General features: G+C 70.3%; 46 protein-coding genes (2 of these 46 only partly in view). 16 read left to right on the forward strand and 30 right to left on the reverse strand.

What is annotated here, in order from left to right:
- The 5 genes in view from NR810_RS13835 to NR810_RS13855 are tightly spaced (at most 24 nt apart) and all read left to right on the forward strand, a layout consistent with a single transcriptional unit that may run on beyond the window.
- Positions 1-1,525, forward strand: partial view of a DUF4178 domain-containing protein gene (locus NR810_RS13835; RefSeq protein ID WP_257452650.1) — the 3' portion only. Its footprint begins 374 nt before the window's first position; the window shows 1,525 of its 1,899 coding nt (coding positions 375-1,899); the start codon falls outside the window, past its left edge; the stop codon is at positions 1,523-1,525.
- Positions 1,526-1,537: 12 nt separating this feature from the next.
- Positions 1,538-1,687 (forward strand): hypothetical protein, encoded by a 150-nt coding sequence (locus NR810_RS13840; protein ID WP_257452651.1) that lies wholly within the window; start codon positions 1,538-1,540, stop codon positions 1,685-1,687.
- Positions 1,687-1,920: a DUF350 domain-containing protein gene (locus NR810_RS13845; protein ID WP_257452653.1), complete on the forward strand. Its 234-nt coding sequence runs from the start codon at positions 1,687-1,689 to the stop codon at positions 1,918-1,920. The genes NR810_RS13840 and NR810_RS13845 overlap by 1 nt, the downstream gene beginning before the upstream one ends.
- A gap of 24 nt (positions 1,921-1,944) precedes the next feature.
- Positions 1,945-3,441, forward strand: a complete 1,497-nt coding sequence (locus NR810_RS13850; protein WP_257452655.1) for a polyamine aminopropyltransferase — start codon at positions 1,945-1,947, stop codon at positions 3,439-3,441.
- Positions 3,432-5,066 (forward strand): FAD-dependent oxidoreductase, encoded by a 1,635-nt coding sequence (locus NR810_RS13855; RefSeq protein WP_257452657.1) that lies wholly within the window; start codon positions 3,432-3,434, stop codon positions 5,064-5,066. The genes NR810_RS13850 and NR810_RS13855 overlap by 10 nt, the downstream gene beginning before the upstream one ends.
- A 5-nt stretch (positions 5,067-5,071) precedes the next feature.
- Here NR810_RS13855 and NR810_RS13860 read toward each other — a convergent pair whose 3' ends face one another.
- The 6 genes from NR810_RS13860 to NR810_RS13885 form a co-directional block, all read right to left on the reverse strand.
- On the reverse strand, positions 5,072-7,045 hold the full coding sequence (locus NR810_RS13860) for a tetratricopeptide repeat protein (protein WP_257452659.1): 1,974 nt from the start codon (positions 7,043-7,045) through the stop codon (positions 5,072-5,074).
- Between the two features lie 112 nt (positions 7,046-7,157).
- Positions 7,158-7,778, reverse strand: coding sequence for a DUF2378 family protein (locus NR810_RS13865; protein WP_257452662.1), 621 nt, complete (start codon positions 7,776-7,778; stop codon positions 7,158-7,160).
- A 148-nt stretch (positions 7,779-7,926) separates the two neighbouring features.
- The gene (locus tag NR810_RS13870; RefSeq protein WP_257452665.1) at positions 7,927-8,520 is read right to left on the reverse strand and encodes a hypothetical protein; all 594 of its coding nucleotides are present in this window, start codon (positions 8,518-8,520) and stop codon (positions 7,927-7,929) included.
- A gap of 21 nt (positions 8,521-8,541) precedes the next feature.
- Positions 8,542-10,884 (reverse strand): BamA/TamA family outer membrane protein, encoded by a 2,343-nt coding sequence (locus NR810_RS13875; RefSeq protein WP_257452667.1) that lies wholly within the window; start codon positions 10,882-10,884, stop codon positions 8,542-8,544.
- A 140-nt stretch (positions 10,885-11,024) separates the two neighbouring features.
- Positions 11,025-13,919 (reverse strand): GAF domain-containing protein, encoded by a 2,895-nt coding sequence (locus NR810_RS13880; RefSeq protein WP_257452669.1) that lies wholly within the window; start codon positions 13,917-13,919, stop codon positions 11,025-11,027.
- Between the two features lie 117 nt (positions 13,920-14,036).
- The gene (locus tag NR810_RS13885) at positions 14,037-15,479 is read right to left on the reverse strand and encodes a sigma-54-dependent transcriptional regulator (protein ID WP_257452672.1); all 1,443 of its coding nucleotides are present in this window, start codon (positions 15,477-15,479) and stop codon (positions 14,037-14,039) included.
- Positions 15,480-15,817: 338 nt separating this feature from the next.
- Between NR810_RS13885 and NR810_RS13890 the strand changes: the two genes are divergently transcribed.
- Positions 15,818-17,896, forward strand: coding sequence for a sensor histidine kinase (locus NR810_RS13890; RefSeq protein ID WP_257452683.1), 2,079 nt, complete (start codon positions 15,818-15,820; stop codon positions 17,894-17,896).
- Positions 17,897-17,931: 35 nt separating this feature from the next.
- On the opposite strand, the gene NR810_RS13895 is transcribed toward NR810_RS13890, so the two are convergent.
- Genes NR810_RS13895 through NR810_RS13905 form a run of 3 tightly spaced genes read right to left on the reverse strand, consistent with a single transcriptional unit; the run spans position 17,932 to position 20,676 of the window.
- The gene (locus NR810_RS13895) at positions 17,932-18,303 is read right to left on the reverse strand and encodes a hypothetical protein (protein ID WP_257452685.1); all 372 of its coding nucleotides are present in this window, start codon (positions 18,301-18,303) and stop codon (positions 17,932-17,934) included.
- Positions 18,304-18,319: 16 nt separating this feature from the next.
- Complete coding sequence (locus NR810_RS13900; RefSeq protein WP_257452687.1) at positions 18,320-19,432, reverse strand: restriction endonuclease fold toxin-2 domain-containing protein; 1,113 nt, start codon at positions 19,430-19,432, stop codon at positions 18,320-18,322.
- 35 nt (positions 19,433-19,467) lie between these two features.
- Positions 19,468-20,676, reverse strand: a complete 1,209-nt coding sequence (locus tag NR810_RS13905) for a sensor histidine kinase (protein WP_257452689.1) — start codon at positions 20,674-20,676, stop codon at positions 19,468-19,470.
- Between the two features lie 80 nt (positions 20,677-20,756).
- Here NR810_RS13905 and NR810_RS13910 point away from each other — a divergent pair, with 80 nt between their 5' ends.
- A complete protein-coding gene (locus NR810_RS13910; RefSeq protein WP_257452691.1) occupies positions 20,757-21,905 on the forward strand; it encodes a hypothetical protein in 1,149 nt (382 codons plus the stop codon).
- Positions 21,906-21,918: 13 nt separating this feature from the next.
- Entirely contained in the window at positions 21,919-24,090 is a 2,172-nt protein-coding gene (locus NR810_RS13915; RefSeq protein ID WP_257452693.1) for a bifunctional alpha,alpha-trehalose-phosphate synthase (UDP-forming)/trehalose-phosphatase, read from the forward strand.
- Here NR810_RS13915 and NR810_RS13920 read toward each other — a convergent pair.
- From NR810_RS13920 to NR810_RS13930, 3 genes are all read right to left on the reverse strand, one after another.
- Positions 24,060-25,757, reverse strand: a complete 1,698-nt coding sequence (locus tag NR810_RS13920) for a sensor histidine kinase (protein WP_257452695.1) — start codon at positions 25,755-25,757, stop codon at positions 24,060-24,062. The two genes, NR810_RS13915 and NR810_RS13920, sit on opposite strands and share 31 nt — an antisense overlap.
- A 71-nt stretch (positions 25,758-25,828) precedes the next feature.
- On the reverse strand, positions 25,829-29,518 hold the full coding sequence (locus NR810_RS13925; RefSeq protein WP_257452697.1) for a DUF3857 domain-containing protein: 3,690 nt from the start codon (positions 29,516-29,518) through the stop codon (positions 25,829-25,831).
- Positions 29,519-29,643: 125 nt separating this feature from the next.
- Entirely contained in the window at positions 29,644-30,342 is a 699-nt protein-coding gene (locus tag NR810_RS13930; RefSeq protein ID WP_257452699.1) for a ComF family protein, read from the reverse strand.
- Positions 30,343-30,461: 119 nt separating this feature from the next.
- Between NR810_RS13930 and pfp the strand changes: the two genes are divergently transcribed.
- Positions 30,462-31,775 carry a diphosphate--fructose-6-phosphate 1-phosphotransferase gene (pfp, locus tag NR810_RS13935; protein WP_257452701.1) on the forward strand — a complete coding sequence of 438 codons (1,314 nt, stop codon included), beginning with the start codon at positions 30,462-30,464 and terminating at the stop codon, positions 31,773-31,775.
- Between the two features lie 2 nt (positions 31,776-31,777).
- Here the strand turns inward: pfp and NR810_RS13940 are convergent, their stop codons facing one another.
- The 4 genes from NR810_RS13940 to rnk all read right to left on the reverse strand — a co-directional run bounded on the left by NR810_RS13940 (position 31,778) and on the right by rnk (position 35,163).
- Entirely contained in the window at positions 31,778-32,731 is a 954-nt protein-coding gene (locus NR810_RS13940) for a sensor histidine kinase (protein WP_306818154.1), read from the reverse strand.
- A gap of 165 nt (positions 32,732-32,896) precedes the next feature.
- Complete coding sequence (locus tag NR810_RS13945; RefSeq protein ID WP_257452704.1) at positions 32,897-33,520, reverse strand: glutathione S-transferase family protein; 624 nt, start codon at positions 33,518-33,520, stop codon at positions 32,897-32,899.
- A gap of 21 nt (positions 33,521-33,541) precedes the next feature.
- On the reverse strand, positions 33,542-34,666 hold the full coding sequence (locus tag NR810_RS13950) for an RNA ligase RtcB family protein (protein WP_257452705.1): 1,125 nt from the start codon (positions 34,664-34,666) through the stop codon (positions 33,542-33,544).
- 80 nt (positions 34,667-34,746) lie between these two features.
- Positions 34,747-35,163: a nucleoside diphosphate kinase regulator gene (gene rnk / locus NR810_RS13955; protein ID WP_257452707.1), complete on the reverse strand. Its 417-nt coding sequence runs from the start codon at positions 35,161-35,163 to the stop codon at positions 34,747-34,749.
- Positions 35,164-35,994: 831 nt separating this feature from the next.
- On the opposite strand from rnk, the gene NR810_RS13960 reads away from it, so the two are divergent.
- The 3 genes from NR810_RS13960 to NR810_RS13970 are packed head-to-tail and all read left to right on the forward strand — an operon-like array spanning position 35,995 to position 39,521.
- Positions 35,995-36,435, forward strand: coding sequence for a CBS domain-containing protein (locus NR810_RS13960; RefSeq protein ID WP_257452709.1), 441 nt, complete (start codon positions 35,995-35,997; stop codon positions 36,433-36,435).
- 55 nt (positions 36,436-36,490) lie between these two features.
- On the forward strand, positions 36,491-38,182 hold the full coding sequence (locus tag NR810_RS13965) for an HAD hydrolase family protein (protein WP_257452710.1): 1,692 nt from the start codon (positions 36,491-36,493) through the stop codon (positions 38,180-38,182).
- Positions 38,183-38,240: 58 nt separating this feature from the next.
- On the forward strand, positions 38,241-39,521 hold the full coding sequence (locus tag NR810_RS13970) for an SLC13 family permease (RefSeq protein ID WP_257452712.1): 1,281 nt from the start codon (positions 38,241-38,243) through the stop codon (positions 39,519-39,521).
- Between the two features lie 16 nt (positions 39,522-39,537).
- Here NR810_RS13970 and NR810_RS13975 read toward each other — a convergent pair whose 3' ends face one another.
- Genes NR810_RS13975 through NR810_RS13995 form a run of 5 tightly spaced genes read right to left on the reverse strand, consistent with a single transcriptional unit; the run spans position 39,538 to position 43,454 of the window.
- On the reverse strand, positions 39,538-40,659 hold the full coding sequence (locus NR810_RS13975) for a hypothetical protein (protein WP_257452714.1): 1,122 nt from the start codon (positions 40,657-40,659) through the stop codon (positions 39,538-39,540).
- On the reverse strand, positions 40,656-41,168 hold the full coding sequence (locus NR810_RS13980; RefSeq protein WP_257452716.1) for a DUF4365 domain-containing protein: 513 nt from the start codon (positions 41,166-41,168) through the stop codon (positions 40,656-40,658). The genes NR810_RS13975 and NR810_RS13980 overlap by 4 nt, the downstream gene beginning before the upstream one ends.
- A gap of 6 nt (positions 41,169-41,174) precedes the next feature.
- A complete protein-coding gene (locus NR810_RS13985; RefSeq protein ID WP_257453252.1) occupies positions 41,175-41,639 on the reverse strand; it encodes a 23S rRNA (pseudouridine(1915)-N(3))-methyltransferase RlmH in 465 nt (154 codons plus the stop codon).
- The gene (rsfS, locus tag NR810_RS13990; protein WP_257452729.1) at positions 41,636-42,166 is read right to left on the reverse strand and encodes a ribosome silencing factor; all 531 of its coding nucleotides are present in this window, start codon (positions 42,164-42,166) and stop codon (positions 41,636-41,638) included. The genes NR810_RS13985 and rsfS overlap by 4 nt, the downstream gene beginning before the upstream one ends.
- 19 nt (positions 42,167-42,185) lie before the next feature.
- The gene (locus tag NR810_RS13995; protein ID WP_257452731.1) at positions 42,186-43,454 is read right to left on the reverse strand and encodes a glutamate-5-semialdehyde dehydrogenase; all 1,269 of its coding nucleotides are present in this window, start codon (positions 43,452-43,454) and stop codon (positions 42,186-42,188) included.
- Between NR810_RS13995 and NR810_RS14000 the strand changes: the two genes are divergently transcribed.
- Entirely contained in the window at positions 43,453-43,791 is a 339-nt protein-coding gene (locus NR810_RS14000) for a tetratricopeptide repeat protein (protein WP_204221750.1), read from the forward strand. The genes NR810_RS13995 and NR810_RS14000 overlap by 2 nt on opposite strands.
- Positions 43,792-43,800: 9 nt before the next feature.
- Here NR810_RS14000 and NR810_RS14005 read toward each other — a convergent pair whose 3' ends face one another.
- The gene (locus tag NR810_RS14005; RefSeq protein WP_257452736.1) at positions 43,801-44,862 is read right to left on the reverse strand and encodes a hypothetical protein; all 1,062 of its coding nucleotides are present in this window, start codon (positions 44,860-44,862) and stop codon (positions 43,801-43,803) included.
- Positions 44,863-44,956: 94 nt separating this feature from the next.
- On the opposite strand from NR810_RS14005, the gene NR810_RS14010 reads away from it, so the two are divergent.
- Complete coding sequence (locus NR810_RS14010) at positions 44,957-45,499, forward strand: hypothetical protein (protein WP_257452738.1); 543 nt, start codon at positions 44,957-44,959, stop codon at positions 45,497-45,499.
- Here the strand turns inward: NR810_RS14010 and NR810_RS14015 are convergent.
- Complete coding sequence (locus NR810_RS14015) at positions 45,496-46,548, reverse strand: TetR family transcriptional regulator (protein ID WP_257452741.1); 1,053 nt, start codon at positions 46,546-46,548, stop codon at positions 45,496-45,498. The genes NR810_RS14010 and NR810_RS14015 overlap by 4 nt on opposite strands.
- Before the next feature lie 221 nt (positions 46,549-46,769).
- Positions 46,770-48,179: a sigma-54-dependent transcriptional regulator gene (locus NR810_RS14020; RefSeq protein ID WP_257452744.1), complete on the reverse strand. Its 1,410-nt coding sequence runs from the start codon at positions 48,177-48,179 to the stop codon at positions 46,770-46,772.
- Between the two features lie 36 nt (positions 48,180-48,215).
- On the opposite strand from NR810_RS14020, the gene NR810_RS14025 reads away from it, so the two are divergent.
- On the forward strand, positions 48,216-48,785 hold the full coding sequence (locus NR810_RS14025; RefSeq protein ID WP_257452747.1) for an NUDIX hydrolase: 570 nt from the start codon (positions 48,216-48,218) through the stop codon (positions 48,783-48,785).
- A 13-nt stretch (positions 48,786-48,798) separates the two neighbouring features.
- On the opposite strand, the gene NR810_RS14030 is transcribed toward NR810_RS14025, so the two are convergent.
- The 6 genes from NR810_RS14030 to NR810_RS14055 form a co-directional block, all read right to left on the reverse strand.
- Positions 48,799-51,216 carry a PAS domain-containing protein gene (locus tag NR810_RS14030; protein WP_257452758.1) on the reverse strand — a complete coding sequence of 806 codons (2,418 nt, stop codon included), beginning with the start codon at positions 51,214-51,216 and terminating at the stop codon, positions 48,799-48,801.
- A gap of 14 nt (positions 51,217-51,230) precedes the next feature.
- On the reverse strand, positions 51,231-51,647 hold the full coding sequence (locus NR810_RS14035) for a response regulator (protein ID WP_257452760.1): 417 nt from the start codon (positions 51,645-51,647) through the stop codon (positions 51,231-51,233).
- Between the two features lie 2 nt (positions 51,648-51,649).
- Positions 51,650-53,776 (reverse strand): PAS domain-containing sensor histidine kinase, encoded by a 2,127-nt coding sequence (locus tag NR810_RS14040; protein WP_257452767.1) that lies wholly within the window; start codon positions 53,774-53,776, stop codon positions 51,650-51,652.
- 164 nt (positions 53,777-53,940) lie between these two features.
- Positions 53,941-55,425, reverse strand: a complete 1,485-nt coding sequence (locus NR810_RS14045) for a sensor histidine kinase (RefSeq protein ID WP_257452769.1) — start codon at positions 55,423-55,425, stop codon at positions 53,941-53,943.
- A gap of 29 nt (positions 55,426-55,454) precedes the next feature.
- Complete coding sequence (locus NR810_RS14050; RefSeq protein WP_257452771.1) at positions 55,455-56,192, reverse strand: SDR family NAD(P)-dependent oxidoreductase; 738 nt, start codon at positions 56,190-56,192, stop codon at positions 55,455-55,457.
- 84 nt (positions 56,193-56,276) lie between these two features.
- Entirely contained in the window at positions 56,277-57,143 is an 867-nt protein-coding gene (locus NR810_RS14055; protein WP_257452773.1) for a GNAT family N-acetyltransferase, read from the reverse strand.
- Between the two features lie 23 nt (positions 57,144-57,166).
- On the opposite strand from NR810_RS14055, the gene NR810_RS14060 reads away from it, so the two are divergent.
- Positions 57,167-57,671 carry the 5' portion of a HEAT repeat domain-containing protein gene (locus tag NR810_RS14060; protein ID WP_257452775.1) on the forward strand. The gene runs 107 nt beyond the window's last position, so only the first 505 of its 612 coding nucleotides appear in the window; it begins with the start codon at positions 57,167-57,169; the stop codon falls past the right edge of the window.

Raw genomic sequence — 57,671 nt, forward strand, 5'->3', positions numbered from 1 at the left:
CCACCGCTTCAGCCTGCGAGGCAAGCGGCTCGTGGTGGAGGAGCGGGGGCACGGCCGAGTGGTGGCCGCCGCGGGGCAGCTCCCCAACGACGTGGACCCGAGCGCGGACAGCCACTACGTGGACGCCACGGGAGGGAGCGGCGTCTTCGCCACGCTGGACTTCGGCACCGGGGCGAGCGACCCCGAGGTCTTCATCGGCAGGAAGCTGAAGCTGGAGGAGTTGGGCATCCCGCCGGACCAGCTCCGGCCCCGGGTGCGGAAGGTGGCGCTGCAGCAGGCGCGCTGCACCAACTGCAACGGCCCGCTGGAGCTGCGCGCTCCGGACCAGACGAAGCGCGTGGCCTGTCCCTTCTGCGGCGCGCTACTGGACGCGAGCCAGGGCCGGCTGGCCTTCCTCCAACTGCTGGAGAAGCCGGACCACGCGCCCCTGATTCCCCTGGGCGCCAGGGGCAAGCTGAAGGGTGCCGAGTGGGTGTGCATCGGCTTCCTGGTGCGCTCGTGCACGGTGGAGGGTGTGCGCTACCCGTGGGAGGAGTACCTCCTCTTCAACCGGGGGCGCGGCTTCACCTGGCTGATGAACTCCAACGGGCATTGGGTGTTCCTCGAGCCGCTGGACGCGGGCGACGTGGCGGTGGCCCAGGGCACCGCCGCGCACCTGGAGGGCCGGCGCTACCGGGCCTTCCAGTCCGTGACGGCCGTCACCGAGACCGTGCTGGGCGAGTTCTACTGGGAGGTCCAGGCGGGCGAGTCCGCGGAGGCCGAGGAGTACGTGGCGCCGCCGTACTCGGTGAACGTGGACCACACCGAGAACGAGGTGACGTACACGCGCGGCGAGTACCTGCCGCCCGACACGGTGCGGGACGCCTTCCAGCTGAAGGAGCCCCTGCCGGCGCCCCACGGCATCGCCCCCAGCCAGCCCAACCCGCACTCGAGCGCGTCCCTGTGGACGTGGACGGGCGTCTGGGGCGTGGCGCTGCTCGCCATCTTCCTCCTGGTCAATGTGCTGGCCGCCAGGGAGACGGTGCTGGTGCAGGAGGTGAGGCTGGATCCGGACGCACAATCCGGCACGCCCTCGGCCGTGCACTTCAGCAAGCCCTTCGACATCCACAAGCGGGGTAACGTGCGCGCCGAGCTGTTCTCCCCGGTGGGCAACTCCTGGCTCGGCGTCCAGGGCGACCTGGTGAACGAGGAGAGTGGCGAGGTCATCTCCTTCTACGACGAGGTGGGCTACTACTACGGGTCGGACTCGGACGGCACGTGGTCCGATGGCAGCAAGGAGGAGGACGAGTACCTGTCCGCGGTGAAGCCGGGGCGCTACACGCTGCGCACCACGGCGTTCTTCGACGGAATGGCGAGGGGGCAGAGCTACCGGGTGACGCTCGTCAGTGACGCCCCGCGCGCCTCCTGGTTCTGCGTCTCGCTGGTGTTGTTGCTCCTGGGGCCCCTGTTCGCGTTCTTCCGCTCCTCCAGCTTCGAGTCCGCGCGCTGGGCGGAGAGCAACCTGGGCTCCGGCTCGGATGATTGAGGGAGGCAGTCCATGAAGTACTTCGGTGGAATCATCGTCGTGCTCTACGCCCTGGTGGCGTTCTCGGGCTGGGAGCCTTTCACCCGCGCGCAGCGTGGCCAGGTGGCCACGCGTGGCGGCGGAACCCGTTACTGGACCGGCGGTTTCATGGGAGGGAAGTGATGTCGCTCGGCGTGCTGGCAGTGGTGGTGAGCCTGGACAACCTGGTGGCGAGCCTCGTGTACTCGCTGGTGGGGCTGGCCGTGTTCGTGGCGGGCCTGTTCATCTTCCGGCTCATCATGCCCTTCGACGTGCACAAGGAGATCGAGGTCGACCAGAACACCGCGCTCGGCATCGTCATGGGTTCCTTCATCCTCGGCCTGGCCATCATCGTGGCCGCGGCCATCTCGGGCTGACGTCCCGCGGCAGGCAGTCCCCGCTTGAACAAGACGCTCCTCTTCGTCACCGTCCTCGTCATCGCGACGTGCGGGCTCATCTACGAGCTCATCGTCGGCACGCTCGCCAGCTACCTCCTCGGCGACTCCATCACCCAGTTCTCCACGGTGATTGGTGGCTACCTCTTCGCCATGGGGATTGGCAGCTGGCTGTCGCGCTTCATCGACCGGGGCCTGCCCCAGCGCTTCGTCGAGGTGGAGCTGGGGGTGGCGCTGGTGGGCGGCCTGTGCGCGCCGCTGCTCTTCCTCACCTTCGCCCTCACGGACGTCTTCCGGGTGGCGTTGTACGGGAGCGTGCTGACCATCGGCACGCTGGTGGGGTTGGAGATTCCCCTGCTGCTGCGCATCCTCAAGGACCAGGTGCGTTTCAAGGACCTGGTCAGCCAGGTGCTGACGTTCGACTACCTGGGCGCGCTGGCGGCGAGCATCTCCTTCCCGCTGCTGTTCGTGCCGAAGCTGGGGTTGGTGCGCACCTCGCTGCTCTTCGGGTTGCTCAACGCGCTGGTGGGCCTGTGGAGCACGTGGCTGCTGGCGCCGGTGCTGGCCCATCCGCTGCGGCTGCGGGTGAAGGCGGTGCTGCTCAGCCTGTTGCTCGTGGTGGGCTTCGTGCTGGGTGACCGGCTCACCGACTTCTCCGAGGAGCACCTCTACGCGGACGAGGTGGTGCACGCGACGAGCTCGCCCTACCAGAAGATCGTCCTGACGCGCGGCAAGCGGGGCTTCTCGCTGTACCTCAATGGCAACCTGCAGTTCTCCAGCGTGGACGAGTACCGCTACCACGAGGCGCTGGTGCACCCGGCCATGGTGCGCGCGGGCCGGGTGGAGCGGGTGCTGGTGCTCGGTGGCGGGGACGGGCTCGCGGCGCGCGAAATCCTCAAGTACCCCGAGGTGAAGAACCTCACCCTGGTGGACCTGGACCCCGCCATCACCGGGCTCGCCGCGCAGTACGGCGAGCTGGCCGAGCTCAACGCGCACGCGATGAAGGACCCGCGGCTGCACGTCATCAACACGGACGCGATGAAGTTCCTCGGGGACGAGGGCGACTCCTGGGACGTCATCGTGGTGGACTTCCCGGACCCCAACAACTTCGCGCTGGGCAAGCTGTACACCACGGGCTTCTACAAGCTGCTGAAGAGGCGGCTCGCGCCGGACGGGGTGGCCGTCGTCCAGAGCACCTCGCCCCTCTATGCCCGGCGCTCCTTCTGGTGCGTGAACACCACGCTGGCGGCCGCGGGCTTCTGGACGCAGCCGTACCACGCGCTGGTGCCCTCCTTCGGCGAGTGGGGTTACGTGCTCGTGGCCCACGAGGGCACGCTGCCGCGCCGTCCGCTGCCGCAGGGGCTGCGCTTCCTCTCCGAGGACACGCACCCCACGCTCTTCCAGTTCCCCATGGACATGGGGCCGCTGCCGGCGGAGGTGAACCGGCTCAACAACCAGGTGCTCGTCCACTACTACGAGGAGGAGTGGCGGCGGTGGAACTGACGCGGCGGGAGCTCGTCGCCGCGTTCCTCGGCTCGGCGGTGGCGGCCAGTGCCTGCCGGAGGGCGCGCCCACGCGAGCCGGTGCCCGGGGCCATCGTGGACCGGGCGGTGGACGTGGGGCACAAGCTGCGTGGAGGCCCGCTGCCTCGCGCGGCGGAGGCCCAGGCGGTGGATGTGCTGGTGGTGGGCGCGGGTGTGGCGGGCCTGAGCGCGGCATGGCGGCTGGCGGCCGCGGGCGTGAAGGACGTGCGGGTGGTGGAGCTGGAGGCGGAGGTGGGCGGCACGTCGCGCTCGGGGCGCAACGAGGTGTCCGCGTACCCCTGGGGCGCGCACTACCTGCCGGCGCCGCTGGTGGACGCCGGGCCGGTGGTGCGGCTGCTGCGCGAGATGGGCGCGGTGACGGGCGTGGACGCGCAGGGCTACCCCGCCTTCTCCGAGGAGCTGCTCATCCGCGAGCCCGAGGAGCGCCTCTTCTACAAGGGCGAGTGGTACGAGGGCCTGTACCTGCGCGCGGGCGCGAGCCCGGAGGATCTGGCGGAGCTGGAGCGCTTCGAGGCGCGGATGAATGCCTTCGCGGCGGCGAGGGACGCCAAGGGGCGCAAGGCCTTCGCGGTGCCCACCGCGCTCAGCAGCGACGACGCCGAGTGGACGGCGCTCGACAAGCTGACGATGGCGCGGTGGATGGAGGCGGAGGGCTTCCGCTCGCCCCGGCTGCGCTGGCTGGTGGACTACGCGTGCCGGGACGACTACGGCACCACGGCCGAGGGCGTCTCCGCGTGGGCCGGCATCTGGTACTTCGCCGCGCGGCAGGACGGGAAGGGGGAGCGCAGCGAGGGCTTCCTGAGCTGGCCCGAGGGCAACGGGCGGCTGGTGGCACAACTGCTGTCCTCGTTGCAGCCGGGGCAGGTGGAGCGGGACGTGCTGGTGCACACGGTGGAGCCCGTGGAGGGCGGCTGCCGGGTGGACGCGGTGGAGGCGGCAACGGGACGGCCTCGGGCGTACCGGGCCCGGCAGGTGGTGCTGGCCTGCCCGCGCTTCGTGGCGGCGCACGTGGTGGCGCCGTGGCGGCAGCAGCGTCCTGAGTGGCTGGGCGCCTTCCAGTACGGGCCCTGGGTGGTGGCGAACCTGACGCTCTCGGAGGCGCCCCTCTCACAGGGCTTCCCGCAGGCGTGGGACAACGTCTTCTACGAGAGCCGCAGCCTGGGCTACGTGGTGGCCACGCACCAGCAGCTGCGCATGGACGAGCGCGGGCCCACGGTGCTCACCTGGTACCTGCCCATGGCCGGGTTGGACGTGAAGGCCGAGCGCCAGAAGGTGCTCTCCGCGGGCTATGCCGAGTGGGAGGGCCTGGTGATGGCGGACCTCCTGGCCGCGCACCCGGGCATCGCCGAGCAGGCCCGGCGTCTGGAGGTGATGCGCTGGGGGCACGCCATGGTGCGGCCCTCACCGGGTTTCATGTGGGGCCCGGCGCGCCTCGCGGCCCAGGAGAGTCTGGGAGACGCGCTGCACTTCGCCCACTCGGACCTGGGCGGCATGGCCCTCTTCGAGGAGGCCAACTGGTTCGGGGTGAGGGCGGCGGAGCGGGTGCTGAAGGGCTTCGGCCGGGCCGGGCCGAGCTGGCTCTGAGTGCCTCACGGCATCCACGATTCGGGGATCCGGCCTTCCAGGAGCTCGAGTCTGTCGCGGTAGAGCTCCACTTGAGGATCTCCCGGATGGGAGGTCTCCAGGATGTGGAGCCACACCCAGGCGTCTTCCGCGTCTTCCTCCGCGATCAGCAGCTCCATCTGGGCCGCGCACAGCGCGGAGATCTCCGACACATGCAGGCTGCGCTGGGACAGGAGCGGCTCGAGCAACTGGCGGGCCTCCTCCAGGCGACCAGCCTGGATGCGCAGGCGGGCCACCGCGCAGCGGCCGAAGAAATAGTCTGGCCAGCGTTGATGAATCTCCTCGCTCATGCGCTCCGCCTCCTCTGCATGCCCCTGCAGCTGACGGGCAACGGCCAGGTTGTTCATCAGATCGGGTGAGTCCGGTTCGAGGGCGAGCGCCTCCCGGAGGAACTGCTCCGCCTTCCTTCCCTGCCGCCCTTGGAGCAGCTCCACGGAGCGCTCCAGCAGCCGCTCCACTCTGGGGGCGTGTTGCTGCCTCAGGGGCGTGTTGGACACCTCGATGTCGAGCCAGCGGTAGGGCTGCCGGCGCTTCCCCGTCCAGAGCATCAGCTCGTCCTCGCGGGCCGCTCCCGCGGACAGGGCGACACGCGCGGCACGGAACCGATCACCCAGGGCGCCCCGCTCGCCGAGGGCGAAGTGCTTCAGCGCCTCGACGAAGGGGATCTCCTCCATCAGGTCGCACAAGCCGAGGATCAATCGCACCCCCTCCGGACTCCCGCGGTCCAGCAGCAGGGGAACGAGGGGAAGCACCTCGGGAAACTCCGCCAGCAGGACGGTTCCCAGGGGCCGCTTCTCCGCCTTGTTTTCACTCAAGGCCTCCAGGCGCTGGCCCAGCGCGTTCATCCGGGCCGGTGGCAGCCAGCCCGCCAGGTCGAAGGCCCACGGCGCGGGACGCAGGGCCACGGGCAGGTCGAGCGCCTCGAGGTTGCGCAGGGCGGGTTCCAGGTCGGGCATCAGCTCCAAGGCCTCCGCCCACCAGCGGCTGGCCCGGCTGGAGTCACCCTGGCGGAGCGCCGCGACAGCCGCCATGTGCCGCATCTGGGCTTCCGATGAGGGCAGCTGGGGTTTCTGCTCCCGCTCCATCTTCTCGAAGGACTCGAGCACCCCCACGTCATCACCCAGGTAGGTGAGGGCCTCGAGGGTCTTCAGCCAGCGGTCATCGGCCGGTGCGGTGGAGGCCGTGAGCCGTCCGGCGGACGCGTGGGCTTCCTCCGTGCGGCCGGAGAGCAGCAGCACGCGAGTCAGGTTGGCGAGTGCATGGACGTTGTGCGGATGGGACTCGAGCACCTGCCGGAAGGCGGCCTCCGCCCGGGCACAATCCCCCTCCGCCCAGGCCGCCTGCCCGAGGTTGTTGAGGATCGCGGGCATCCGCGGCCAGACCGCGTACAGGGCCTCCGCGGCCTCGCGTGCCTCATGCGTCCGCCCCGAGGCGAGCAGGTGCTGGATGCGCTCGTGCTCCAGGGCGATCCGCTCGCCCTGCTCCCCCGCCTCAGCGAGCCCAAGCGTGGAGAGCACTTCTGGCACGGCCTTCTCCAGTTGCTCCAACGTCTGCCGGGTCTCGGCGGCGTTCGGGTGCGAGGGCCATCGCGCCAGGAAGCGCCGGAAGGACTGGAGGGCGATGACGGGGTAGAGGTTGACCAGCGCCGCCGCCCCCGCGGCCAGCGCCAGATCCGGATCATCGGGACGCAATGCGCTCAGCCGCTCCACGGCGGTTTGATAGCGCTGCATGTCACCGACCTCGTAGGTCAGGTCGGCGAGTGTCTCCAGGACCCGCGGGTCGTCCGGGAAGCGCGACTCGAGCCGGGTGAGCACGGCTCGGGCCTCCGCTGTACGGCCTTCCTCGAGGAGCGCCTCGACCGAAACCCGCGCCGCGCGCAGACGCTCCGCGACGAGTCCTCCTCCTCCCGTCTTCTGCCGCCGCTTGCTCCGCTTGCTCATGGATCCTCTCCTTTCCCGCACGGGCAGCCCACCCCGTCAGGGTTACCGGAAAGGTGGTATTCGCGAGGTGACCGGAGAAGTCAAGCGGAGAGGAGGGCGCCGACCGGGCGCATCACTCCCAGGACAGGTCCAGCTCGATGCTGAGCTCTCCCGTGGGCCGTGCGCGCGCCCGCACGTTCTTCAAGCCGAGACGCCCGGCGATCGCCAGTGCTCCCCCCTCGTGGTACGGGAGCGGGGTGAAGGCGCATTGGATGGCGAGGATGCTCCTCCTCGGTCCCCTCCAGTGCACCGTCGGCTCCCCGTAGGGCATCACGACCTTGTAGATCGTCTGAAGGGCGCCCACCCAATGCTTCGGATCCGTCGCGGTCATCAGTTGCGCCGACCGGCCCACCGCGGAGTCCATGTAGCTCTCTCCGGACATCCGGCCGATCTGCCGCAGGGACTCCTCGACGCTCCCATACCTGGAGCTCAGCCCCCGTCCCGCGGCCGCGAGCAACCGGAGGAGGGCGCTGGTGGGGTAGCTGAAGAAGTCCAGCAGCTCCTTCTCCCCACTCGCTTCCACGCACTGCCGCACGACGTCCTCGGTTCCGCCGAGGTCTCGCACGGCCTTCAACGTGGCCTTGAACAGGATGCCGCGAGTCGTGTGCTGCGGGGTCGCCAACCGCAACCGCTGCTCCAGATCCCGCTCCACGTCGTACGAGGCGCCGCTGTCCGCCTCCCATTCATCGTGCATGCATCACTTCCAGCGGGAGCAGGAGTTCCATGCCGCCAGCCCGCGCACGGATGGTACTCCCGTCCCCAGGTGCCAGACACCGGGCGGACACCCGATGGACACGTGCCCGCCCGGCCGTCCGAGGAGCGAGTCCCTGTTGCCGGGTAGGCTACAGGGACTGGACGGTGCAGCGTCCCTCCGCCCCGCGCGTCAGGTCCTCCGCCACGGTGCGCAGCAGGCCCCGTGTCAGCGACGAGCGCTCCGCCTCCGTCTTCTCCGCCTGCGTGAGCCACCGCGCCACCTTCCCCAGGCTCGCCGCCGTCACCACTTGTAGCCGCACCCCCACCTCCACCACGAACGTCTTCTCCGCTTCCGGCTCCTCCTCCAGCACCCACGCCACCCGCTCCAACTCCAGCGGCTCGGGCTTCACCCCCAATGGCCTGCCGTCCAGCACCCAGCCGCCTTCCTTGGAGGACCAGGCCAGCACCTGTGTCAGCCGCGTGGCGTCCACCTGCTCGGAGAACCACAGCGCCCGGCGGCGCAGCAGCGTCAGCTCCACCTCCAGCCGCCCCGCCAGCCCCAGCCGCATCAATCGCTCCAGCTCCGGAGCCACCAGGGCGAAGGCCTCGGGCCGCACCACCACGCGCCGCCCCACCCGTGTCGCCGAGCACGTCACCCGGGGTGGGTCCTCCGCCCGGGCCGGGGGCGCGAGGAGGCCCACCGTGGCCACCAGGGCCGCGCCGAGCCACCTCCTCGCCCTCATGTCGAGTGCCCCCATGGCGCCTCAGAAGGTCCGCGCGAAGAGCAGCCGTGCCTCGGGCACCAGCGCCGCCCGCTCGTCCGTGCGCCATGCCGCCGTGAAGCGCACCGAGTCCCCGAAGTACAGCTGCGCGCCCACGCCCAGCCTCGGGTCCATCCAGCCCGCCTCGTCCCGGTGCACCGTCCCCACGTCCGCGAAGGCCCCGAGGAAGCCCCACCGGTACTCCGCGCTCACCAGCACCGAGGCGTCTCCCCGGAACTCCTTGAAGGCGAAGCCGCGCAGCGCGTCCCACCCGCCCAGGGCCTCCCGCTTCTGCAGCGGCAGATCCTCGCCTCCTGCCGCGCGCAGCCGCAGCCGCAGCCCCGAGTCGTGTCCGGTGTTCACGTACAGCACCGAGTCGCTCACCGCCTTCCAGAAGCGGAACCGGTCGTCTCCCCCCAGCTCGGGGCTGCCCACCTCCACCGTCAGCAGGCTGCGCACCGCCGAGCGCTCCGGCCACTCCCAGTCGTGTTGCAGCAGCGACAGCTCGGGGCTGCGGAAGAGCGAGCCCACGCCCTCCGCCCGGACCGCGTCGCTCGCGTACTCGAGGTGGCCCACCACCGACGTCATCCTCCCCTCGTCCACCGCCGGGTTGGAGAAGGGCGCCGAGTCACGCCGGAAGAGGGAGAAGGGCGGCGAGAAGCTCACCAGCGACTCGTACGTGTCCCGCCGGTACTCGGCCCCGAGGAGCCACTGCGTCCCGAGCCGCCAGGTGGCGAAGCCCGTGAAGCCGCTGCGCCGGAAGTACTCCGCGTCCGGACGGTTGAGGAGCGCCGAGTAGATGAACGAGTCGATGGCTCCCAGCCGCCACCGGTCGAAGGTGTCCGTGAAGTCATGGAGCTGGACGCCGATCTCGGCGAGCCGCAACACCGGCACCCGGGCCTTCGCCCCCACCAGCCAGTTGAGCCGCCGCTGGAGCCTCGTCTGCTCCGGATCCTCCGGAATCCGCTGGCCGCCCCACCGCAGCGGAATGGTCAGCGCCGCGTCCAGCTTCACGTGCGCCCGGTTGCGCACGTCCCACAGGTCGACCGAGCCCGACAGGCCGGGCGCGAAGCCCGTCACCTGCGTGTGCATGGGGATGAGGTCCACGTCGAAGGAGGGACCCCGTGGCTTCACGTGCACCACCACGCGCCGGCCCACGGTGGTGATGGCGTCCTCGGACGCGCGCTCCCACTTCTTCGTCAGCTCGCTCCAGGACAGCTCCACCTCCTCCTCTTCCTGGTGCTTCTTCCGCTCGCGCCGCTCCTCCGGCACCAGCTGGTAGCGCCGCACGCCGCCCTCCACGCGCTCCTCCTGGAAGCGCGTGTCCTCCGAGGGGAGCGTCTCCACGTCCCTCAGCGACAGGAAGGGCATCTCCGCCTCCAGCCGGCTCGCCGCGCGGCGCAGATCGCTGCGCAGCAGCACGTTGCCGGGCTTGATGCCCAGCACCTCGCGCACCTGCTCCGCCACGTCCTCGTCCACGCCCGTCACCTCCACCGCTTCCACCCGCCCCTCGTCCACCCGCACCGTCAGCGAGCCGTCCGGGCTCAGCGCGGCGTCGAGCGTCGCGAGCGGATAGCCCTCGTCGTGGAGCTCATCCAACCCGCGCTCCAGCGCCGCGGGCAGGCCCCGCCACACGAAGCCAGGGTGGAGTTCGCCCTTCTTGAAGGAGGCCAGCAGCTCCCGGGGAGGGTACGGCGCCGGGCAGGTCTTCTTCCGGGCGGAGATCTGCACCCGGCCGTCCTCCGTCTCGATGCGCACGCTGATGTCACCGTCGTCGTCGCCGTCCTCCTCGTCGTCGCCGTCATCGGTGGAGTACGGCGGGAGCCGGAACAGCTCGTCCCGCACGTCCCGGAGCTCGTCCTCGCTCAGGCCCTCGAAGTCCACGCGCGTGACGTAGGGCTGCTCCTCCAGCACCACCACCAGCACCGGGGTCGAGCCCTCCACGAGCCGCACCGTGGGCGTCACCCGCGTGAACAGCCCCGTGCGCGCCAGCCGGCGGAGGACGATCGCCGCCTGCTCGGGCGAGAGCGGCCCCCTGGCGGGAATGCGGGCCAGGTTGCGCACCTGCGTCTCCGAGAGCCGCTCCAGGCCCTGGAGCTCCACTCCCGCCAGCGCGCGGTTCTCCCCGTTGATGCTCAACCGCAGCGCGTCGAGCACGTCGGAGCCGCCCTCGTCGTCATCCTCGGAGAGGCAGGGATCGTCCTCTCGCGCGGGCGGCGGCGCGGGCGGCGGCGCGGGCTCCTGGGGGGCCTCGGGCGTGGGGGGCGGCGGGGTGCCGGCGTCGGCGGTCCCCTGGGCATTGGCCGTGAGAGAGAGGATGCAGAGAAGGAGTGCGAAGCGGTTCATGCGGGACGGGAGGAGCACGTGGCGTTCCAGGTCACCTGGCGCGGCAAGTACGCGAAAACACGGTGCCCGAATCCTGGGGCAGATGTCATCTCCACATCCTGATGTCGCGGGGGTGATGTCCTAATGACATCGGAGCCCGTTCAGGTGGGCAGCTCACGCTCGGTGGGGGGCCGCGAGAGCGGGAGGGAGAAGTAGAACCGGCTCCCCCGTCCCACCTCGCTCTCCACCCACGTCCTCCCACCGTGGGCCTCGATGATGCCCTTCACGATGTACAGCCCCAGGCCCGTCCCGGACTGGGAGGCGCCCCGGACACGCCAATACCGGTCGAAGACGTGCGGGAGGTCCCCGGCGGCGATTCCGGGGCCGGTGTCCTGGACGCAGACGACGAGCTCCTCTTGCATGCGCCGCGCGGAGACCTGGATGGTGCCATGGTTGCCCGTGTACTTGATGGCGTTGCCCACGAGGTTCGACACCACCTGCCTCATCCGCGGCAGGTCGTACGTCATCCGGGGGAGCCCGGGATCGAGGTGGACCTCGAGGTGCTGCTCCTTCTCCTGGGCCACCGGCCGGAACATCTCCACGCTCTCGCGCAGACAGTCCGTGATTTCGTGCGGCATCCGGTGGAGGGACAGGCGTCCGGCCTCGATGGCCCCCGCGTTGATCAGATCCTCGATGAGCAGGCTCATCTGGTCCACGGTGCCGCGGATGACTCCCACGTTCCGGGTGAAGAGCTCCTCGTTGTCACGGGCCCGGGACAGCAGCCGCGTCGCGAGCGTGATGGCGTTGAGCGGGTTGCGGAGATCATGCGAGACGACCGCGAGCACCTCCTCCCGGCTCCTCAGCGCCTGTTGTGCCTCCCGGTAGAGCCTGGCGTGGTCGAGCGAGATGGCCGCGCGGAGCGCCAGATCGCGAGCGAGCGCCAGATCCTCGTCGGTGTAGCGGCCGGCCCGCACCGAGGCCACCGTGAGCGCTCCGAGCGTCTGCTCCCCCACGTTGAGGGGGATGATCATCGCCTCGCGGGCGAGGGGCGGCTCCGCGCCGTCATCACCATCCGGAGGCGAGAGCCCGAGCATGACCTCCTCCTTGAGGACCAGCGGCTCACGCGAGTGGATGACGCGCAGGACGGGATGGCGCGAGCCGGGCTCGAAACGGATGCGCTGGGACCCGCCCCGCCGCGGGGGCCTGCCCACGGTGGACTCCGCGGCCCGGACCACCCACCGGCCCTCCGCGTCCCTCACGAGGAGATCCACGCTGGCCACCTCCGCGAGCTCGGGGACGAGCAGCTCCACGATGAGCCGCACGAGCTCCTCGTCATCCAGTGAACGCGCCAGGCGCTCGCTGGCCTGGGACAGGAAGCGGAGCCGGTTGCGCTCCGTCTCCAGTCCCCGGTGGAGTCTGCTGTTCTCGATGATGACTCCCGCGTAGGCGGCGAGCAGCTCGATGATGCGTTGATCCTCCTCCGTGAAGGCGGTCCCCCCCACCTTGTTCGCCAGGTAGAGGTTGCCCACGCTCTTCCCCTCGTAGCGGATGGGAATGCCGAGGAAGGGGCCCAGCTCCGGATGCCCGCCCGGCAGCTGCTGGAAGAGGGGGCTCTCCCGCACGTCCTCCACGCGCATGGATTGTCCCTGCCGCGCCACCCATCCGAGGACCCCCACGGGCCGAGGGGCGCGTCCGAGCCTCCTGGCCACGTCGGGGTCGACGCCGCTGAACACCCAGGAGTGGAAGGGCTTGCTGGAGTCGGTGCCGATCCCCAGGGCCGCGTAGTCGGCGCCGGTGAGCTTCCGGGCCCATTCGGTGATGCACTGGTGCAACTGGGAGGTGCCGCCGGGCTTCCAAATCTCGTCTCCGATGACGATCGACGCATGGACGATCGCCTCCAGGCGGCGCACGAGCCGCCGTGAGCCCTCCAGGAGCCGCTCCCGTTCGCGCTCGAACTCCTTGCGCTGGGTGATGTCCTCGATGATAGCGAGCAGCCCGGTGGCGCCGTTCCCGAGCACCAGCCCGGAGGTGATGATTCGTGCCTCCACCCGCGAGCCATCCCGCCGCGTGCATTCCATCTCGACGGCCCGGCGCGAGTCCGGCCCCTCGAGCGGGCATCCCAGGGGAATGGGAGGCGCGGAGCCGAGCACCTCGGTGGGGGACCACCCGAAGAGGTGGGTGGCCGCGGGGTTCCACGTCGTCACCTGGCCCGTTCCGTCCAGACCGATGACGGCGAGCGGCATGGCCGAGATGATGGAGTCGAGCAGCCCGCTCGTCTGCTTGAGCTCCGCCTCGACGGAGTGGCGCGTCTCGGCCATCTGGTTCAGGGCCGCCGCGATTCGTCCGAGCTCGTCGCCAGGTGGCAGGGGAATCCGGAAGCCGAGCGCACCCGCCGAGAACTGCCCCACCCCCTCGAGCAGGAGCTCGACGGGGCGGTTGATCGTCCGGGCGAGGACCTGCTTGCTGAGGAAGACGAGCAGGAGTGTCGCCACGATGCCCGTGGAGATGGCGGCGATGGTGAACCGGGCGGTCGTCCGGGCCCGTTCGTTGCGCAGCGCGAGGAGCCTGTTCTCCTCGGCGCTCATGGCCTGGATGGTCCGGGAGATCTCATCCATGGTGGAGTGCCCCTCCAGCAGGATGGGGGAGAGGACGCCATTCGGGTGCCCTTGCCGCTCGCGTGTCTCCACGGCGCTTTCGAGCAGTCGCAGGCGCCGGGTGACGAGGCTCCTCAGGTAGGTCACCTGCCCCTGCTGGACCGGGTTGTCCGCCGTCAGGCGGGCCACGGAGTCGAGCTGCGGGGGAACCCTCCGCGCGAGGTCGGACAGTCTGTGCTGGAATTCATCGGAGCCGGTGATGATGAACCCGCGAGCCATCGACTCCGACTGGCTCACATCGACCCGCACCTCCTGCAGCGCTCCCAGGACCTCGTGCGTATGGCGGACCCACCGCTCGCCGTCGATCCACTGTCGGGCACTGTGAAGTGAGATCACCCCCACGATGACGTAGATTGCCGAGGAAGCCAGCAGAAGGGCCCTCGTGCGCGCTCGGAGCGTCATGCCTGGCCTCAGCACACATTGAGGACGGGCCCACCCGGATGGCAATGGCCGGGTTGGCTCAAGCGTGCCTTCTCCTGCTTCTCCCTCCTCCCCGCGGGACGGGTTGCGCCTGGCGCTTCAAGTCGCGGGGATGCCGAGCGCCTTGACGCGGCGGTAGAGGTTGCCCCGGTCCACCTGCAGCAGGCGCGCGGCCCCGGCGATGCTGCCTCCCTCCGCCAGGGCGGCCAGGATGAGCGTGCGCTCGAAGTCGTCCACGTGCTCGCGGTAGCTCTTCTGCCCGAGCACGAGGCTGGAAGGCTTCGCGGCCATGAGGGAGGAAGGGCCGGTGAGGGACTCGGGGGAGAGGGTGAGCGGGCCGTCACCCCGCAGCAGGTTCTGGCGCTCGATGAAGTTGCGCAGCTCGCGCACGTTGCCGGGCCAGGGCCAGGCGCGCAGGGCCTCTTCCGCGCCGGGTGCCAGCACCAGCGGCACCTTTGGCCCGGCCAGCTCCGCCGCGAAGGCCCGGGCGAGCGGGAGGATGTCCTCGGGCCGCTCGCGCAGGGGGGGCAGGGTGAGGGGGAGCACGTTGAGGCGGAAGTACAGGTCCTGCCGGAAGCGGCCCTCCCGCACCGCGAGCGCGAGATCCCTGTGCGTGGCGGCCAGGATGCGCACGTTGACGGGGATGGGCAGGCCGCCACCCAGGCGCTCCACCTCCTTCGTCTCCAGCACGCGCAGCAGCTTGGCCTGGAGCTCCAGCGGCATGTCCCCCAGCTCGTCGAGGAACAGCGTGCCGCCATGGGCCTGCTCGATGCGGCCGAGCCGCCGCGTGGTGGCGCCCGAGAAGGCGCCGCGCTCGTGGCCGAACAGCTCGCTCTCCAGCAGGGTGGAGGGGATGGCGGCGCAGTTGACGGCGACCAGCCGCCCCTTGCGCCCCGAGGCGAGGTGGAGCGCCCGCGCCACGCGCTCCTTGCCCGTGCCCGTCTCGCCGGTGATGAGGATGGAGGCGTCGCTGGGGCCCACGCGGGCGATGAGCTTGCGCAGCGACTCCATGGCCGGGCTGTCCCCCACGAGGTGGCCGGGCCGCGCCAGCTCCTCCTGGAGCCGCTGCTGCTCCTCCCGGAGCTCGCTGAGGGCGAGCGCGTTGCGCAGCGCGGTGAGGAGCCGCTCGGGCGAGGGCGGCTTCTCCACGAAGTCGGTGGCGCCCAGCTTGAGGGCCTGCACGGCCTCGGCGGGCGAGGCCTCGCCGGAGAGCACCACCACGGGGACGGGCAGGGGCCTGGGCAGCCGGGCGAGCAACTCCAGCCCCGTCTCACCGGGCATGCGCAGGTCCAGCAGCATCAACGCGGGCGGCTGGCCGGGCGCGTCGAGGAGGCGCACGGCCTCGGCGGCGGAGCGGGCCTCCACGGGGGAGAAGCCCTCGTCGGAGAGCAGGCCGCGCAGCCCCTTGAGGACGCCAGGATCGTCGTCCACCAGGAGGATGCGGGGGCCGGGCGCCTGGGGGCGCGGGGGAGCGAGCGGGGTTTCCACGGGCCCAGCGTAGCGCACCGGCGCCGGGAGGGCCGCCGAGGGGAGTAGGAGCACGCCCACCTCCTGTTGATGGAAGGTACAAACGAGCTGGGTGCAGGGGGCACGGCGGGCCTTACCGTACGTTCCGCGTCCTGGGAGGTCATTCCGTGAAAAGGCAGGCGGGCATCCGTGGTGCTTTCGGTGTACTCGCTCACGCCTCCATCCCCATCCAGCAACGCGAGGGCGGAGGAGCGGGCAGGCCCCTGGTTGGTGCTTCCTCGCTCCCCGGCAGGGGCCCTCTTCCCGAGGCGTCTTCGTCCGAGGTGCCGTCCTGCCGGGGGTGGGGGCGCTCTGGAGGCCACGGCCCCGGGGGCGCTCCTCACGGCGGACTGCTCGGGCGGATGAGCCTGGCGTTGGTCGCGTGTACTGGGCGCTCCGACGTGTTCCGCTGCCTCGGCCGCGTCGCGCTGCCGGAGCTGGGGGACTGGTGTGACCTCGACCTGCTCCAGGAGGGCGTGCTCCAGCGGGCCGCCGCCTTCCGCTCGCCCCATGGCGAGGTGCATGGGCCCCCATGTGGTCCGCCCTCGCCGCTGGCCCGGGAGGTGGCCCGCACGGGCAGGCCGGAGTTGCTCCGTGGCCCCTCCGAGGAGGTGCTCCTGGCCCTGTCCCCGGAGGATGGGGCGCACCCCCTCCGTCAGGACGCCGGGCTCCTGGATTGCCTGGCGGTTCCCCTGCGGCTGGGGGACCAGCTCGTGGGGGTCCTCTCCTTCGCCACGAGGACGCAGGCGCTGCGCCTGGACGAGGACGCGCTGGCGCTCGCCGAGGAACTGGCCGGGTGCGTCGCGTTCGCGCTGGAGACGTACCGGCTGCGCGAGGAGCTGCGGCGCCAGGTGGCCGACTTCCAGACGCTGTTGGACGTCATCCCCGTGGGCATCGGCATCGCCCAGGACAGGGAGTGCCGGTGCATCCGGCAGAACACCTGGTTCTCGCGGCTGCACGGGCTTCCGCTGGACAGCAACATCTCACTCAGCGCACCGGACGGAGAGCGCCAGCCGATCCGCTACCTCGACGAGGGCCGCGCGCTCACGCCCGAGGAGCTGCCGATGCAGCGGGCGGCCACGACGGGCCAGGAGGTGCTCGACGTCGAGCTGGAGTTGGAGGTCCAGGGGCAGCGGCGCGGCACCGTCGTCATCTCCGCCGTGCCGCTCTTCGACGAGGCGCACCGCCCGCGTGGCTCCATCGGCACCATCCAGGACGTCACCGCGCGCAAGCGGGCCACGGAGGCGCAGCGCTTCCTGGCCGAGTCCAGCGCGGTGCTCTCCTCGTCGCTGGACCCGGAGCAGACCTCCCGGACACTGGCCCGGCTGTGCGTCCCCGCGCTCGCCAACGCGGCGGCGCTGTTCGGGTGGCGGCCCGATGGGAAGCTCGGACTCGTGTCCGTGACCCATGAGAGTCCCGCGGCCGAGTCCCTCATCGCCAGCGCGGACCTGCCCGCGCTCTCCGAGGAGACCCCCATCCACGAGGCCATGGTGTCGGGACGGCCCCGGCTCCTGGCGATGGTGGATCTCCCGGACGGCGGGCACGGAGAGCGGGCCGATGCGTGGCGGGAGCTGCGCTGGCGGCTCGGCCTCCACTCGCTGATGCTCATCCCGCTGGCCACCCCCCACGGCGTGGCGGGAGTGCTGGTGCTCGGCTCCTCGGAGCGGACGTTCACCGAGGACGACCTCACCTTCGCCAGGGAGTACGCCGCGCATGCGTCGTACGCCATCGACAACGCCCGGCTGTACCGGGAGGCTCGGGAGGCCGTCGCCCTGCGGGAGGAGTTCCTCGGCATCGCCGGCCACGAGCTGCGCACGCCCCTGACAGCCCTGCAACTCGGGTTGCAGAGTCTGGTCCGCCACGCGGCCACCTCGGGTGACTGCGTCGGGGTGGTGAAGTGGGTCGCCACGTGTCAGCGGCAGGGGGAACGGTTGAACAGACTGGTGGGAGATCTGCTGGACGTGAGCCGCATCACCTCCGGCCGACTGCCCCTGGTGCTCGAGGAGATGGACCTGGCGGTGCTCGTGGAGGAGGTGGCGGCGCGCATGCGGCCGGAGCTGGAGACGGCGGGCTGTGCCCTGTCGCTGACGCTGGAGTCCTCGCTGGCCGGGAGCTGGGATCGCTCGCGCCTGGATCAGGTGGTGACGAACCTCCTGGCCAACGCGGTGAAGTACGGGCAGGGCCGGCCCATCGAGGTGTCCGCGGTGGCCACGGCCGATGGCGTGAGCCTTCGCGTGCGGGACGAGGGCATCGGTATCTCCGGGGTGGATCAGGCGCGCATCTTCGAGCGCTTCGAGCGGGCCGTGCCGGATCGTCACTATGGAGGACTGGGGCTCGGGCTGTGGATCACGAAGCAGATCGTCTCCCTGCTCGGGGGGCACATCCGCGTGGAGAGCGAGCAGGGCCGGGGCTCGGCCTTCACGGTGGCGCTCCCCCGGCGGGTGGAGGGCTGAGGGGCACGGTTCTCGCGCCCTATCGCAGCCAGCGCTCACCCTCCACTTGCATGGAATGCTTCGAGTATTTCCGCTGCTGTCATCACCGGTGTCACCTTCACCTCGCCGTTCATGCTTTCGTCGCAGAAAATGACTGGCAGGTGAGAGGGAACGAGGGTGCGGCACCATTGGACGAACCCAGCTATCTCTCGAAGAGAGGCACCTTCGAGTGTGATGGAGCTACCTGCTCTATCCAGCAAACCCTCCAATGCTGAATCCGTCATGGGAATGCTGAACTCCAGCGCGTAGCTTCTCTGGGGATTGGAGATTGGCTTCACCGTGGCACCGGGCCATCGCGCGCTCAGGCTGGAAATGAAATCAGAGGCAGACGGCAATCCGCCATCTTCCGACATGATGAAGAACTTCATCCACCTTCTCCCTGCTTCAAGGACGAACGACGACCTCACCTGGAATGCCAAAATTCTTCAGGAGTTGCTCGAAGAGGGGAACGGCCCTGCTGTCGTTGACAATCACCTCGAGCTCCACGACAGGCGTGTTGGGGTCCTTGATGACCGCGGCGTAACGTGCGAACTCGTCCATGAGTGCGTTCAGGATCATGGTTCGGGCCTTCTCGGCACACTTCGAGCCAGCAATGAACGGGCTTCTCTCGGCATCGCCAATGTGCTTGACCTCGATCAGCCTCGCCTTGTCCAAGCGGGCACCGTCCGCCCAGACTTCCTCTCCACCGCCAGAGACCTGCATCTCCTCCGGCCCCGCATGTTTCCTCTGGTACTTGTAGGACTCCGAGTCCTCGCGGGCGGGCCGCCGTTTCACCTTTTCAATCCACTTCTTGAAGGCTTCGAGGTCCACCTTCTTGGGGGTCCCGCCTTCGGCCTGTGCCGGCCCTCCTGCTGGGCGTCCACCCGCAGTGGCCAACGCGGGCGCTACCCCAACCCCCGTGACGACGCCCGGTGAGGCTCCCACTGAGTTACCCAAACGCCCGCCCCTGGTTACCGGTACGGGCTCAGGCAGTGAGGAGGGGGGCTCGCGTGGCCCTGGGTGCTTCTGCACCTTGTTGGATACCTTCTTCATCAGGATGAACGTCACGACGCTCACCCCCACCGTGGCCATGGCTCGAGCGAGGTGAGCTGCCGCCGTGTCGAGTCCCGCCTCATCGCTCGCGTTGGTCGCGGAGTTGACGTAGTGCCACAGCGAGTCCTTCACGGCAGCCGTTTGCGCCGCGGCCATTACGACGCCTAGCGCCAGCAGCGCCACGTCCACGGCCTGTCCGAGCACGGGAATGCCCTGGCTGCCGATCCATGCCGTGGTCATCGTCCCCATCAGCGCCAGGCTCTCGGGAGACAACATCGCCTGCACTTCCCGCATTGCCTCGTCTGGCATACGCCCCAGGGCACGAATGAAGGCGCGGCAGAGTTTCTCAGACTTCTCCATCGTCTCGATTGGCTGGGGCCGCGCATGGCACAGCCCGTCCTCCACCGAGTTGGCGAACGCGGGCGCAGCGAACAGAAGACACAGGCAACAGAGGATGATTCTCATGGATGTAGTCACTGACCGGGTGCGGCGCCGCGACTTCACGGTGGAACTGTCCCGGCGGGTGGAGGGTTGAAGGGCAGGTCCACGCGCGCGAGCGTGCCTCCCCCGGGCGCGGGCTCCAGGCGCAGGGTGCCTCCGTGCTCGTGGACGATCTTCTGGGCGATGGGGAGCCCCAGGCCGCTGCCGCCGGGCTTGGTGCTGAAGAGTCCCCGGGTGAGGGCGGGGCCCTCGAGCACCTGCGGAATCCCGCCGCCGTGGTCGCGGATGGAGACACGCACGCAGGAGGGGAGCGCCTCGAGGGAGAGGTGCACGGGCGCGGCGCCGGAGGGTGAGGCCTCGGTGGCGTTCTTGAGGAGGTTGCCGAAGAGGCGGCGCAGGCCGTCCGGATCCGCGGAGAGGGTGGGCTCCGGGCCGGGTTGGAGCTCCACGGGGACGGGAGAGGTCTCCTGGTAGAGGGCACACAGCTCGGCGAGCAGGGGACGCAGGGCGACGGGCTGGAAGCGCGGCGCGGGGAGACGGGCGAAATCCGAGAAGCTCCGGGTCATCCGCATGAGCAGCTCCACCTCCTCCTGCAGGAGGGAGACGGACTCGGCGATGCGGGTGGCGTCCGGCGGCCCGTCCGCGCGGGAGAGCCGCGCCAGCGCGAGCTTCATGGCGGTGAGGGGATTGCGCAGCTCATGGGCCAGCGCACGGGCCACGTCCTGCCAGGCCGCTATCTGCTCGGCGGACTTGAGGCGCTCGCGCTGGGCGGCCAGCTCGCGGCCCATGCGGTTGAACTGGACGAGGAGGAACTGGAGCTCGTCCCGGGGCGAGTCGGGGGCGGGCAGTTGGACGGAGAGGTCTCCGCGTGCGTAGGCCCACATGCCCCGGGTGAGGGTGGAGACGGGGCGGGTGAGGGCTCGGCCGAGCAGCACGGCGGCGGCGGTGAGCACCGCGGCCGAGACGAGCAGCAGGGCCGCGATGAGCATGGGGGTGCGGCGGACGAGGGCGCGGCGGGCGAGCTCCGCCTGGGCGAGGTTGAGGCGGGCCTCGTCGAGCGCGGCCTGGGAGTGGCCCTCCCGGGCGAGCCCGGCGGAGAGCTCGTCGAGCACCTGCTCCACGGGCGCCAGGGACACGGAGAGCAGCTCCTGGAGCGCCTGCCGGGCGAGGAAGCCGAGCAGCACGAGCGGCACCAGCCCCGTGACGAGCATCACGGCGAGGAGCCGGCGGCGGAAGCGGGTGGGGGGCGGGGGCAGGTCGGGAGGCATCGGCGGGGCGATGTTGGGGCCGCGCGCCGTCTCCTTCCAGCTTTGGAACGGGATCCAATGGGCTGATACCCTCCGGGGAGATGTCCCGTCTTCTCGCTCCCTCCCAGGCATGGCTCTTCGGCCGAGGCGTGGACCTCGCCGTCTTCGCGGGCAGCGCGCTCGTCTCGGTGGCGCTCCTGCTCGCCGCGCCCGCGCTGGGCGCCGTGGGGGAGACGCCTCTCTGGGCCTGGGTGCTGCTCGTCGTCGGCGTCGACGTGGCCCACGTGTGGTCCACCCTGTTCCGCACCTACCTCGATGGGGACGAGCTGCGGCTCCGGCCCGGCCTCTACGTCGCGGCCCCGCTCGTGGCGTACCTGCTGGGTGTCCTCGCGTACTCCATCTCCCCGGGCGTCTTCTGGAGTCTCTTCGCGTACACCGCGCTCTTCCACTTCGTCCGCCAGCAGTACGGCTGGGTGGCCCTCTACGATCGCAAGGCTCGTGTCTCCAGCACCGAGCGCGCCCTCGACGCCGCCGCCATCTACGCCGCCACCCTCGGCCCCGTCGTCTGGTGGCACGCCCACCTGCCTCGCGACTTCTGGTGGTTCGTGGAGAACGACTTCCTCTCTGGCCTCCCGGAGTGGGTGGGCACCGCGGCCCTCGCCGTCCACGGGCTCGTGCTCGTGGCGTGGGCGGGTTTCCAGGTGTCGCGCGTCGTGCGCGGCGAGGGGCTCCAGGCCGGCAAGGTGCTGCTCGTGCTCGCCACCTGGGTGACGTGGTTCGGTGGCATCGTGCTCGCCCGGGACGACTTCGGCTTCACCGTGACGAACGTGTTGCTGCACGGCGTGCCCTACTTCGCGCTCCTCTTCCGCTACACGCGCGGGCGGCTCGCCGAGGGTGGCCAGGGGTGGCTCGGAACCGTGATGCGCGCGGGCCTGCCCGGCTTCCTCCTGGTGCTGTTCGCGCTCGCCCTGGGCGAGGAGCTCCTCTGGGACAGGCTCGTCTGGCACGAGCGCCCCCTCCTCTTCGGCGAGAGCGGCGGGTGGGTGCTGCCCGCGGACGTGCTGACGCTCGTGGTCCCCCTGCTCGCTCTGCCCCAGGCCACGCACTACCTGCTGGATGCGTTCATCTGGAAACCGAGCCGGGATTCGACGCTCCTCTCCCGGCTCGGGTGGACACGCCACGCCGGAGATGGTTCTCCACAAGGCATCACCCTCGATTCAAGGGTGGTCATACCCGGAGTGCGTGATTAAGCGTCTGGGACGTATGTCCAGACTCCTGCTCGTTTCCAATCGGCTCCCCGTCACCGTCAAGGCGGACAGGGATGGTGTCTCCGTGGTTCGCAGCGCCGGAGGGCTCGCCACGGGCCTGCGCGGCCCGCATGAGCGCTCGGGGGGCGTCTGGATTGGCTGGCCCGGGGATGTGTCGCGGCTCACCGCGGAGCAGCGCGCGGCCGTGGACGCCAGGCTCGCCGATCTGCGCTGCGTGCCCCTCCACCTGAGCGCCAGCGAGGTCAGCCGCTTCTACGAGGGCTACTCCAACCGCGTCCTCTGGCCGCTGTGCCACTACCTCATCGACCGGGTTCCCAATCAGGATCGTGACTGGGACGTCTACCGCCGGGTGAACGAGCGCTTCGCCGACCTGGTGGCACGTCACTACCAGCCGGGGGACACCATCTGGGTGCACGACTACCAGCTCATGCTGGTGCCGGCCTTCCTGAGGGCGCGGCTGCCCCAGGCGCGCATCGGCTTCTTCCACCACATTCCCTTCCCCTCGAGTGAGATCTTCCGCACCCTCCCGCATCGCGCCGAGCTGGTGCGCGGCCTGTTGGGCGCGGACCTCATCGGCTTCCACACGCTCACCTACGTGCGCCACTTCGCCAGCACCCTCATGCGGCTGCTGGGCCTGGAGACGGTGGTGGACCGGGTGTCCTACGAGGGGCGCGAGGTGCGGCTGGGCGCCTTCCCCATGGGCATCGACGCGCAGTCCTTCGAGAACCTCGCCAATGACCCGGGGGTGCTCGAGGACGTGCGCCAGCACCGGGAGAAGAGCGCGGGCCAGCGGCTGGTGCTGGGCGTGGACCGGCTGGACTACACCAAGGGGATTCCCCGGAGGCTGCTGGCGGTGCAGCGTCTGCTGGAGCGCGAGCCCGCGTGGCGCAACCGGCTGCGCTTCGTCCAGGTGGCGGTGCCCAGCCGCACGGCGGTGTCGGACTACGCCACCTACCGCGAGAAGGTGGACGAGCTGGTGGGGCGCATCAACGGCCTCTATGGCGGTGTCCACAACGTGCCCGTGCACTACCTCTACCGCTCCTTCAACGAGAAGCAGCTCGCGGCCCTCTACCGCGCCGCGGACGTGATGCTCGTCACCCCCATCCGTGACGGGATGAACCTGGTGGCCAAGGAGTTCTGCGCCGCGCGTCCGGACGAGGACGGCGTGCTGGTCCTCAGTGAGTTCGCCGGCGCCGCGGACGAGATGGCGGACGCCTTGCTGGTGAACCCCTTCGACGTGGACGGCATGGCGGACGCGCTGGAGGCCGCGCTGGAGATGCCGGAGGAGGAGCGGCGCTCGCGCATGCGGACTCTGCGGGCCCGGGTGAAGGAGTACGACGTGCACTGGTGGGTGCGCTCCTTCCTGGACACGCTCGAGGCCGTGCCCCTTCCTCCTCCACGCGCCCAGCCGGAGGGAGCGGAGGCGGCGCTCGCCCGGATGCGCGAGGCCCGCAACCTGCTGCTCCTCATCGACTACGACGGCACGCTCGTGCCCTTCGCTCCCAAGCCGGAGCTGGCCACGCCGGACGCGGAGCTGTTGGACCTGTTGCGGCGGCTCGCCACCCGCGCTGGCACCCGGGTGCACATCGTCAGTGGACGGCCCCGGGAGACGCTGGAGACGTGGTTCGGCGAGCTGCCGGTGGGCCTGCACTCGGAGCACGGCCTGTGGTCCCGCGCCGCGCCCGGCCAGCCCTGGACGGCCCTGGAGGGAGTGAACACCGATTGGAAGAGCCTGGTGCGTCCGGTGCTCGAGTCCTTCGTCGCGCGCGTGCCCGGCGCCTTCGTGGAGGAGAAGTCGGCGTCGCTCGCCTGGCACTACCGGCAGGTGGACCGGGTGTTCGGCGCCCGGCAGGCGCGGGAGCTGCGCCTGCACCTCGGCGAGGTGTTCGCCCATGGTCCGCTGGAGGTGCTGCCCGGCGACATGGTGGTGGAGGTCCGTGCGCGTGGGGTGAACAAGGGCCGCGTGGTGGGGCCGGTCACCGACGGCATGGCCCCCGGCTCGCTGGTGGTGGCCATCGGCGATGACCGCACGGACGAGGACCTCTTCGCCGCGCTGCCGGTGGGGGGGATCGCCATCCATGCCGGTGGCAAGGACACGCGTGCCGGCTACCGGGTGAAGGGATCGGCCGAGGTGCGTCAGTTGCTCTCCACGCTGCTGGTGGGCTGATGCTCCATGGCGCCCTCGGCGACTGGCAGGGAGATGCGGAAGGTGGTGCCCCGGCCCACCTCGCTCTCCACGGTGATGTCCCCGCCGAATGACGTGATGATGCCGTGGCACACCGACAGCCCCAACCCCGTGCCCACGCCGACCGGCTTGGTGGTGAAGAACGGCTCGAAGATGCGCCCCAGGTTCTCCGCGGGGATGCCGCACCCGGTGTCGCTCACCTCCAACAGGACGCGGCCGGGGGCGCTCTGCCTCGCCGTCACGCGGATCTCGTTCTGCTCCACCCGGCCCGGCTCGATGGCGTGCGCCGCGTTGATGAGCAGGTTGAGGAGCACCTGGCTCAGGCGCGCCCCGTTGCCGCGCACCGGCGGCACGCCCTCGCAGTCCTCGACGAGGCGCGCGCGGTGGCGGATCTCATGGGCGGCCATCTTCCCCGCACTGCGCACCACCGTGCCCAGGTCCACCGGACCGTGGACGGCGTTGTCCGGGCGGGAGAGCACCTTGAGATCCTGCGCGATGAGCCGCACCCGCTCGGCGCCCTCGCACGCCTCGCCGATGGCCGAGATCAGCTCCCGCCGCTCGTCGTCCGAGGGCAGGCGCTCCATCCGCTGGAGCTCGTCCTGGACGTAGCGCAGGTTGCCGAGGATGAAGGCCAGCGGGTTGTTGATTTCATGGCCCACGCCCGCCGCGAGCCGGCCCACGGTGGCGAGCCGGTCCGCGAAGAGGAGCTGCTCTTGCGTCTCCTGGAGACGCCGCAGGCTGTCCTGTAGCTCCGTGGTGCGCGCGCGCACCGTCTCCTCCAGCAGGGCGTTGTAGCGGCGGAACTCGCGCTCGGAGGCCTCGGCCTCGGCCCGCACCAGTTGTTGCTTCTCGCGCAGCAGGTCGCGCAGCTCGACGGCCATCCGGTTGAAGGCCCGCGCCAGCGTGGCGAGCTCGTCGCCGCCCTTCGCGGGCAGCTCGTGGTCGAAGTTCCCGTGCCCGATGCGCTCCGCGCCCGTGAGCAGCTCGCGCAGGGAGCGCTGCATCGGTTCGATGATGGCGAAGGCGAGCCCGAGCACCAGCACCAGCGCCAGCGCGGGGATGAGGCTCGACAACTGGCGGGTGATCAACGCGCGCTCGTCCCAGTCCCGCCGGAGCAACTCCATCTGGGCACGCTCCTTCTGGATGGCGGCCGTGAGGGGCTGTCCCAGCTCCCGCTCGAAGTCCTGGAGCAGGTCCCACCACGCCTCGGGCGAGATGGGTGTCCCCGCCTCCACCGCGCGCGCGAGCTCCTCCGCCCGCCTCACCCAGCGATGCTGGGCATCATGGAGCCAGACGAGCTGCTCGTGGTACTGCTCCTCCCGGGCCCGCTTGTCCTCCACCGGGGAGACTTGCAGCTCCAGGCGCTCGAGTGCCTCGAGCCGCGCGAAGTTCTCGTCCATGCGCGCGTCCTGCTCGCGCAGGATGCGCGTGATGTTCACCCCGTCGCGCTGCGCGTGTCTCAGGGCCTCCAGGAAGGGCTGGGTGCTCACGTGCATCCGGCCGTAGATGTCGATCTGATCCTGGTTGAGGCTCAGGTACTGGCGGGAGCGCACGCCCCGCCGGGTCCCATTGAAGCTCACCACTCCCATTGCGAAGACGAGGCCGATGGACACCATCGCGAACAGCCACACCTTCGAGCGCATCGTCATCACGGACCCCCGCTTGCCCAATAGCGAGGATATCTCGTGAATTCCTGGAAAAGAGCCGGGGGCCCCCCGGCTCAACGTTCAGCGGTGGGCGAAGCGGGGCCCCGGAGGGTGACCTTGCGGGCGAACCCCTGGTCAACCCGGTTGAGGAAGGAGCGGAAGGCCGCGTAGTCGTCCGCCTTCACGCGGGCGGCGGTGAGGGCCACCTCGCCCTCGCAGATGAGCTGGTTGCCCTCCTGCCTGTAGGTGAGGCGCACCCGGCCGAAGGGGGTCTCCTCCTGCTGGTTGGGCGGCAGCTCGGCCACGGAGTAGCCCTGGGGCAGCGTGTAGCGGAAGGCGAAGTGGTTCACCCAGGGGCCGCTCATCATCAGGTCGAAGCGGCGCTCGGCGAGTGAGGCATAGGACTGGGTGTAGGCGCGGCCGGTGCCGAAGGGGAGGAAGCGCAGGTGGCCGGGGGCGGCCTCGGCGAAGCGGGGGATGGCCATCTTGAAGTCCACCTGCACGTCGTCATCCAGGCGCGTGGTGTCGTTGAGCTTCACGTCCTGGACGGTGAGGCCGGGGAAGCTCTGGGCCCAGGCGCGCTCGAAGGTGGACTTGCGCGAGGCCACGGAGCGGTAGGCGCGGCGGTAGTCGGGCGCCATCTGCCCGCCCACGGTGGAGGCGCCAGACACCTCGGCGCTGCCGTCCGGCCTGAGGGCCAGGTTCATGGTGAGGCGGGTGGCGTTGTCCTCGGGGCGGGCCTCGGGGGTGGTGAGGAAGGTGGCCTTGCCGCCCGGCTCCACCACCAGCACGTTGGCCAGGCGGTCCGCGCTGGGCAGCTCGCGTGCGCCGTGGAACTCGGCGGTGCCGTCCAGGTACAGGTCATACCTGGGCACGTAGACGATGGCGTGGTTGAAGGCCGCGAGGCTGGCGGGCTCCCCGTCGATGGCGCCCAGGTTGCGCATGCGCAGCAGCACCAGGCGGCTGTCCACGCCGGCCACCTTCAGCATGGCGTGGATGAGGCTCGCCTTGTCCTTGCAGTCACCGAAGCGGCGCGACAGCACCCGGTCCACCCGGTAGGGCTTGAAGCCGTGGATGCCGAACTCGAGCGCCACGTAGCGCGTGTTCGTCACCACGAAGTTGTAGATGGCGCGCACCACCGCTTGCTGGTCCTTGCGGTCCACGCCCTGGAGGACGGTGTCCGTGGTGCGGCGCAGCTCGTCGTTGGGGGTGAGCTGGTCGCGCACGAGGCCCCACCAGTAGCGGCCCACCTCGTCCCAGGTGCGATAGGTGGAGATGTGGAGGCTGGCGGCGACCTCGGCCCAGCCGGGCATGCCGGGCTCCGGCACCACCTTGGCCACGTGCTTCGCGCCCCAGCGGTAGAGGACGCGGCCGGAGTCCACGTCCTCGCGGGCGTGCGTCACCCCGGGCAGCTTCTTCTCGTTCCAATAGAGGGGCCGCTCCTTGGGCATGTCCACGAGGAACTGGTAGCGCACCTTCGGGTAGGTGCTCTGGATGCTCTCCACATCACCCCAGTAGTCGGACAGGAGGTTCTCCTGGGCGGTGTCGTCCAGGCGGTACTGGAGCTCCAGCACGTCCCCGGGGGCGAGCGCGGGGAAGGAGAGCACCTTGGCGCGGGAGTCGTAATACATGCCCGTCCAGGGCTCGTTCATGTTGCGGTCGCTCTCGCCGTAGCTGTCCACCACGGAGCCATCCGGCTTGGTGATGCGGGCGCGGAGGATGCGCACCTCCTGGCGGTCTGGCGAGTAGGTGATGGGATAGGAGCGGAAGGCGTCCACGCCGCGGGCGTTGAGCACCTTCACGGCGAACTGCTGAAGCCGGCCGGACAGGCCGCTCTTCTGCACGCGCACGTAGGTGGTGTCCACGAGGAAGACGGCGTCCTCGTTGGTGTAGCCCTCGGCCTCCTTCAGGAGGTCCTTGAAGTCCGTGAGGTACTGGGTGCCGGCGCTGGCGGACTCACCCTTGAGGGTGCGCACGGCTTCCTTGAGGGCGGGGTTCTGCGGGCGCAGCGCCAGCGAGCGCTCGAAGGCGGCCAGGGCCTCCTCGTGGCGGCCGGCGGTGAGCAGGGCGCGGCCCTCGCGCTCGTACACCTCGGGCTCGTCCGGGGAGAGGGCGCGGGCCTCGGCGAACCAGGCGGTGGCCGCGTCGGGCTGGCCATTGGCGGCGCGCAGCTCGGCGAGCTTGAGGCGGGTGGAGTTGTCGAAGGGGTCCAACGCGAGCATCTGGGTGTACTCGCGCGCGGCGGCCTCCACCTGGCCCATGTCCGCCAGGAGCAGGGCGAGCATTGCGCGGCTGGAGCGGTCGTCATGGCGCAGCGCGAGCGCCACGCGCAGGCGGGCCACCGCGTCCTGCGGGCGGTCCAGCATGCGGGCGGAGCTGGCGGCGGAGCGCACCACGCGGGGGATGCGCGGCAGGCGCTGGAGGGCCTCCTCCACCATCATGTGCGCGCGGGCGGACTCGCCGAGCACCTCGTGGGCGCGAGCCAGCGTGAGGCGGGCGGCGGCGGAGTCGGGGGCGAGCTCCACCACGGGCTTGAGCAGCTCGATGGCGCGCTCGGGGTGGCCGCGCTCCAGCTCGTGCTCGGCGAGGGCCACGCGGGCCAGGACGGAGGTGGGGTCGGCGCGGAAGGCGGCCTCGAGGAAGCGGCGGCGCAGGTTGAGGTCGTCGCGGTGGGCGCTGGCGGCCAGCAGTTGCAGCCGCACGTCCTGGGGGGCGGCGGAGGCGGCGCGGTCGGCCTCGACGGTGGAGGTGTGCTCGCGCTCGTCGAAGGCGCGGAAGAAGTCGAGCACGGTGGCGTACTCACCGCGCAGCTGCGCGTCCTGGGGTGCTTTGGCCACCGCGTCCTTCATGGCGGAGGTGACGGTGGGCAGCACCTGGGGCGCGGCGGAGGGGCCCTTGGTGAGGGCGGGGAGGGGGGAGGGCAGGGTGGCGCGGATGCGGGCGGGAGGGTCGCGGCGCAGGAAGAAGCCGAGCGGGCCCGTGTCCTGGCACACCTTGAGGAGGACGCGGTTGTGGCCCTTGCGCAGGCGCACGGAGACGCGCGACTGGTCGGGCCGGGGCGCGTTGTAGCTGTCGCTGGCGGCCACCTTCTCGCCATTCACCCAGAGGCGGAAGGCGCCGGAGGTGCCCACGCCGAGCGCCACGCGCGTCTCGGCCGGGGCCTCCAGCCAGGTGAGGGCGTAGGCCACGGCCTCGCGGTTGGGGCGCAGCGCGGTGCCCAGGTCGACGTAGCCGTCGGTGGGGGTGACGGAGAGCCGGCGCCAGGACACCTCGCGGCCCTTGGCGCCCGCGTAGCTGGCGGTGAGGTCCAACGCGGCCGCCTCGGGGCCGAAGTCCGTGTCACAGCCGGACTTGCCCTCGTTGTCGAAGCCGCCGACGACGTAGTACTCGCCGATGAAGCCCAGGGCGTCCCGCAACTCGGTGGCGCGCTGCAGCCGGCCGCGGGCGCGCTCCAGGTCCATCAGCAGCAGGTGCGCGGTGGCGCGGGCGCCCGCGTCGCTGTCGCGCCGGGAGATGACCTCGCCATAGGTCTTCACCAGGGGGGTGAGGTCCTCGAGGTCCTCCTTGTAGGCGTGCAGCCGGATGAGCTGGGCCGCCCCGCGGGGTGAGGAGGCGAGCTTCAGGGCCTCCTCGGCCTGTTCCCGGGCGGCGGTGGCGCTGGTCTCGGTGGTGGCGGCCCGGGTCAGCAGCGGGCAGGCGAGCACGAGCAGGGCGACGAGCCAGGGGGTGCGCGAGAGCGCGGCGAGCCGTGGGGTACGGGACATCCGTTTTCCTCGTCCGTCGGAATAAGGGGCCGGCAGGGAGAGCCGGCGCGGGTGAACAGCCGGGCTTCGGTGAGCCTTCCCCTGCATGCGCCGTTGAGGGCGGGCAGGCAACTGAAATGTCGGGTTCAAGCGAGCGAGAAGGCACGGGCGAGTGTCAGGACCTCGACACGGGTGGCACCCGCCGCTTGAAGGGCGGTGGCGGCGGCGCGGGCGGTGGCCCCGGTGGTGAGGACGTCGTCCACCAGGAGGACGGCCTGGCCGGCGACCGAGGGGGAGGCGGAGAAGGCACCGGCCACGTTGCGGGCCCGGTCGGACTCGGAGAGGCCCACCTGGCGCTGCGTCTCCCGGGCCCGGGAGAGGAGCCCCACGGGGGCCCGGCGGCCGGTGGCGCGGGCCAGCTCACCCGCCAGGAGCTGGGCCTGATCGTACTTGCGCTCGCGGAAGCGCCGGTCATGGAGGGGGAGGGCGACGAGCAGGCCGGGCGCCTGGGAGAGGAACTGGCGGGACTCGGAGGCGAGCAGCTCCGCGAGGGCGGGGGCGAGCTCCGGGTGGTCCTCGTACTTGAAGCGGTGGATGGCGCGGGCGACGGGGCCCTCGTGGGCGAAGGGGGCGCAGGTGCGGGCGAAGGGGGGCGGCAGGTCGCGGCAGCGGGGGCAGGTGTCGCGGGGGAAGGAGCCGGGCTCGGCGCAGGTCTGGCAGCGCGCGGGCGGGAGGCGCTCCACGGCCAGGTCACATGCCTCACAGAAGGCGGCGCGCACGGGCATCACCTTCGCGCAGGCGATGCACGCGGGTGGATAGAGCAGCTCGAGGAGCGCTTGAAGCACGGATGGATTCCCCCTCAACGGTCGGGTGTGACCATGGCACAGGATGCTGGATTCTGGAGAGTCCAGAGCGCACGATGACGGCTGCCGATCGCACCTCATCCCACCATCTGGACGGAGATATGAAGAAGCTCGCCATCGTCGTCGCCGGAGGACCGGCCCCGGGTATCAACAGCGTGATTGGAGCGGCCACCATCCGGGCCAGTCTCTCGGGGGTGGAGGTCCTTGGCATCCAGGATGGCTTCAAGTGGCTGGCCGAGGGGGACATCTCCCACGTCGTCCCCCTCACCATCGCGGACACCAGCCGCATCCACTTCCGGGGCGGCTCATACATCGGCATCTCCCGCGCCAACCCGACCCGCACCCCCGAGCACCTCCAGCGGACCATCGACGCGCTCGAGCGGCTCGACGTGGGCATGCTCATCACCATCGGGGGTGATGGCACCGCGACGCTCGCGCAGATCATCTCGGAGAAGACCCGCGGGAAGATCCGCGTGGTCCACGTCCCCAAGACGATCGACAACGACATCGACCTGCCCGAGGACACGAGCACCTTCGGTTTCCAGACCGCGCGTCACGTGGGCGTGGAGATCGTGAAGAACCTCATGGTCGACGCGAAGACCACCTCGCGCTGGTACTACGTCATCGCCCAGGGGCGGAAGGCGGGGCACCTGGCGCTGGCCATCGGCAAGTCGGTGGGGGCGACCAACACCCTCATCCCCGAGGAGTTCCGCAAGGGCCGGGTCCCGTTCGCCACCGTGGTGGACATCCTCGCGGGCTCGGTCATCAAGCGGCTGGCCTATGGCCGCCCGGATGGCATCGCCCTCATCGCCGAGGGCCTCGCCGACTGCATCGATCCCGAGGATCTGGCGAAGTACACGGAGCTGCCGCGCGACCACATGGGCAACATCCACGTGGCGCAGATCAACCTGGGGGAGGTGCTCATCAAGGGCGTGGAGGAGCGGCTCGAGCGCCTGGGCATCAAGGCCACCCTCATTCCCAAGTACATCGGGTACGAGGTGCGTTGCGCCGACCCCATCCCGTTCGACATGGAGTACACGCGCGACCTCGGTCACTGCGCGGCCCGGTACATCATCCAGGGCGGCACCGAGGCGGTGGTGTCGATGATCGACGGGCGGTTCCGTCCCATCTCGTTCCAGGACATGAAGGATCCGGCCACCGGGCGGCCCCGGGTGCGGATGGTGGACATCGACTCGGACCGTTACCTCATCGCTCGCGGGTTCATGCTCCGGCTCAAGCGGGAGGACTTCGAGAAGCCGGAGGAGCTGGCCCGGTTCGCCAAGGTCGCCCGCCTCACGCCGGATGCCTTCCGCGATCAGTTCTTCCATCTGGTGAAGGACGAGTCCCTGGTCGTGCCCGACGTGGGCCCCCAGCTTCCCGCCAACGACGGACCGGGGTCGAAGCCCGCTCCGTGAGGTCAGGCGGCGCGGGATGAGCCGGCCTGGGCGCTGGGGGCTTCCTCTTCGTACACGGGGAGGCTCACGCGGAAGGTGGAGCCCCGGCCCAGCTCGCTCTCCACGGAGATGTCGCCGCCCAGCGCGGTGACGATGCCGTGGCACACCGACAGCCCGAGTCCCGTCCCCACGCCGACGGGCTTGGTGGTGAAGAACGGGCTGAAGATGCGCTCCAGGTTCTCCTGGGAGATGCCGCACCCCGTGTCGCTCACCTCCACGAGGACGCGCGTGGGGCCGTCCATCCGGGCGGAGAGGCGGATCTCGTTCTGCTTCGCCTGCCCCGGCGGAATGGCGTGGGCCGCGTTGATGAGGAGGTTGAGGAACACCTGGCTCAGCCGTGCCCTGTGCGCGTTCACCGCCGGGACGGCGTCCAGGTCCTCCACCAGCCGGGCCCGGTCGCGCATCTCGTACGCCGCCACCTTCGCCGCGCCGCGCAGGGTGGTCACCACGTCCACCGGGCCGAGCTCCATGTCGTTGGGGTGGGAGAGCACCTTGAGGTCCTTCACGATGAGGCGGACGCGCTCGGCTCCGTCACGCGCGTCGGCGAGCGCCTCCAGCATCTCCTGGCTCTCCTCCTGCGTGGGCACGCCCGAGGTCCGGACCAGTTGCTGCTGCACGTAGTCGAGGTTGCAGAGGATGAACGAGAGCGGGTTGTTGATCTCGTGGCCCAGGCCCGCCGCGAGCTGGCCGATGGTCGCCAGCCGCTCGGCGAAGAGGAGCTGGGCCTGGGCGATCTGGAGTTGCTTCAGGCTCTCCTCGAGCCGGGCGTTGGTCCGCTCCAGCTCGGCCGTGCGCTGACGGACGGTCTCCTCGAGCAGGGCGTTGTAGCGGCGCATCTCCCGCTCTCCCTGCGTCGCGTGTTCGCCGTGGCGCTCGGGCACCGCGAAAGGAACCACCCTGGATTGCATCTTCATCATGCCGACCTCGCGTGCGATACAGGCGGGGTCTTGCGACGAGCGTGCCATCGGGGCCGCTCCCGGGAGGACCGCCACCGGGAGGAGTCCCGTTGGGGCGTTCCGCCACACCCGGGCCATGAGGCCTCTGGGGCGGTGTGGCGATCCGCCACGATGTCCCGGTCCCGCCTAGCGGGCGGCGGGCGGCACCGGGTCCCCGATGCGCAGGTGCCTCGGCTGGGACTGGACCCGCTCGAACCAGGAGCGGATGGCCGGGTACCGGCTCAGGTCGAACCGTCCCTCGTCCGCCACGTGCGTGTACGCATACAGGGCGATGTCCGCGATGCTGTAGCGCTCACCCGCGAAGAAGGGGCGCTTCTTCAGCTCGCCCTCCATGACGTCCAGGGCGGCATAGCCCTTCTGGATGCGCTCCTCGAGCTCCCGCTCCTTGCCCGGGGGGACGCCGTAGAAGGCGATCCACGCGCGGGCCACCGCGATGTAAGGCTCATGGCTGTACTGCTCGAAGAACATCCACTGGAGCATCCGCGCCCGCTCCAGCTTGTCCGAGGGGATGAACGGAGTGCCCTCCGCGAAGTACCAGAGGATGGCATTGGACTCGGCGAGGAACACCCCCGGCTCGAGCTCCACGGTGGGCACCTTGGCGATGGGGTTCTTCGCCTTGAACTCCGGAGTACGCGTCTCTCCGGCGCTGGTGTTCGTCTCCACCGTCTCGAAGGGAATCCCGAGCTGATGCAGGAGGAGGCGGACCTTGTAGCAATTCCCCGAGGGGTGGGACTGGTAGAGTTTGATCATGGAAACGAGCCTAGCCGAGGCTCACTCCCGGCGGCTGCGCGTCTTGTAGGTGAGCACGGGGGCGAGTGTCGCCACCACCCGGACGAGCCCGGCGTCCACCAGGTCCTGCACCACGCGGTCGATGGCCTTGTACGCGGGAGGTGCCTCCTCGAAGAGCAGGTCGCGGTCCTCGCAGATGACGTGACTCTTGAAGGAGGTGCGCGTGAGGGCCTCGGGGGTGAAGCGCTCGCGCATGCGTTCGCGGGCACTGGAGCGGGTCCACTTGCGGCCAGCCCCGTGCGCCAGGCTGTGGGCGTGGCCCGCGCCATCGCCCGTGGGTAGCACCAGGTAGCTCAGCGAGCCGCGACTGCCGGGAATCACCACCGGCCCCTGGTCCGAGGGCGCCGCGCCCTTGCGGTGCAGCCAGCAGGTGTGCCCGTCGAAGGGCTTCGGGGTGACGCTGTTGTGGCAGACATCCAGCACGCGCCTTCCCGCCGCGCAGATGCCCTGCATCATCCGTCCGGCGATGGTGGCGCGATTGGCCCGCGCCCAGGCCACGGCATGGTCATGCCGCGTGAGGTACTTCAGCGCATCGTCCGAGTCCTCCGTGAGTCCCCGGGTGCCATGCCGGTCCACGTGCGCCCGGAGGATGGCCTCGCCGAGTCCGCGAGAGCCGGAGTGGACGAGCAGCAGGAGCCGATCCGATTCCAGCCCCAGCGAGGTGAAGGTCTTCGCGTCGTGCACCGCGTCCACCCGTTGCACCTCGGCGAAGTGGTTGCCACCGCCCACCGTGCCGAGTGCCGCCTCGAAGCCGCAGGGCTTCACGCCCATGTCGGCGAGCACCGCACCCGTGTCGCCCCCCCACGGTCCATCCAGGTCCAGCTTCGCCGCCCAGCGCTCCGGCTTCGCCTTGCGCGCTGGCAGGTCCAGCTCCCAGAGGCCCATGCCACAGCCGATGTCGTTGCCGACGAGGAAGGGATAGAAGAGGCCCTCGGAGGTGAACGCGGCGCCCACGGGCGCTCCCTTGCCCGGGTGGAGATCAGGCAGGCCCACCGCGGAGCGCATGCCTGGAAGTCGCGAGGCGGCTTCGAGCTGACGGATGGCTTCACCCTCCACCCACGACTGGGGCGAGGCAATGACACGGACGTGAGGAGTGGGCGAGTTCATGCCGTCCCGGACGCGCGCGGCGTCCGGTGCCTGACGCGCCAGGGTCGGCGCGGGCGGCCGAGCCGCCCGGTCGCTCCGTGTCAGAGGTGGAAGTCCCCTGCTGCTTCGGGTTGGTACGGCACCGCGACGATGCGGAGCGTCCGGGTACGTCCGCCCGGGACCGGCCACTTGATGGACTGGCCCACGGACAGCCCCAGGAGGGCGCTTCCAATGGGGGCGATGATGGAGATGCGGCCCTCGTCGCTGCGTGCGTCCTGCGGGTAGCAGAGCGTGACCCGCCGGATCGAGCCCGTCTCCTCATCCTCGAAGACGACGGTGCTGTTCATCGTCACCACGTCTGGCGGGACGTCCTGGGCGCTCTTCACCTCGGCCCGGGCCAGCTCCTGCTCCAGCATTTCGGCCAGCTCGGCGTTGCGCCCGCCGGAGTGCTGCTCGATGACACGCTGGAGTCGCTCGAGGTCGGTCTCCGTGACGATGATGTGTTGCTGTTTGCTCATGGTGGTGCTCCTCCTGCGGCAGTGGCCGCGCTCGCGGCCTTGGGTCAGTGGGGGGAAGGCGGCGGGTACTCGTGGAGTGGCTTGCGTGTCCGTCCACGAGGGCGGTCAGGACAGGGCCACCCGGGAGCGAGTCAGGGCCGTCTTCGGGAGGGGGCGGAACGCCGCGCGCCGGGACTAGAACTGGTGGCGGGCGGCGTGGAACTCGAGACAGGCAGTGGCCCGGTCGTGGGCGGGCAGGACTCGGCGCACCACGGCCCAGCGCGTACCGGACTTCGTCGGAGCTGGGCAGAGGGACGTCATGAGTTCGGGCACCCGGGGTTCCAGTGCACGACTATAACGGCTTGTCCTCCGCGTGCAAAGGCAGGCGGCCCCTCGAGTTCGGGTGTGCACCTCCGGGACGGAGGAACAATCCCGTCGGAGCAGGGGTTGACCAGGAGGACGATGCTGACCGGGCATCGTCGTGAACCCAGGATCGTCGAGATGCGCACGTTGCCACCGCCAGCCCCCGTCAGGAATGAGACATCCCGGGCGGGAGTGTGCCTGCGCTCGTGCGTGCTCCACAGGGCCGCGGCCTGGCTTTCCTCTCGCGCCGCGGCACCTCTTTCCTAGGGGCGCCAGCGGTCGTTGAGCGAGGAAGAGACCTCGTCTGGCACGCCCTCGATGCCGGTCCTCGTCCAGGTCCGCATCCCCTCACCCCCGTTCCCCTGCGCTCCCACGGGCTGGAGTCCCGTCCCGCCCGAGCTGCGCGCGGAGCGCACACGGGAGCCGTGAGGCCAGGCGTCGCTGGATGCGCCGAGCCGGATTTCATTCAAAGGTGGAAAGGAGGCTGTCATGAGGGTGCGAGACGTGATGCTGCGAGATGTGGCCGTTGTCAGGCCAGAGACGAGCTTCCGCGAAGCGGTAGCGCGGATGAGGCAGTCCCGATGCCCTCTCGTCGTCGTGTGGGACGGGCACGCCATCCACGGCCTCGTGACGATGCGGGGGCTGGTGCTGGGCGCCGAGGCGTGGGCTCAGGGGTACCCCATCCAGGGCGTGGGGGACGTCGTGAGCCTCAACTTCATCTTCACCCACGAAGACGAGTCGGTGGCGGAACTGGCGCGGCGGATGGTTCACGGGGGAGCGCGGCGGGCCATCGTCGTCGACGGGGAGATGCGCGCGGTGGGCGTGGTCTCTCCCCGGGAGCTCGCGAAGCTCGATGCGGTCGGGCGGGCCTCCGAGGAGTCCTTCCCCGCCAGTGATGCCCCCGCCTGGACAGGCGCCACGGCGGGGTGACGCGTGCCCCGAAGCGGCCGCTCTCCTACGTCCTTCACCTGAAACGGAGGTCCCCATGCGTTACCTGGCTCTCGCCATGAGTCTGGATGGAACCCTGGCCGCCGCCGGCCATATCGAGGCGGCGCTCGAACAACTGCGGAGCTCGGGGCGACGCGCCCTCCTGGTGACCGCGCGACGGCTCGGGGAGCTGCCCGAGGTCTGCCCCCGCCTGGAGCTCTTCGATTGCGTCATCGCTGAGAATGGAGCCGTCCTGCACTGGCCGGCCCGCCGCGAGAGTCTGTCCCTGCGCGAGCCCGTTCCCGAGTCCTTCACGCGAGCCCTGCGCCAGCGCATCCCTTCCTCCGTCGAGCGGGGCCGGGTCGCCGTCTACACCCATGCGTCGCGGGCGTGTGCCCTCGTCGAGACGGTTCGCGAGCTCGGTCTCGAGCTGCAGATCTTCTTCTGTGGTGAGTCGGCGCTGGCCGTGCCTCCGGGCGTCAACAAGGGGGCGGGACTCCAGGAAGCGCTCCTGTCGCTCGGGCTGTCTCCACACGAGGTCGTCAGTATCGGCAGCGAGGCCAATGACCATTCGCTCCTGGAGATGAGCGAGTGCGCGGTGGCCGTGGCCGATGCGCTGCCCGCGCTCAAGGAGCGGGCTGCCTTCGTGACGAGAGGAAGGGCGGAGGCCGGGGTGGTCGAGCTCATCGAGGAGCTGGTGCGCGATGACCTCCAGGCGGCGAGGGGGTGGATTCCCCATGACGCGCTGCTGCTCGGCTTCGATGGGGCCGGAGACGCGGTGTGCGTTCCCGCCTATGGCGACAACGTCCTCGTCGCGGGGCCGCGGGGCGGCGGACGGTCGCGCTACGCCTTCGGGTTCCTCGAGCGCCTCATCCAGAAGAAGTACCAGCCTTGTGTCATCGACCCCGTGGGGGACTTCGAGCCGCGCGAGGACATGGTGAGGCTGGGGAGCCGGCTGCGTGCGCCTCGCGTGTCCGAGGTCATCGCCGCCCTGGCGGACCCCTCGGTGAAGCTCGTGGTCAACCTCGCGGGGCTGCGTCCCTACGAGCAGCCGGGTTTCAGCTCCGAGCTGTTCACGGCGCTGGCGCTGATGCGCAAGCGGACGGGGCGGCCGCACTGGATTGTCGTCCACGGAGCCCAGCACCTGTGGCCCGCCGGAGAGCGTGCCGAGGGGCTTCCCTCGAAGCTGGGAGAGACCCTTCTGGTGGTGGAGGACCCGGGGGAGGTGGCGCGTCCCCTTCTTCGGCAGGTGGATGTCGCCGTGGCGGTCGGGCCGGCTCCCACGCGGACCCTCGGGCAGTTGGCCGAGGCGCTCGACAAGACCACTCCCCACACCCGGCTCAGCACCGGCCAGGAAGATGAAGTGCTCGCCTGGTTCATCACCGAGGGGCGTTGGCCCCTGCGGCTGAGGGTTCCACCCGGGCGCGCGGAGCGTCTACGCCGGCTCCACGGACACGTGGAGGGAGACCTGGGCTCCGGGAGCTTCGTCTTCCATGGGCCGGAGGGGAGGCTCGACCTGCGGGCCCAGAACCTGAGCAGCTTCTGCCAGATGGTGGAGGGAGTGGATGAGCGGACGTGGCTCTTCCACCTCTGGCACGGGGACTACTCGCGCTGGATCCGGCACGTCCTCCGGGACGACGAGCTGGCCCGGGAGATCTCCGCCATCGAACAGCGCTACGAGCTCCCCGCGGCGGACAGTCGCCGGCGGGTCCGTGGTGCCATCGCCCACCGGTACGCGCTTCCCGCCTGAGGTGGGGTGGGCCCGCGGCCAGGTGGGCCCACCTCTCTGCTCCTGGGAGCGTTTCGACATGACTGGGATTGCACTCGTTCTGGCCATCGTGTTCATCGGAATCGTCCTCTTCTCCCTGGAGACGGTTCCCCTCGAGGTGACGGCGCTCGCCATCGTCTGCCTGCTCGCGCTGACGGGAGTCCTCACGCCGGCGGAGGCCTTCGCCGGGTTCTCCAACGAGACGGTCATCTTCATCTTCGCGCTCCTGGCGATGACGGAGGGGCTGTCGGCGACCGGGGTGATGCACAGGGCCGGGAGCTGGCTGGCCCGCTTCGGCCGGCGTGGCTCCCGGGGATTCCTCGTGGGGCTGATGCTGCTGGTGGCGGTGTTCTCGGCCTTCGTCCCCAACACGATCACCACGGCGGCCTTCCTCCCGGTGGCCCTCCGAGGCGCGAAGGCCGCTGGCCTGCGCAGGAGCCGGGTGCTCATGCCACTCGCCTTCGCCTCCATCCTGGGGGGAATGGGCTTCCTGTATGGGACCTCGACGAACCTGGTGGTCTCCGCGCGTCTCGATGACCTCGGGATGCGCCCCATCGGTCTGGTCGAGCTCACGCCGGTGGGGCTGCCCGTGGCGCTCCTGGGCATTGCGCTCCTCCTCCTCCTGACACCCGTGGTCCTGCCCACCCGGACGGGCGTCGGCGAGGAGGACGGGCGGGCGCGGGACTTCATCACCGAGACTCCGCGTCACTCCAAGGCGTTGCTCGCCATCTCCCTCTTCGCGGCCGCGCTCGTCCTCGGCTCGGTGGGACTGGTGCCCCTGTCGGTCGCGGGCATGGCGGGCGTCCTCCTCATGGTCCTCACCGGCTGTCTGGACCCGAGGCGTGCGTTCCGCATCGACTGGCGGGTGGTGCTGTTGATCGGCTCGATGATGGCGCTCGGTCTCGCCATGGAGAAGAGCGGGGCGGGGCGGTTCCTCGGAAGCTTCGCGGCCGAGGTCGCCGGCGTGGGTGGCCCGCGCCTGGTGCTGCTCTGCCTCATGGTGCTGACCGTCGTGCTCTCCATTCCGATGAGCAACCAGGCCGCAGCGCTCGTGGTGTTGCCCATCGGGTTGAGCGCCGCCGCGGGCCTGGGCGTCAATCCCCGCACGTTCGCCATGGGGATTGCGCTCGCCGCCTCATGCTCGTTCATCACCCCGCTCGAGCCGAGCTGTCTGCTGGTGTACGGCCCCGGGCGCTACCGCTTCAGTGACTTCTTCCGTCTCGGAGGGCCTCTCACCGTGTTGGTGCTCGCCGTGCTTCTCGTGCTCGTCCCCTGGGCCTGGCCGATGGAGGCGCACGGCCTGTCCGGCGGGGCGGGGTAGGGCACGGCGGCACCCATCAGGTGCCGACGAGCCGGAAGTCGGATGCCTGTTCGAGCTGGTGGACACGGGGTCCTCGACGGAGGACACCCTTGACGGTCACGTAACGCTGTTCGAGGTGGGCCGCGGTCGCCTGCCGGTAATCGGTGGCGCCCAGTGTGACTCGGACCTTCAGCAGCTCATCCTCCACCTGGGCCTGGAGGACGACGGCTCCTTCGACTTCACCGTACTCACCTGGCTCCCCCATCAACTCCACCACCCTGCCGACGAACTGGTTGGGCTGTGCTCCACGGGAGGGCCGGAGCTGGTGGGCCATCTTCTCGATGGCCTCGTACATGTTCCGATCCACATGGACCTCGGAGGGCACCTCTGGCTCGACGGGGAGCAGGGGGGACCAGGAGCTGCGCAGTCGTAGGTCAGCGCTCTCATCGCGCGGCATCATCTCGACGAGCGCCTCGCAGAGGTTGGCGCTCACCACGGGCTCGCCACTGGCGGGCTCGAGGACCCTCTCGGGCGCGCCCGCTCGAACGGCCGCGGCCACGTGTGCCACCGAGCGCAGGAGCAGCAGGGAGGCGCGCCTTCCGAAGGACTCTTCCCGTGCCGACCGTTGCGGCGTCACATCGAGCGGTGCTTCCACCGTCAGGACGAAGCTCCCCAGTTCCGTCTGCCCGAGGCGGCATTCCTGGAGGAACGCATCTGCCTCCGCCAGGGTCATTCGTGGGTGGAAGGTCGTTCCCGGACGCTTGATGCTGCAGGCGCTGGCGAGCAGGGCCTTGCGCACGCCATTCACCAGGTCCAGCCCATTGCCCAGACGGATGCCTCCATCTCGCGTCTCCTCGCCTTCCAGGGCGAAGCGGATCAGGTCCCACCTGGGCCGCAGCAGGTCTCGCAGGAGCGACTCCATGGAGCGCTGCTCGTATTCGGCGACGCGTCGCGCGACCTCCACCATCGCTTCGCCATAATCGATGAGGTCGCGATCCAGGGGGACCTGGACCTCCGCGACGGGCGCCTGGCCGATGCGATAGATGGCCGCTTGGAGACGGCGCGACGGGATGCGGTTCCATCCGCGTGCTTCCAGATAGGCGCGCACGTTCTGGTAGTCGACCCGGTTTCCGAGCGCGAGGAGTTGCTCCGCGTTCATGGTGCGAGCTCCTCTTCACGGGACACCTTGCGCAACAGGTCGCGCAGGGTGTCGTGGTCGAAGGTCTGCCTGCGTGACAGGCGGACCGTCTGGCTCGTTTCGTTGGTCGTGGCTGGCAAGCCTCGAAGCGAGAGCCAGTAGGCACATCGCCGCAAGGTGAGCGCCTCCTCGGTGAGGGTCAGCCACTGCCCCTCGTCCCCTGGCATGACGAACACGACGAGGATGCGTGGAACGAGCGACGGGGCGATGAGATCGTCGTAGTTCTTCCGGGAGAGCTCGAAGGAGAAGGCCCTCTCGGGAAGTGGGTCGAGCACCGTGGCCTTGAGCTGGATGGCCAGCTCGGGCGAGGTCAGGACCGCATCTTCCGTCAGCAGTCCGCGTGCGCGGACCTTGAGGTCCACGCTGTCTCGGTCCTTGCGTACCTCCTCGACCGAGAATCCGGCCCGCGAGGCGATGGCGCGAACGTACGTGAGGCTCAACTCCTCCTTGATATCGTCGGGGCTCAGCATGGCCGGCTACTTGTGGTACGGCTCACCCTTGAGGATGGTGAAGGCGCGGTAGAGCTGCTCTACCAGCACGACCCGTGCCAGCCGGTGCGGCAGCGTCATCTTCGACAGCGAGAGCACCAGGTCCGCGGACTGTCTCACCCGCTCGTCCAGGCCCTCGTCACCGCCGATGATGAGCAGCAGGTCCTTCGCTCCATCCTGCGCGCGGCCCACGTAGCGGCTGAACTCCACCGAGTCCAACAGCTTGCCCCGCTCGTCGAGCGCCACCAGCAGATCCTGCGGCTTGCGGCGCGAGAGGATGGCCTCGGCCTCCTGGGCCTTGGCGTCCCCCGCCTTCCCCTTCTTCCCACCCGCCTCGGGCAACTCAATCAGCTCGAAGCGGGTGTAGTGGGTCAGGCGCGAGGCGTACTCCTGGACCGCGGGCTCATAGAGGCCCGAGCGGTCCTTGCCTATCGAGAGGAGCCGGACCTTCAGGCCACCTTCTCCCGCGGCGCGTCCGCCCAGAGGCCCTCGAGGTCATAGTGGGCGCGCATCTCGGAGAAGAAGAGGTGCGCCACCACCTCGCCGAAATCCAGCAGCACCCACTGGCCCGTCTCCATGCCCTCGTGGCCGATGGGGCGCAGGCTCTCGGTCTCCTTGAGGTTGGTCAGCACGTGCTCCGCCATGGCGGACACCTGCCGATCGCTCTCGCCCGAGCCCACCACGAAGTAGTCCGCGTAGGACGTCATCCCGCGCACGTCGAGGATGACGATGTCCAGGCCCTTCTTGTCCGACAGCAGGTGGGCAATCTTGCGCGCCAGCGCATGGGCGCGCGGGTTCTCCACCGGCGCCGAGGGCATCGCCGCTGGCGTCAGGGCCTTCTTCTTCGCCGTCTTCTTGCGGGCGGGCAGCTTCTTGGCCGCCGTCTTCTTCGTCGCCAGCTTCTTGCGGGCGGCCGGCGTCTTCGCCGCGCTCTTCTTCGCCGCCGTCTTCTTCTTCGTCGCCGTTTTCTTGGTCGCCATACGTGTCCTGGGGCCCACCCTAGCGCACCTGCCCGCTCCCGTGGATGACGTACTTCTGACTCGTCAATTCTCGCAAGCCCATGGGCCCGAAAGCATGCAATCGACTGGTGGAAATCCCAATCTCCGCCCCCAGGCCCAGCTCGCCCCCGTCGTTGAAGCGGGTGGAGGCGTTCCACACCACCGCGCTGGCCTGGGCTTCCCGGGTGAAACGCCCCGCCACCGCCGCGTCCGCCGTGACGATGGCCTCGGTGTGTTCGCTACCGTACCGGGCGATGTGCCCCAGCGCCGCGTCCAGCCCGTCCACCACCCGCACCGCCATGACGAGGTCCAGGAACTCCTGCCCCCAGTCCTCCTCCGAGGCCGGCTTCACCGGCACCCCGGCCCGCTCCAGCACCTCCACCGTGGCCCCGTCCCCGCGCAGCTCCACCCCCTTCGCCACCAGCTCCCGCCCCACCTGGGGCAGGAAGCGCTCCGCCACCGAACGGTCCACCAGCAGGCACTCGGCGGCGTTGCACACCCCCGGCCGGCTCGTCTTCGCGTTCACGGTGATGCGCGTGGCCATCTCCAGGTCCGCCGCCCCGTGCACGTACACGTGGCAGACGCCCTTGTAGTGCTTCACCACCGGAATCCGCGCGTTCTCCGCCACGAAGCGGATGAGCCCCTCGCCACCCCGGGGGATGCACAAATCAATCAGCCCCTCCAGCTTCAGCAGCTCCAGCAGCGTCTCGCGCTCGCCCGGGGGCACCGGCTGGATGCACGCCGCCGGCAACCCCGCCTCGGTGACGCCCGCCGCCAGCGCCGAGGCGATCGCCGCGTTGGAGCGCGCCGCCTCGCTGCCCCCGCGCAGCAGCGCCGCGTTGCCACTCTTGAGGCACAGCGCCGCCGCGTCGCTCGTCACGTTGGGGCGGGCTTCATAAATCATCAACACCACCCCCAGCGGCAGCCGCACCTTGCGCACGTGCAGCCCGTTGGGCCGGTCCCACTCCTCCGTCTGCTCACCCACCGGATCCTTCAGGCCGGCCACCGACTCCACCGCCCGGGCCATGGCCTCCACCCGCTGGGCGTCCAGCAGCAGCCGGTCCAGGAAGGCGCCTCCCTTGCCGGCGGTGCGCGCGGCGGCCATGTCCGCCTCGTTGGCGGCGAGGATGGCGGGGGTGGCCTGGCGCAGGTGGCGGGCCATGGCCCCCAGGGCCGCATCCTTCTGGCTGGTGGGGGCGGTGGCGAGCACGCGGGAGGCCGCCCGGGCGGTCTCGGCGAGGGAGCGCACGTCTTCCTTGGCAACGGACATGCCTCTCCTCTATCACCGGACCATGAGCGACGCCCGGTTGGAGCAGTTCAAGCAGATGGCGGCTGAGTTTCCCGACGCGCCCATGGCGCATTTCTCCCTGGGCAAGGCCTACCTGGAGCGCCGGCAGTACGCCGAGGCCGCCCAGGCCCTGGAGACGGCCGTGCGGTTGGATCCGGCGTACGCCGCGGCCCTGGTGTCCCTGGGGGATGCCTACGCGGGCGCCGGGCAGACGCAGAAGGCCCGAGAGGTGCTCACCCGCGCCCGGGATACGGCGCTCGCCCAGAGCCATGCCAGCCTCGCCGAGGAGATCGACGAGCGGCTGTCCGGGTTGGACTGAGACCGGCTACTACAGCCGCCAGGTGAGGCCCACCCCGCCCACCTGGCGGAAGTAGAACAGCTCGTTGCGCGGCAGTTGGGTACCGTACATCGCGAACGAGAGCTCCACGTCCAGGTGCTCGTGGATGGGCCGGACCAGCTTCAGCGACAGCGTGTTCTGCGCCTCGTCGTCCTCGAGCAGGATGATGTCGGGCGAGAGGTAGACGCCGTCCGGGTAGCGGTTGATGCCCAGGGCGCCCTGGGCCAGCAGCATCAACCTCCAGGGCAGGCGCACCCCGGCGCTGCCGCTCAGCCGGTGGCGCTGCACCGACTCGCCGAAGCTGTTGGAGCTGGTCTCCTGGTACGTGTACGCCACCCCCAGCGCCAGCGGGCCCTTGTAGGTGTAGCCCACGCTCGCCAGCAGGGAGCCGTCCTGTCGCCGCCCGGTCCACGCCAGCTGTGTCCCCGGTGGGTAGCGCACGGAGGCGTGATAGCGGCGCGAGCCATACTCGCCGGAGGCGGTGAGGGCGTGCCGGCGGTCGATGCGGTAGCGCGCGAGGAAGCCCACCTCGGGGCCGCCGAAGCTGGCGGCGAAGTCCGGCCGGTAGAGGAATCGGTGCGCTCCCGCGCGCAGGCGCAGGGCCAGCCGGGCGTCCGGGGCGTACTCCACGAAGGCCGTCCCCATCAGGTCCGAGTAGTCGCGGCTGCCCCCCCGCCGGTCCTTGGCGCGCCCCTCCACGCCCAGTCCCAGCGACGTGCCCAGGGCGATGGAGCCCTCCAGCGCCGCGGCCTGCACCAGCACGTCCTCGTCGGCGAAGGTGAGGTACTTGCGGACACCCCCGTCGTAGCGGCCCACGAGCTGCCAGCGGTCCGCGGTGTAGCGGCCCTCGCCCGAGGCCAGCAGGCTGAACATCAGATCCGCGGCACCGGAGCCCAGGCGCCCCTTGGAGAAGTCGCGCGGCGCGTTCCCGTCCAGCAGCGTCCGGCCCGTCACGCGCAGGGCTCCCTCCACGTCGGCGGCGTGCGCGCCACCGGCGAGCGCCAGGCAAAGCACCACGAGCGCGGAGAGGAGCCGTTTCAACGGGCGCACCATACTCCGGGCTCCGGCCGCATGCCCCGTCCGCGAGAGGGCGGCCAGCCCGGTCGAGCGGTGACGGCCCGCCCGGACGGCCGTTAGACTGTGTACCATGCGACTCACATCCGTACTCTCCGTGTGTGCCCTGCTCTCGCTCGTGGCCTGCGGCCCCCCCACCTTCGTCGCGGAGGTGAAGGGCGAGACGACCGTTCCAGGGGACCCCACGGGCATCTCCACCGTGCTGGATGCTTTTCCGGCCATCGGGAGCTTCACCAGCATCGATTTCGACCAGAACCAGGACTTCCAGAACCAGGGCGTCACCAAGGAGCAGGTGTCCTCCGCGAAGCTGCGGTCCCTGCAACTGAAGATCCTCACGCCGGCGGACCAGGACTTCTCCTTCCTCGACTCGCTGGAGTTCTACGCGAAGGCGGGGGACCGGGAGGTGCTGGTGGCCCAGAAGAAGAACATCGCCTCGCTGGGCCTCAAGGCGCCCAACCCGGTGCTGGAGATGGACCTGACGGGCGCGGAGCTCCAGCCCTTCCTCACCGCGCCCTCCATGAGCATCGGCGTGCGCGGCAAGGGCCGCAAGCCCTCGAAGGAGGTACGCCTGCAGGCCGACGTGAAGCTGGACGTCGAGGTGCGGCTGCTGAACTAGCGCAGCTGCTGGGCCTTGCGCTCCAGCGTGTCCGCGCGGGAGCCCAGCTCTCGCGCGAGCGACTCGAGCCGGGCCGCCTCCGCCTCCAGCTCCCTCAGGCTCTCCGAGTCTCCACTGGCGAGCGTCTGGGCGCGCACCGTGCCCACCTGGGGGCGGCTGTCGGAGGCCCGGGAGGAATAGGGCTGATAGTTGTTCGTCGGCTCCTGGCCATCATCCGGATTTTGAGGTGCCGGAGAGTTCACCGGCCCTCCCGCGGACGGGCTGGAGCCCTCGGTGAAGGTGGTGCCGGAGCCTCCACCCCTGCGCGGGACGGGAGCCACCGAGATGGACTTCGAGGCGGAGTCGAAGCGCAGGCGCATGTGCCGGTCCTGGTCGTCGAACATGGACTCCTCGCCCAGGAAGTCGCTCATGCGCCGGTCCAGCTCCCGCTCCTCGCGCAGCTCGGTGATGCGGGCGCGCAGGGCCTGGAGGCGCTGGTTCACCTTGTCCTCGGAGTCACGCAGGGCGTCCGCCTGCTCCAGCATGTCCTCGGGGTCGTCGCTCGTCCGAGCGCCGTCGAGCGCTGGCACCTGGGAGGGAGGCAACGCGGCGCGCACCGCGTCCCGCTCGGCGCGCAGGTCCCGCATGCGGGCGATGAGCCCGGCCCGGGCCTCCCGGTCCTTCGTGGCGTCCCACGTCTGACGCACCCGGGCCAGCTCGTCGGAGAGCGCCGTGTACAGCGCCAGGTTGCGCCGCTCGGCCTCCGCCTCCGCCCCGGCGAGTGACTGCGCCAGACCGGTGAGCTGACCGGACAGCTCCTGGGAGCGCCGCAGCGCCCCTTCCAGCTCCGGGCCCGCCACCAGCCGGCCCTTCTGCTCGGACTTGAGGGACTCGATGCGCCCGGCCAGGGTGTTGAGCTCCGCTCGCAGCAGTTGCTGACGGTCGCGCAGCTCGCGCACCTGGGCACGCGCCGTCCGCGCCTCGGCCCGCGGCGTGTCCAGCCCCGAGGCCGCCCAGACGGGGGCCCCCAGGAGGAGGAACAGCAGCGGGGGGAGCAGGGCGCGCTTCATCAAACTCCTCCTAACAGCAAGCCGGATGCCAGGGCCACTTCGCTCCCCACGGCTCGGCCGCCAGAAAAAGCCGAGCGATTCCGGGAGGTTGGCCACGGGAGTTGCATGAGCGGTAGGAGGGGAGTGACGGAAAACCACGGGGGGAGTGCTGGCGCGGTGGATTTTCGAGGGCTCTGGCTTGTGTATCTACAGTGTCGCGAGCCGCCGGACGAAGTTGCTGCTCAGGACTCCTCGGGGCGCTCGCCCTTGGAGATGAAGCCGTACTTCTCCAGCTTGTAGTACAGCGCGGACGTCTTGATGCCGAGCAGCCGGGCCGTCTCCGTCTTCACGCCGCCGGCCTTCTCGTAGGCGCGGGCGATGAGCTGGCGCTCGAGGTCCTCGAGGATGTCGGGCAGGGGCCGGTCCCCCATGGGCACGGGCAGGCCGGCGTCGGTGCGCGAGGTGGCGCTGGCGAGGTGCTGGGGCAGGTCCGTCTCCGAGAGCGTCTCGCCCTCGGCGAAGACGAGCGACTGCTCGATGACGTTCTCCAGCTCGCGCACGTTGCCCGGCCAGGCGTAGCGCGCCAGCGCGCGCAGGGCGCTGTCCTCGAGCCCCTTCACGCGCTTGTTCACCCGGGGGGCGTGCTTCGCCACGAAGTAGCGGGCGAGCGCGGCGACGTCCTCGGGGCGCTCGCGCAGGGGGGGCAGTTGGAGGGGGACGATGTGCAGCCGGTAGTACAGGTCCTCGCGGAAGCGGCCCGCCTTCACCTCGGCCTGGAGGTCGCGGTGCGTGGCGCTCACCACGCGCACGTCCACCTTGAGCGTCTCCTCGCCGCCCACGCGCTGAATCTCCTTCTCCTGGAGGACGCGCAGCAGCTTCGTCTGCACGGAGTGCGGAATCTCTCCAATCTCGTCCAGGAAGAGGGTGCCACCGTCGGCGAGCTCGAAGCGGCCGAGCTTGCGCTTGACGGCCCCGGTGAAGGCGCCGCGCTCATGACCGAACAGCTCGCTCTCCAGGAGCGTCTCGGCGAGCGCCGCGCAGTGCACGACGATGAAGGGCCCGTCCTTGCGCGGGGAGAGCTGGTGGAGCATGCGCGCCACCAGCTCCTTGCCGGTGCCGGACTCGCCGCGCACGAACACGGTGGCGTCGGTGGCGGCCGCCTTGCGCACCATGCCGACGAGCCGCTGCATGGGCTCGCTGTCACCCACCAGCAGGTTGCCATGGGCGGAGGCGGCGTCGGACTCGAGGGCCTCGGTGCGGGCGGACAGGCGCTCCACCTGGCGGCGGGTGGAGGACAGCTCCAGGCCCTTCTCCACCTTGGCGCGCAGCACGTCCGGGGTGAAGGGCTTGGTGATGAAGTCGTAGGCGCCCTGCTGCATGGCCTGCACCGCCGTCTCGATGGTGCCGAAGGCGGTGACGACCATGACGACGGCGGCCGGATCCAACGACTTGATCGTCCGGGTGACGGCCAGGCCATCCAGCCCATCCATCTTCAGGTCGGTGACGACGAGGTCGAAGGGTGTCTTCTTGTAGGCGGCGACACCATCGGTGCCGGAGCGGGCGGCCGTCACGGTGTGGCCGGAGCGCGTGAGGGTGACAGCCATGCCCTCGCGGAGGGTGTCGTGGTCGTCGATGACGAGAATACGGGCCATGGACGCCACCTTATATCAGGGCAGAATGCGCGCCCCATGACCGTTCCCCAGACGTCCCTACACGAGCTGCTGGCCCGCCACGTTCCCTCGGATGACAAGGAACGAGAAGACGTGGCGCGGATGCTCGCATTCGCCAAGGAATTGGAGCAGCCCTTCTCGCGCAAGCAGCCGCGGGCGCACTTCACGGGTAGTGCGGTGGTGGTGGATCCGGCGGGCGAGCGGGTGGTGATGGTGCTCCACGGGAAGCTCAACCGCTGGCTGCAGCCGGGCGGGCACTCGGAGGAGTCGGACGCGGGCGGCATGGAGGCCACCGCGCTGCGCGAGGCCCGTGAGGAGACGGGATGCCGGGTGCGGTTGCACGAGCGCGCGCCGAGGCCGCTGGACGTGGACGTGCACTCCATTCCGGCGCGCAAGGACGAGCCGGAGCACCTGCACCTGGACGTGCGCTACCTGGTGGTGGCGGAGGATCCGGAGTCGCTGGCGCACGACCCGAACGAGTCCTCGGGCGCGCAGTGGCTGTCGTGGGACGAGGCACTGGCGCGGGTGGACGAGGCGCCGCTGCGGCGGCTGATGGAGAAGGCCCGGGCGGTGGTCCGCGGGGGCTGAGGCGGCCCCCGGCTCAGGCCCGGGAGAGGGGCAGGGGCGTGACCGACCGGCGTGGCAGCCGCACCGCGAAGCGGGTGCCTTCCTCCGCGCTCGACGTCACCTGGATGCCTCCTCCATGCGCCAGGACGATCTGCCGGGTGATGTAGAGCCCCAGCCCCACGCTCCCCGCTCCGCTTCCGGCCTGGCGCCCCCGGCGGAAGGGCTCGAAGAGTCTGGGCAGCAGTGCGGACTCGATGGGCGTGCCCTGGTTGCGCACCTCCAGCAGCACCTCCCCGGCCACACCCTGGCAGCGCACCCTCACCGGCGTTCCCTCGGGGCTGTGCTGGATGGCGTTGCCCACCAGGTTGCCGAGCACCTGGGCGATCCGGTCTCCATCCCAGTGACCCAGGCCCTCGCCCTCCTGCTCCAACTCCACCTCCCGCTCCGGGTGGCTGGCGGCCAGCTCCTCCACCACGCCGCGCGCCAGCTCGAAGAGGTCCATCTCCTTGCGCTCCACGCGGATGCCTCCACCCAGCCGCGCCTGACTGAAGTCCAGCAGGTCGCGGATGAGGCGGGTGGCCCGGTCCGAGGCGGAGATGATGCGGGTGAGGCCCTTGCTCTGCCGCTCGTCCAGTCCCTCCCGCGCCAGCAGCATGGAGGCGGAGATGCGGATGACGCTCAGGGGGTTGCGCAGATCATGGCTGACGATGCCGAGGATCTGCTGCTCGAACTCGGCCAGCTGGCGCGCCTCGGCCTCCTGCTGCTTCTGGGCGGTGATGTCCACGCAGGCGCCCGTCATGTAGAGAGGCCGCCCGCTCACGTCGACGAACGTCTTGCCCTTTCCGCTGATCCACCGCACGCGCTCTTCCGGTCCCATCACGCGGAAGTCCATGTCGAAGTCCGCGCCCTCGCGCTCGCAGGCCTCGCACCGGCGCATCACCCCGGTCCGGTCCTCCGGGAGCACCAGGGCGAAGAAGTCGTCCATGGTCTGCACCGTCTGGCCCGGTGGCAGGCAGAAGAGCTGGTCCAGGTTCTCGTCCCACTCCAGCCCGCGGGTGCGGATGTCCCAGCGGAAGGTGCCGGTGCCGCTGGCCCAGAGGGCCGCGCGCAGCCGCTCGTCCCGCTCCTGCAGCGTGGCCTCCATGCGCTCGCGCTCCGCCAGCAGGTTGCGCAGCTGGGCCTCGCTCGCCTCGGCGGCGGCGCGGGCCTGCTGCGCGGCCTCGTAGAGCCGGGCACGTTCCAACGCCTGGGCTCCCTGGCGCGCCAGGGCGAGGATGAGCTCCCGCGCGTCCGGGGACAGCGTACGCGGCTGCGTGAAGTTCACCACCAGGGCGCCCATCACTCCCCGGCTGCCGCGCAGGGGCATCACCGCCGAGGCCTCGAAGGAGTAGCCCTGCCCGGCGAGCAGGGGGTAGCGCCGGTCCCGCTCCGGGGCATCGGCGTAGGTGACGAGCTTGTCCGTGCGCACCGCGTCCGTCAGCGCCAGGGGCACGTCGAGCGGCAGCCGCTCGAGGCCTCGCGTCAGCGGCCGCACGTTGTCGCTGGTGCTCACCAGGTCGAGCGCCTGCCCATCCTCGGACACCAGCCACACCGCTCCCGCCTGGGCCTCCAGTGCCGCCACGCCCTGGTGGACGATGACGTCCATCACCTGGCGGGGCGTGGGCGCCTCGGAGAGCGCGGCGGTGACGGCCTGCAGGCGCGCGGTGCGCTCCTGGGTCCGCCGCTGGTCGTCGATGTCGGAGTTGGTGCCGAACCAGCGCAGCACGCGGCCGCGCGAGTCCCGCATGGGCAGCGCCCGGATGAGGTTCCAGCGGTAGGTGCCGTCGCCGCGCCGGACGCGCACCTCCACCTCGTAGGGGTCTCCCGTGCGCAGGCTGTACTGCCAGCGCTCCATCAGCCGGGGCAGATCCTCCGGGTGCACGACCCGATGCCACTGCTCGGGTTTTCCGGGAGGCATGCCGGTGAGCTCGAACCCGCGGCGGCTGATGTAGTCCAGCACGCCGTCCGGCCGGCTCGTCCAGATGGTGAGGGGCAGCAGCTCGGCCAGGGTCCGGTATTGCTGCTCCGCCTGGTGCAGGCGCTGGGCCTGGCGCAGCAGGTGACCGAGCCGCTCCGGGGTGAGCGCCGACTTGCCGAGGTAGTCGGTGGCGCCCGCCTTCATCAGCTCCACGGCGATGTGCTCGTCGCCCTGGCCGGTGAGCATGATGATGGGCGTCTCCACCAGGGCGGCGCGAGCCTTGCGCAGCACCTCCAGGCCGTCCTGGACGGGCATCTGGAAGTCCATCAGGGCGCAGTCGAAGGACTCCGCCATCAGGGCCGAGAGCGCGGCCGCGCCATCCGTCACCTCGACGAGCTGGGCGGACAGGCCGGCCTGGTGCAGGGCACGCCGCACCGCCAGCCGGTCCACCTCGTCGTCGTCCGCCACCAGCAGGCGCAGCGGTTGTTCCTCCATGTGCTCCTCGGCCCTCACGGCATCTCCACCCGCATCCAGTATGTGTTGAGCGCCGCCATCAGCTCCACGAAGGCCGGGAAGGCGACGGGTTTGACGAAATAGCCGGCCACGTTGAGCGCGTAGCTCTCCCCCCGGTCCCGGTCGTCGTTGGACGTGGTGAGCATCACCACCGGCGTGGGGCGCAGCTCCGGATCCGTCCGCAGCGCGCGCAGGAACTCGAGTCCGTTCATCCTTGGCATGTTGATGTCCAGGAGGACGAGCCGGTTGGTGGCCGGCACCGCGCCCGAGCGCAGCATCTCCAGCGCCTGCAGCCCGTTGTTGGCGACGTAGAGGGGGTTGTGGATGGCGTTCTGCTTGAAAGCACGCTGGACGTTCATCACGTCCACGGCGTCGTCTTCCACCAGGAGGATGTGGAGTGTCTTGCGGGCCACGATCAGCGCCCTTCTTCCGGAGAATGCACCGGCCAGGTGAAGCGGAAGGTGGCCCCCTGGCCCGGGGCGGACTCCAGCCAGGCACGCCCGCCGCGCGCCTCCACGCTCTTCTTCACCACCGACAGACCGATGCCCGTGCTCTCCACCTCGTCCCGTGACCGGAGTGTCTGGAAGATGCCCCAGATGCGCTCATGGTACTCGGGGGCGATGCCGGGGCCGTCATCGGCGACGGAGAACTCCCAGAAGGCGCCCACCGGACGCGCGTCCACCCGCACACGGACCTCCGGGTTGCGGGCGTGCTTGAAGGCATTGCCCAGCAGGTTGAGGAACACCTGCTGCAGGGGCACCCGCTCGGCGCGCAGGGTGGGCATGCCGGGTGCGATCTCGACGAGGGTGTCGGAGGGAGGGGAGAGCAGCTCCACGCACTCGTTCAGCAACCGGCCCACCTCCAGGGGCTCCGGCCGGCCACGCATCCGGCCCGCGCGGCTGTAGTCGAGGATGCCGTTGATGAGCGACTCCATGCGCTGCACGCGCCCGCGCAGCAGCCGCATCTGCTCGCGCGTCTCGTCGGCCATCACGTCCTTCAGGTCGTCCTCTATCCACTGCGACAGGTTGGCGATGCCTCGCAGCGGTGCCTTGAGATCATGGCTGGCCACGTAGGCGAACTGATCCAACTCCTGGTTGCTGCGCTCCAGCTCCGCGAGGAGGCGCTCGCGCTCGGCCTCGGCGCGCTTGCGCTCGGTGATGTCCAGCACCACGGAGGCCACGCCGAGCGTGGAACCATCCGGGGCGCGCACGGGCGCGTAGCGGGCCAGCCAGGCGAGCTGCTCACCAGCGGAGTCGAGCCGGGTGGTGGCCTCCACCGTCCGCGTCTCCCCGCTCTCCAGTGCCTCGCGGAGGGTGCGGGCCACGTCCTCGACGCCGGGCGTGTCGGTGGCGAGGACCTCGGGCAGGGTGTGCCCCAGGTGGGACTCCGCGGACTTGCGGTTGATGACCTCCAGGGTGCGGTTGACGCGCATGAAGCGCAGCTCCCGGTCGAAGAGGGCGATGCCCGCGGGGGCCGCGTCGAGGAGCGTATCCAGCACCGCGCGCGCCTGCTCGGCCTCGTAGCGCGCCTGCTCGGCCCGGAGGGTGGCCTGCTGGCTCTCGCGGTACAGGCGCGCGTTGTCCATCGCGAGCGCGGCGCGGCGCGCGAGCTCCTCGGCCACGGGCATGTCCGCGGCACCGAAACGTCGGCCGCTGTCGGCCTGCGCCAGCGTGATGCAGCCCAGCGTCCGCCCGCGCACCACCAGCGGCACGATGAGGGAGGAGCTCAGGCCCAGGCCCCGCAGCAGCCGCGCCTTCTCCGGGTCCTTCGCGAAGGCGACGATGGCCGCGTCCGTGATGACCTCCTGCAGCTCCGAATCGCCGGTGCGGATGACGTAGCCGCGCCCCCGCGTGGCGTGCTGGAAGTCCACGGGGTTGATGCGCGACAGCTCCCAGGCGAATTCCTCCCGGGAGGGGTCCACGTGCGTCACCGAGACGCGCTCGACGCTCTCGTCGGGCCGGACCAGGTCCACCGCGCACCAGTCCGCCAGCCTCGGGACGATGAAGCGCGTGAGGTTGTGCACCGTCTCCTCGGGGTCCAACGAGATGGAGAGCAGGGCACTGGCCTCGGCGAGGAAGCCGTGCACGTCCGCGGTGCGCTTCTGGTCGTCGATGTCCGTGCACGTGCCGAACCAGTGCACGATGCGTCCCTGGGGATCGTGCACCGGGATGGCGCGGCCGAGGAACCAGCGCCAGACGTTGTCGAGCCGGCGGCAGCGGTACTCCACCTCGAAGGGCTCGCCGGTGGCCAGGCTGTGCTGCCAGCGCCGGGTGGCCTCGGGCATGTCCTCGGAGTGGAAGACGCGCTGCCAGCCCGTACCCTCCGACTCCTCGAAGGACAGGCCGGTGTACTCGTACCAGCGCCGGTTGAAGTAGTCCGTGTGGCCATCCGGCCGCGCCGTCCAGACGATTTGAGGCAGGGCCTCGGCCAGCAGGCGGAACTGGTCCCGCTCGATGTCGAGCCTCTGCTCCGGACCCGCGGGGCCGAAGAGCGGGTGCAGGGTGTCGTACGAGGTGAGATCTCCGTCGGGCTGGTGGGACACGTCGAGAGAACCTCCGGGGGGATGGAGGTGAACCTGTCCCCCCTGTCTCTTACTTCGTCCTGATGGGCTTGGATCCGACACGGCGGGCGAGCTGTCGTCCGCGCAACAGGTCGCCCAGGTGCGTGAATTTCCTGGGATGGGGGAGGGGTAGGAGGGGGGCCTGCCTACCCGGTTGGTCCACCCGAGGAGGAGAACGCTCCGACGGGGAGTGTGAGCTCGAAGATCGTGACGCCCGGGCCCTGGACGAGCCGCAGGTCTCCGCCGTGGGCCCGCACAATCTTGCGGGACAGGGGCAGGCCCAGGCCGGTGCCCTTCTCCCGGGTGGTGAAGAAGGGCTCGAAGATGCGCTCGCGCTCGGCCTCGGGCACGCCGGGCCCGTGGTCCTCGACACGGATGGAGTAGCCCTGGCCCTGGCTCCGGCCGATGAGCCGCACCCGGCCGCCCCGGGGCGAGGCCTGCACCGCGTTCTTCACCAGGTTCACCAGCGCGGCCGTCAGCAGGCTCCCGTCCGCCTCCAGCATCGCCGCATCCGCCTCCACCTCCACCTCCACCTCCCGGGCCGCCGCGTCCGCCGCGAGCAGCCCGCTCGCCTCCTGGAGCAGGTCCGGCGCGGCCACCGGCGCCCGCGACAGCGGCTGCTCCCGGGCGAAGGCGAGGAAGTCCTCGACGATGCGTTGCAGGTACTCCACCTCGCGCTGGATGCGTGACACGTGCTCGGAGGCGTCCGCGTGGGCTCCCGCCTTCAGGTCCTCCGCGAGCAACCCCGAGAAGAGGGAGATGCCCCCGATGGGGTTGCGCACCTCGTGGGCCACGCCGGCCAGCATCAGCTTGAGCTGCCGGTCCCGGCTCTCCAGCGCCTCGCGCATGACCTCCAGCTCGCGTGCCAGCACGCCGATTTCTCGCGTGGGCTCCGGGGGAACGGGGGTCGTCAGGTCGCCCCGGCCGATGCGCAGCGCCGAGTCCATGAGCCGCCGCAGCGGGCGCGCGAGCCCCCTCGCGGTGAGGAGGGCCACCAGCGCGAGCACCCCGAGCGCCACGGTGCTCGCCACCGCGAAGCCGCGGGACAGGTGGGACAGGGGCCCGAAGAAGGCGGCGCTGCCCTCGACGGCCACCGCGCCCACCACCGCGTCCGCGTTGCGCACTGGCGCGTAGCCCGTCTTGTAGAGGAGCCCGTCCGAGCCCTGGAAGAGGACCTGGCTGGCCGCGCGCTGGCCGGAGAACACCCGGGACAGCTCCAGCCTGTCGCGCGCGAGCTCCGGTACCTCGGCGCCCACCGGCAGCTTGCCTCCGGCATCCGCGATCACCCGGCCGCGCGTGTCCACCACGTAGAGCCGGCGCACGCCACTCCGGTCACGCACCTCGGTGAGCATGCGGACGAGGTTGCGCCACGTGCGAGTGCCCGCCACGTCGTCACCGGGCTCGATGGTGAGCATCCGCTCGCCGCTCACCTGGCTGGCCGTGGCCGCGGCGATGGCCGAGAGGCTGTTACCCAGCTCGTCCTCGAGGATGGAGCGCGCCAGTGCGTAGACGGCCGTGCCCGTGACGATGAGGAAGAGCAGGGTGGGCAACAGGAAGGCCGCGAGCAGGCGCGCGGAGAGCGAGCCCAGTGCGTCCTTCAACCGGGAGGTGCGGGGGGCCGGGGTGGACATGGGGGCGGTGGACTGTCACCCCAATTCTCTCAGGTCAGGCCGCCGTCGGCACGTAGGTTCTGGCCCGTCAGCCATCCGCACCGCTCGTCGAGCAGGGCGGAGACCACGCCGGCGACGTCGTCCGGTTCACCGATGCGTCCCATCGCCGTCAGGCCCGCGACGGCGGTCAGGGCTTCGGGAGGAACGCGCTCGTCGAGGAAGCCGGTTCGCGTCGGGCCGGGAGAGACGGCGTTCACCGTGATGCGTCGCTGGCCGAGCTCACGGGACGCGACGCGACAGAGCTGTTCGAGGGCCGCCTTGCTGGCGGCATAGACCGCCTCACCGGCGGAGGGCCAGGTCGTGCTCGTCGATGAGACGACAACGACCCTGCCGCCGTCGCGCAGGTGGCGCTGCGCACGCTGGAGCAGGAAGAGCGGCCCACGGACGTTGGTCGCGAATACACGATCGAAATCCTCCTCCCGGACCTCGGAGAGCGGTGCGTGCATCGCGATGCCCGCGTTGATCACGAGCGCATCGAGAAAAAGGTCATCCTCCGCTTCGCCGCGCACTGCCCGAAGGAGGGTGTCGTGATCGGCCGGGTTTGCCTGGTCGCTACGATGCGCGCGCACCTGATGGCCGTTGGCCCGCTCCTCGTCCTGCAGCGAGGCCGCGTCTTCGGCGGCGTGGAGATGGGTGAAGTGCACGTCCCATCCTTCACGGGCGAGGCGCTGCACGATCGCTCGCCCGATCCCCCGAGAACCCCCGGTCACGATCACACGCTTCATCATTCGCTCCGTTCGTCGTTCCGACCTTCCCTCTTTGCGACCGGCTGATGCTCAGGCGCGATGCCGCGGCTCGTCGAAGCCAGGGCTTCAGGTTCGTGCCATCACCGGAAACCGATGGGGCCCGGGCGGCAATTCCAGGCCGCGTACGAAGAGGTAGGCCTCCGTGTCCTCGCCGACAACCTCCGCCCGAGGCCACCAGCGCTCGGGAGTGAAGCCGAAGTGGACCGCCGTGATGGGCTGGTCGATCAATCGCGGGATGTGCGGCCGCAGGTCGAACGCCTCACGCGCGAAGATGTCGTCGATGTAGAGCGTACCGTTCTCGACGCTGGCGAACACCCAGGCCTCCGCGTGCAACTGGCGCAGGGGTCGCGAGAAGGCAGCCGCCGCATACCAGCTCGCGATCCTCGCATGGCCGCGTGAGCCAAAGCGCTCGGTCACCGTGAGCCCCTCTTCGGACAGTGAGACCAGTCCCGCGCGGATGTGGGCCTCCGCCAGATCGAGCACTGGTGCGGGCTCGCTTCCGGGGATCGCGTGGAACGCCGCGCCGAAAAGCGCCTGCTCCCGAGGCGCGAACCCGAAGCGTGGGTAGAAGCCGAGCACGTTCTTGTTGGCGAACAACAGCACGGGCGCTTCGCCGCAAGACTCGAGCGCCGCCTCCATCACCACCCGCGACAATCCCCTGCCCCGATGGGAGGGCACGCAGCCGACCGCGCCGAGCTGGTAGCCGATGACCTCGCGGCCCTCGACCCGTAGCCGCATCCGCATCACCGAGGCATTGGCCACCACGCGCCCCTCGTCGAGCACCGAGAAGGCTCGGTAGTCATCGTTCCATTCACCCCACGCGCACCAGCGCCGGAAGTCCACGGTGCGGAAGACCTGGGGCACGTAGTCACAGAAGGCGGCTTGCAGCGCGGGGTCGCGGTGGTCGATTTCCACGACGGCAGAGGTGGTCATGGCTGGATTGTGGGTGTATGCATATGCTGGAAGCAGTCCTCTCCAACACGGACCCCACCGGATTGCAACCTGTGCCCCGGGAGGAGTTGCCAGACTTGACGAAAACAGATGGATTGGGGCAGGAGGCGCGTCACGCGGCTCTTGATGCCTTGAGCGGCGGTGACCAACGGGCCATCGTTGACGCCGCTCGTCTTCTTTCATCAGGCAGGGGAATGGCAGTGCCTCTGCTAAGGAAGCTGAAGACTGAGCCCCGAGCAGTGAATCGCCAGGCGATTCTGTACGCAATCAGCTGGCAGGATGACATTCGCGCATGGTGGCCCTTGCTGAAGGTGCTCGCTGATGTCGATGAAGCTCCGGCCGTTCGGGGACAGGCTGCGGAGGGAATTGGATATCTGTTCTGGCGGAAAAGCAGGAGCAAACGGGGGTATTTGATTGCCAAGGATGTTTTGTTGTGGGCTCTCAATGACCCTTCGCCCGAGGTGCGCTACTACGCGATTTTTGCTCTCGGAGCTTCACGAGATCATTCCG

Source organism: Archangium lipolyticum, from assembly GCF_024623785.1.
Classification (GTDB): Bacteria; Myxococcota; Myxococcia; order Myxococcales; family Myxococcaceae; genus Archangium; species Archangium lipolyticum.

Coding starts and splice junctions, on each gene's coding strand:
- NR810_RS14010 (WP_257452738.1), top strand. CDS start 44,957: ATGCGACTCACATCCGTACTCTCCGTGTGTGCCCTGCTCTCGCTCGTG.
- NR810_RS13965 (WP_257452710.1), top strand. CDS start 36,491: ATGCGTTACCTGGCTCTCGCCATGAGTCTGGATGGAACCCTGGCCGCC.
- NR810_RS13875 (WP_257452667.1), bottom strand. CDS start 10,884: ATGAACCGCTTCGCACTCCTTCTCTGCATCCTCTCTCTCACGGCCAAT.
- NR810_RS13920 (WP_257452695.1), bottom strand. CDS start 25,757: ATGACGATGCGCTCGAAGGTGTGGCTGTTCGCGATGGTGTCCATCGGC.
- NR810_RS13995 (WP_257452731.1), bottom strand. CDS start 43,454: ATGTCCGTTGCCAAGGAAGACGTGCGCTCCCTCGCCGAGACCGCCCGG.
- NR810_RS13880 (WP_257452669.1), bottom strand. CDS start 13,919: ATGACGCTCCGAGCGCGCACGAGGGCCCTTCTGCTGGCTTCCTCGGCA.
- NR810_RS14015 (WP_257452741.1), bottom strand. CDS start 46,548: ATGAAGCGCGCCCTGCTCCCCCCGCTGCTGTTCCTCCTCCTGGGGGCC.
- rnk (WP_257452707.1), bottom strand. CDS start 35,163: ATGAGCAAACAGCAACACATCATCGTCACGGAGACCGACCTCGAGCGA.
- NR810_RS13960 (WP_257452709.1), top strand. CDS start 35,995: ATGAGGGTGCGAGACGTGATGCTGCGAGATGTGGCCGTTGTCAGGCCA.
- NR810_RS14045 (WP_257452769.1), bottom strand. CDS start 55,425: ATGTCCACCCCGGCCCCCCGCACCTCCCGGTTGAAGGACGCACTGGGC.
- NR810_RS14050 (WP_257452771.1), bottom strand. CDS start 56,192: ATGATGAAGCGTGTGATCGTGACCGGGGGTTCTCGGGGGATCGGGCGA.
- NR810_RS13975 (WP_257452714.1), bottom strand. CDS start 40,659: ATGAACGCGGAGCAACTCCTCGCGCTCGGAAACCGGGTCGACTACCAG.
- NR810_RS13840 (WP_257452651.1), top strand. CDS start 1,538: ATGAAGTACTTCGGTGGAATCATCGTCGTGCTCTACGCCCTGGTGGCG.
- NR810_RS13980 (WP_257452716.1), bottom strand. CDS start 41,168: ATGCTGAGCCCCGACGATATCAAGGAGGAGTTGAGCCTCACGTACGTT.
- NR810_RS13845 (WP_257452653.1), top strand. CDS start 1,687: ATGTCGCTCGGCGTGCTGGCAGTGGTGGTGAGCCTGGACAACCTGGTG.
- NR810_RS14000 (WP_204221750.1), top strand. CDS start 43,453: ATGCCTCTCCTCTATCACCGGACCATGAGCGACGCCCGGTTGGAGCAG.
- NR810_RS13925 (WP_257452697.1), bottom strand. CDS start 29,518: ATGTCCCGTACCCCACGGCTCGCCGCGCTCTCGCGCACCCCCTGGCTC.
- NR810_RS13860 (WP_257452659.1), bottom strand. CDS start 7,045: ATGAGCAAGCGGAGCAAGCGGCGGCAGAAGACGGGAGGAGGAGGACTC.
- NR810_RS13895 (WP_257452685.1), bottom strand. CDS start 18,303: ATGAAGTTCTTCATCATGTCGGAAGATGGCGGATTGCCGTCTGCCTCT.
- NR810_RS14025 (WP_257452747.1), top strand. CDS start 48,216: ATGACCGTTCCCCAGACGTCCCTACACGAGCTGCTGGCCCGCCACGTT.
- pfp (WP_257452701.1), top strand. CDS start 30,462: ATGAAGAAGCTCGCCATCGTCGTCGCCGGAGGACCGGCCCCGGGTATC.
- NR810_RS13915 (WP_257452693.1), top strand. CDS start 21,919: ATGTCCAGACTCCTGCTCGTTTCCAATCGGCTCCCCGTCACCGTCAAG.
- NR810_RS13970 (WP_257452712.1), top strand. CDS start 38,241: ATGACTGGGATTGCACTCGTTCTGGCCATCGTGTTCATCGGAATCGTC.
- NR810_RS13945 (WP_257452704.1), bottom strand. CDS start 33,520: ATGATCAAACTCTACCAGTCCCACCCCTCGGGGAATTGCTACAAGGTC.
- NR810_RS13900 (WP_257452687.1), bottom strand. CDS start 19,432: ATGAGAATCATCCTCTGTTGCCTGTGTCTTCTGTTCGCTGCGCCCGCG.
- NR810_RS14055 (WP_257452773.1), bottom strand. CDS start 57,143: ATGACCACCTCTGCCGTCGTGGAAATCGACCACCGCGACCCCGCGCTG.
- rsfS (WP_257452729.1), bottom strand. CDS start 42,166: ATGGCGACCAAGAAAACGGCGACGAAGAAGAAGACGGCGGCGAAGAAG.
- NR810_RS13950 (WP_257452705.1), bottom strand. CDS start 34,666: ATGAACTCGCCCACTCCTCACGTCCGTGTCATTGCCTCGCCCCAGTCG.
- NR810_RS14030 (WP_257452758.1), bottom strand. CDS start 51,216: ATGGAGGAACAACCGCTGCGCCTGCTGGTGGCGGACGACGACGAGGTG.
- NR810_RS14020 (WP_257452744.1), bottom strand. CDS start 48,179: ATGGCCCGTATTCTCGTCATCGACGACCACGACACCCTCCGCGAGGGC.
- NR810_RS13905 (WP_257452689.1), bottom strand. CDS start 20,676: ATGCCTCCCGACCTGCCCCCGCCCCCCACCCGCTTCCGCCGCCGGCTC.
- NR810_RS13910 (WP_257452691.1), top strand. CDS start 20,757: ATGTCCCGTCTTCTCGCTCCCTCCCAGGCATGGCTCTTCGGCCGAGGC.
- NR810_RS13870 (WP_257452665.1), bottom strand. CDS start 8,520: ATGAGGGCGAGGAGGTGGCTCGGCGCGGCCCTGGTGGCCACGGTGGGC.
- NR810_RS13865 (WP_257452662.1), bottom strand. CDS start 7,778: ATGCACGATGAATGGGAGGCGGACAGCGGCGCCTCGTACGACGTGGAG.
- NR810_RS13940 (WP_306818154.1), bottom strand. CDS start 32,731: ATGATGAAGATGCAATCCAGGGTGGTTCCTTTCGCGGTGCCCGAGCGC.
- NR810_RS14005 (WP_257452736.1), bottom strand. CDS start 44,862: ATGGTGCGCCCGTTGAAACGGCTCCTCTCCGCGCTCGTGGTGCTTTGC.